The organism is Saccharospirillum sp. MSK14-1 (assembly GCF_003054965.1).
Classification (GTDB): Bacteria; Pseudomonadota; Gammaproteobacteria; order Pseudomonadales; family Natronospirillaceae; genus Saccharospirillum.
Window position 1 is genome coordinate 56403 of record NZ_MIES01000026.1, and the last position, 57671, is coordinate 114073.

A 57671-nucleotide genomic window follows, 5' to 3' on the forward strand; every position below is an offset into this window, starting at 1 on the left:
TAACTCCGACGCCACCATGCACACCTTTGTGCGCCGCGGCCGCAAACCGGGCCCGACCTTGTTTGTCACGGCAGCGCTGCACGGCGATGAATTGAACGGTCTGGAAGTGATTCGTCGCTTTATGCGTTCGCGCAAGCTGCGCGGACTGAAAGGCACGGTGATCGTGGTGCCGGTGGTCAATGTTCACGGCTTCGGTATGGGTTCGCGTTATCTGCCCGACCGGCGCGACCTGAACCGCGTTTTCCCGGGCTCAGCGTCGGGCACGTTGGCCTCACGCGTCGCCGAAGTGCTGATGCAGGAAGTGGTGCTGCAATCCGATTACGGCATCGACCTGCACACCGCTGCGCTGCACCGTTTTAATGTGCCGCAGGTACGTGCCGAGCTGAACAACCCAGACGTCGAAGCCATGGCGCGTGCCTTTGGTGTGCCGCTGATTCTCAACAGCGAGTTGCGCGAAGGCTCGTTGCGTCAGTCGGCGGGTAACAACAATATCCCGGTGCTGGTCTACGAAGCAGGCGAAGCATTGCGTCTGGATGAAATCAGCATTCGCGCCGGTACGCGCGGCATCACCAATGTGATGATGCATCTGGGTATGCTCAGCGGCGTCGCCAAGGTACGCACCGATCAGACGGTTGCCGATACGTCTTACTGGGAACGCGCCGCCGATTCGGGTGTGTTCCAGTGTTTGGTGAAACCCGGCACCTACGTGAAAAAAGATCAGCTGCTGGCGCGCATCATTGGCCCGAACACCATGGAAGCCACCGAAGTGCGTTCGTCACGCGCGGGTATTCTGGTCGGGCTCACGCAGCTGGCGCTGGTGTACGAAGGCGATGCGCTGTTCCACATTGCGCGTTATCGCGGCATGTCCGAAGACGTTGCCAATCAGGTAGAACGCTTCCACGAAGAATTGGGACCTGAATTCGGCACCTAAGGGGTTGGGAATCGCTCGGCGAACAGCGGTTCGTCGAGCAGTTTCATGCCAAACTCGCCACTGCGCTGATACCCCAACGATTCATAGGCGCGCTGAGCGGCGATGTTGTCGTGACCGGTAAAGAGCACCGAGCGCTGCACGCCTTGCTCTCGCGCCAGCAGCAGCGAACCGGCTACCACGGCTCGGCCATAGCCGCGACCCCGCTGTTCTTGTGGCGTAAAAACGCCACCAATCTGCACGGTCTGCGCCGCTTGGGCATTAAAGCCAGACATTGCCACGGGCTCGCCGCTGCGACACAACACAAAAAGATGACCGCTGGGAATTTCCTGCTGCATTAACGCCCGTGCCCGGCGCCGGGTTTCGGCGTTGTCCGGTTCGGCCATGGTTTCTCCGGCGTAAACGATGCGCCATTCCACCAACCAATCTTCATCAGCCGGCGTCGCCAGACGCACGCTCAGTTCACCATCGCGCAACGCCGTCGGAACCTGCAACTGTTGCAAGTCGAGCGTGTACAGCGGCTCGGGGTTATCCATGCGCCAGCGCTGCACCTGAAAGTAATCACCCAGCCAATCAACCTGAGCCCGATCACCGATGATGCCTTGCACCGGCCGGTCGGCCTGTTCCGCCAGTAAAGGCGCAATGTGCTCAAGGCCTCTGGGCGCTGACGGCAACACCATGCCTTGCCAATAATGCGCCACCACGCCGACCATCCGGCCCTGTTCAAAGGCGCCCCAATACTGCCCTTGATAGGGGAGGTTGCCAGCAACAATCCCGCTGCTTTGCAGGTTGTTCAGCAAAAACAGACTGACATCGCGATGCGCCAACAGAAACTCACGCAATTGCGGTTCATCCGATGGGGTCAGTATACGGGCAGCAAGGGACACAGCGGTACTCCAGAACCTTGGAAGCGATCAGTATCTCAACTCACTCTTAAGCCGCAAGGGCTTTTGCCCTGCCCGACCGGACTCGCTATATTCTCGACCCTGCGCTTGCGCCCGACTGTGCTGTCACCGAGGAACGCTTTTTTGCCCCGCCGCCTGATCGAATTCTATTTCTGCCTGAGTCTCACTGCCGGCTGGTTACCCACGGCGGCGCTCGCCGATGTGATTCGAGTGGGTGGTGACGATTCGTTTCCGCCTTATGAGTACGTCGACGATAACGGCAACGTCACCGGCTACAACGTCGATATGACGCGCGCCATTGCCGAAGTGATGGGACTGGATATTGAAATCACCCTAAGCAGCTGGTCATCAATGCGTTCAGCGCTGGATAACGGCGAGATGGATGTGCTGCAAGGCATGATCGCCTCCCCGGAGCGCGCTAAGGATTACACCTTCAGCCCGCCCTCGGTAATCGTGAATTTTTCTTTTTTCGCCCGCAGTGACGATCCCGAACCCAACAGCCTGGTCGATATTCGTGGCAAAACCGTGGTGGTGCAGCGCGAAGACATCATGCACGACTACCTGCGCGAGCGGGATCTGGGCGTGCGCATCGTCCCCGTGCGCACCCATTACGAAGCCCTGCGCCAGATTGCCGCTGGCCGTTTTGACTACGCCCTCGGCGCCACTTTGCCGAGCCTGTATTACAGTCGCGAATACAGACTGTCGAACGTCGAATCGGTCTGGCGGCCGGTGCAGGCACAGCCTTATGGCTATGCGGTTAAAAAAGGCAACGAAGACATTCTGGCGCTGTTTTCCGAAGGCCTGGCGATTTTAAAGAACACCGGCCAACAACAGGCGATTTACGACAAATGGCTCGGTTCGCTGGAAAACCCGCAAAGCCGCGACTGGCGTTTGGTCGGCATCGCCACCGGTGCCACGTCGGCGCTGCTGTTGTTCGGCCTGGGGTTGGTGGTGGTGTGGAACCGCACGCTGCAACGCCGGGTCGAGCGCCAAACCGAAGAAGTGCGCAAGCAGCAGCAACAGTTGATTCAAGCCGATAAGATGAGTTCGCTCGGTACGCTGGTGTCGGGCGTGGCACACGAAATCAACAATCCATCGGGGCTGATTCTGCTCAATCTGCCCATGCTCAGCGATGCCTGGGACGATGCGCTGCCATTGCTCGATCGACTCTACGACAGCGGCCGTTTTGATATTGCCGGTCTGGACTACCAGCGCATTCGCCGCGAAATCCCCTACGTCATCAGCGAAATGAACGAAGGTGCCCAGCGCATTCGCCGCATCGTTAATGACCTGCGCGACTTTGCCCGCCAGGAAGCCAAAGACACCGCCGTGCCCATCAATCTCAACGAAGTGGTTGCCACCGCCGCGCGCCTGCTCGATGTCACCATCCGCGGCTACACCCGCCACTTTTCATTAACCCTCGATCCCTATTTGCCGTCCATGCTGGGCAACGCTCAGCGAATTGAACAGGTAGTGGTGAATTTGATCATCAATGCCTGCCAGGCCTTGCCGGACGACAGCCGGGCGGTCAAGGTGGAGACGCGCATTCATCACGCCAGCCAACGCCTGGTGCTGGTGGTTCAAGACGAAGGCGTGGGCATTGAGCCGGAAGCGCTGTCGAGCCTGACCGATCCGTTCTACACCACCAAACGGGAAAGCGGCGGCACTGGCTTGGGGCTGTCGGTATCGGCCGGTATCGTGACGGCCTATCAGGGCGAAATGAACTTTTATTCCCAGCCAGGCGAAGGCACCCGTGTTGAAGTGACCTTCCCCTGGAATCACCGCGAAGAGACTTCCGTTCATGAATAAGAACGCCGATCAGACCGACAGTCGCTACCCGGAATTCGGCATCCTGCTGGTGGATGACGAAGCGTCCTATCACCGCAGCCTGGGGCTGATGCTGGAACGCAAAGGCGGCATTAACCACCTGTATTATTGTCAGGACAGCCGCGACGCCATGGCCATGCTGGAAACCTATCCCATTGGCGTGGTGCTGCTCGATCTGAATATGCCGCATCAATCCGGTCAGTCACTGCTGCGCGAAATGAGCGAGGCCTTCCCCAATGTGGTCATCGTCATCATCAGTGGTCTGAACCAGGTGGAAACGGCGGTGGAGTGTCTGCGCATGGGCGCGTTCGACTTTTATGTGAAGACCACCGAATCAACGCGTTTGCTCGAAGGCATTAAGCGCGCCATTCAATTGCAGGAAATCAAACGCGAAAACGAAGAGCTGCGTCACCGGGTGCTCAGTCGCCGACTGGATTCACCCGAAGTCTTCTCCGACATTCTGACGCAAAGTCGTGCCATGGCGTCGGTGTTTCAGTACCTGGAATCGGTCGCTCGTTCATCGCAGCCATTGATGATCTGCGGCGAAAGCGGCACCGGTAAAGAACTGATCGCGCGCGCCGTACACCGACTCTCCGGGCGGCAGGGTAAGCTGGTCACCGTCAACGTAGCGGGACTCGATGACCACATCTTTAACGACACCCTCTTTGGTCACCGCAAAGGCGCCTTTACCGGTGCCGATAGCGAACGGGCGGGCCTGGTCGAAGAAGCCTCCGGCGGCACACTCTTTCTGGATGAAATCGGCGATCTGCCACCGTCAGCGCAGATCAAGTTGCTGCGACTGTTGCAGGAAGGTGAGTACTACCCCATCGGCTCCGACCGCCCCAAACGCACTCAGGCGCGCATTTTGGTGGCCACCCATCAAGATTTGGCCGAACGCCAGCAAGCCGGTGATTTCCGCCGCGACCTATATTATCGCCTGTGCACTCACCAGGTTCAGATACCGCCATTGCGCGCACGTCGCGAAGACATTCGCCTGCTGTTCACCTATTTCGCGGAGCTCGCCGCTGAAGACCTCGGCCGTCCCGCCCCCGATTACAGCCCGGAACTCTGGGCGGTCCTGCAAAATTACGATTTCCCCGGCAACGTTCGTGAACTGCGCGCCATGGCCTTCGATGCCGTCAGCCGGCATCAATCCAATGGTCCGCTCAAACCCAGCGACCTGCCCTGGCAGCAGGATCGCGACCCATCTGTCGACGCCGGCCAAGGCGGCGCGCTGGTGCAGTTCCCGTTGGATGCCCGCCTGCCGACGCTCAGTGAAATGGATGAATTGCTGATCCTCGAAGCCATGCACCGCGCCGACAACAACCAGTCCATTGCCGCGCGCATTTTGGGTATTTCACAACCGGCGCTGAGTAAGCGACTGAAACGACAACGCGATGGTGAAACCCGTAAAACCAGCCTGTCTGACTGAACTCGAACTATTCCTTTGGTTATAACTATTCCAAAAGTTATAGGTTCTTTGTGACATCCATCACACGCACAACCGCTGTGCACAGGACCCACCCCGTCCACTGGGGGCGATTGCGGCTTGTTCAAAGTTTCTACAAGCGCACTTTTATCGCTCACCAAAACGCACCAATTCAGTGCCGTGACTCAGGACAGTGCAAGACCTGAATTGCGTCAACCGCACCACTTTATTCCATTCGTTATAACCTTGCGCACTGTCTATTTGGCCGGGAAAGTGGATTTTTTATAATAAAAACAATAAGTTAACTTGTATCGATACAAGTTGGCCCTGTCCTTGCTCTAGGGTTACGGGCAATAAAAAGAACACTTCAATAATCAGAATAACAATGCCGGTTTGCCCGATACTCGATGCCCCGCTTTGTGTAAGCCCACCAGACCTGCGTGTCTGCTGTCATGACGAAGGTTCAAGGTGTCCTCGCCGATGGTGGATGGACGACCAGAATTCGGATCGTCGGGCTGTTGATGACCGTCCGGCATCGTGAATAACCCGCCTGCCAGCGGCAGTCGAGGTTGTAGGGCCGAAGGAGGACGCTTTCATCCTTCGGCAATAAAAAAAGCAATGTGAAACGGAGAGTAAGATGCTTAAGAAACTGACCAGCACGACGGCTGCTGCCGCTCTGTCACTGTCCATGGTGGCTGGTGGCGTTCAGGCCGGCGACACCGTAGACGCCGTTATGGATCAAGGTTACGTCCAGTGTGGCGTTAACACCTCCCTGCCGGGCTTTGCTTCAAGTGCCAGCGGTTCCTGGGAAGGTCTGGACGTGGACGTTTGCCGCGCTGTTGCTGCTGCCATGTTCGGTGATTCCGAAGCCGTTCAATACACCCCTCTGACTGCCGCTCAGCGTTTCACCGCTCTGCAGTCTGGTGAAATCGATGTGCTGTCTCGTGTAACTACCTGGACACTGACTCGTGACACCAGCCTGGGTCTGAACTTTGCCGGTGTGAACTACTACGACGGTCAAGGCTTCCTGGTTCGTAAGGACCTGGGTGTGACCAGCGCGACTCAACTGGACGGCGCTGCTGTCTGTGTTGAGCCGGGTACCACTACCGAGCTGAACCTGGCCGACTACTTCCGTGCCAACGACATGGAATTCGAACCGGTGGTTATCGAAAACACCACTGAAGTCACCTCTGCCTTCTTCTCTGGCCGTTGTGACGTTTACACCACTGACCGTGGTGGTCTGGCTTCTGCCCGTATGGTTTCCGCTGAAAACCCGGACGACTACGTGGTACTGCCTGAAGTGATCTCCAAAGAACCGCTGGGCCCTGTTGTTCGTCACGGCGATGACGAGTGGCTGGACATCGTTAAGTGGTCTTTGGTTGCGATGATCGAAGCTGAAGAGTACGGCATCACTTCTGAAAACGTTGACGACATGCTCGACAGCACCAACCCGGGCATCCAGCGTTTCCTGGGCGTCACTCCGGGTATGGGTGAAGCTCTGGGTCTGGAAGAAGACTGGGCTTACAACATCATCAAGCAAGTCGGTAACTACGGCGAAGCTTATGACCGCAACGTCACTGAGAAGCTGGGTCTGGACCGTGGTCTGAACGCCCTGTGGACTGACGGCGGCCTGATGTACGCCTATCCGGTTCGCTAAGACAGCGAATCCGGGTCACCTCTTAGGGTGACTTTCTTTGAGCGGGCCCAGCCGGGCCCGCTTTATACGCTCAGTTAATCACGGTATTTCCAACTTTTTTGGAAACCTCGGGCACTTCATTGGAGACCTCGGGTTATGGATTCCAAACACCCAAGCGACGCCTCCCGACCCCTGATGGCTCTTCTGTACGACAAAACCGTACGCTCCATTATCTATCAGGTGCTTGTTTTTGGCGGCGTCTTCTTTCTCGGCTGGTATCTGGTCAGTAACGTCCAGACCAACCTGGATGAACAAAACATCGCGACTGGCTTTGGCTTTCTCGATCGTGAAGCCTCCTTTGGTATCAGCGAAAGCGTCATTGCTTACAGTCCGGAAAGCAATTACGGCCGCGCGTTGCTGGTCGGTATTCTCAACACCATCAAGGTGTCTCTGACCGGTATCATTCTGGCGTCCATCATTGGCACCCTGATCGGCATTGGCCTGGTTTCCAAAAACTGGCTGGTGCGCTTTATCGGCAAGACCTATATCGACGTTTTCCGTAACGTCCCCTTATTGCTGCAATTGTTTTTCTGGTATGCCCTGATTACCAACGGCTTACCCGGTGTCCGCCAGGCGTTAAATCCGTTACCGGGCACCTTCCTGACCAATCGCGGCCTTTATCTGCCCATTCCGGCTGACAATCCGGCCTGGTTCTGGGTGTTTATCGCCTTCATCGTCGGCATCATCGGTGCCTTCGTGCTGCGTAAGTGGAGTTTCAAACGACTGGAAGCGACCGGTCAGGTGTTCCCGCACCTGAGTGTCGGCCTGGGTATTGTGGTCGGCTTGCCGATCTTGACCTGGCTGCTGTTCGGCGCGCCAATTGAAATGAACGTGCCGGCATTGCAAGGCTTTAACTTCCAGGGCGGCCTAAACATGTCACCGGAATTCTTCACCTTGCTGCTCGGGCTGACGGTCTACACCGCCACCTATATTGCCGAGGTGGTGCGTTCCGGTATTCAGTCGGTCCCTAAAGGTCAAAGCGAAGCCTCAACATCCCTGGGTCTGAAACCCAGCTGGACCATGCGCTTAATTGTGCTGCCACAGGCGTTGCGCGTGATCATTCCGCCGCTCACCAACCAGTATCTGAACCTGACCAAAAACTCCTCGCTGGCCGTTGCGATTGGTTATCCAGAGCTGGTGTCGATCTCCAACACCACCATGAACCAGACCGGTCAGGCGGTGGAAGGCGTGGCGATCTTCATGACGGTTTATCTGGGCATCAGCCTGCTGATTTCCCTGTTTATGAACTGGTACAACAAGCGCATGGCGCTGGTGGAGCGTTAAGATGACAACCATGATTCCAAGTCAGGCGCGTCCGACCGGTGGCAGCACGATGCGCCGCAGCGTGAGCTGGCTCAAAACCAATCTGTTCTCATCGCCGACCAATACCGTCATCAGCCTGATCTGCATTTATATACTGTGGGAAATTCTCAGTGCTGTGGTCGGCTGGGCCATCGTTAACGCCAGCTTCAGTGCCAGCAAGGAATTCTGCGGCGATGTCAGCGGCGCCTGCTGGGCGTTTGTGCACGACAACTACCGTTTCCTGCTGTTTGGCACCTATCCGTTGGATGAGCAGTGGCGTCCGTTGATTGCCATTTTCATGTTGGTCGGCGGCATTCTTATCAGCATGAACCGTCGTTTCTGGAGCCCCTGGCTCGCAGTTGCCTGGATCGTCGGCTTCGTCGTCATGTACATCATCCTCGGCGGCGGCATTCTGGGTCTGGAACGCGTGTCCAGCACCAACTGGGGCGGTCTGACACTGACCTTGATTCTGGCCGTGGTCGGTATTGCCTTTGCCGCCCCGCTGGCGTTGATTCTGGCGCTGGGTCGTCGTTCAGAAATGCCGTTCGTCCGCGTGATCTGCGTGGTCTTTATCGAAGTTTTCCGTGGCGTGCCACTGATTTCGGTATTGTTCATGGCGTCTTTGATGTTCCCGCTGTTCCTGCCCGACGGCGTCTCCATCGACAAATTGTTGCGTGCACAGGTGGGCATCATCTTCTTCCAGGCAGCCTATCTGGCGGAAGTGTTCCGCGGTGGTATGCAGGCGATCCCGTCCGGCCAGTATGAAGCAGCCGATGCGCTGGGTCTGAGTTACTGGCAGAAAATGAGCAAGATTATCCTGCCGCAAGCGCTGCGCCTGGTGATCCCGCCAACGATGAGTACCTTCATCTCGCTGTTCAAAGACACCTCGCTGGTGACCATCATCGGTCTGTTCGATTTGCTGGCAGCCACTAAAGCGGCCATCAACGATCCGACCTGGCGACAGCAATACATTGAAGGTTATGTGTTCATCGCGCTGATTTATTTCTGCTTCTGTTTCTTTATGTCGCGTTACGCCCTCTATCTGGATCGCGAAATGCACAAAGGCATGTCTCATTAGGAGTTCGACCATGACTGAACAACGCCAATTGGCCGATCGCGAATCGGTCATCCAGGTCAACAACATGAACAAGTGGTACGGCGAATTTCACGTACTGCGCGACATTAACCTGGACGTCAAACAGGGCGAACGCATCGTAATCTGCGGCCCGTCCGGTTCCGGTAAATCGACCATGATCCGCTGCTTCAACCGGCTGGAAGAACACCAGCAGGGCGAAGTGTCGGTAAATGGCATCGAGCTGACCGACAACGTTAAAAACATCGAAGAAATCCGCAAGGATGTCGGCATGGTGTTCCAGCACTTCAATCTCTTCCCGCACCTGACGGTGATGGAGAACCTGACGCTGGCTCCCATGTTCGTGCTGAAGCGCCCTAAAGCAGAAGCCGAAGAAACCGCCATGAAATACCTTGAGCGGGTTAAGATCGCCGAACAGGCGCACAAATATCCGGGCCAGCTTTCCGGTGGTCAGCAACAGCGTGTGGCGATTGCCCGTTCGCTGTGTATGAACCCCAAGGTCATGCTGTTCGATGAGCCGACGTCAGCGCTCGACCCGGAGATGATCAAAGAAGTACTAGACGTGATGATCGAACTGGCCAAAGAAGGCATGACCATGCTGTGTGTAACACACGAAATGGGCTTCGCTAAAGAAGTGGCCGACCGCGTGATCTTTATGGACGCCGGTCAGATTATTGAACAGAACGAGCCGCACGAGTTCTTCAATAATCCGCAGAACGATCGTACCAAGCTGTTCCTCAGCCAGATTCTGGGACACTGAGCCAGTCGGGGAGGCCTCGCGCCTCCCCTTGGTTCCGCTTTACCGGGACGCCAACCTCAAGGTTCGCTATAGTTTGTCCAAGTCGTACAAACAGGCGAACGTCCATGACCGCTTTGCGTGCCTTGTTGCAGTCGATGCTGCTGTCATTGCTGGTGCTGATTCCATTCACCAGTCACGCCGAAACCGGCACTGATATCTATCTCTATACAGAGAACTACGGCCGCTATAACTATTCACTGAACGGTCGGGATTTCGAACACTGGCGCGACGACATCGGAGGCTCATCCACCGAGCTGGTCAAAGCCATCATGGCCGAGTCTGGCCTCAGTTACCGGTTGCGGCTGCGTACCTGGCGAGTCGGCTACGAACGCACCCTGGAACGCCCCAACTACGGTCTCTATTCCACGGCCCGTACCGAATCCCGAGAAACCCTGTTCAACTGGGTTGGTCCCATCGCGCAATACAGCTGGGTGTTGTTCAAGTACGCCGGTAACGATCTGGCGATCAACAGCCTCGACGACTTACGCACCCTGAGAGTCGGTGGTTATGAAGACGACGCTGCGACGTTGTTCTTGCAAGAAGCCGGTATCCGCGTATCCACCTTGCCGAACGATTCCCTCAATCCTCAGCGGTTGGCGCAGGATCAGATCGACGTCTGGATCGCCTCCGATGCCAGCGCTTATCAGCTGGCGCAGAACGCAGGCTACCCGGACATTGAACCCGCCTTCGTCATTCGCACCGTCGATATGTACCTGGCGATGAACCCGGAGACCGACACCGACAAACTGCAACGCTTGCACGACGCTTACGACACCGTCATGGCCGAACGCGGCGCCAATGCCATTGCGCCCACCGTCAACGCGGCAGACTAGGGCGCTGGGTTCAACGTCAGAGCATCATCAAGACGCCACGCGTGATGTAAACCACACCAACGGCATTCAACACCCAGCGGGTATAGCGCCGAAACTGTTGATCATCGAGCCGATGCAACACTTCAGCCCCCAGACGCGTGCCCAAAAACGCGGCTGGAATCACCGCCACATAAACCCAAAAGGGAATCCCCAGCGATTGCGGCTGACTGAACACCAGCGAGCCATAAAACGTCAGTTTCATCAGGTGGCCACTGGTCTGAGTGATCGCCTTGGTGGCAACCACCTGATAGCGGTTCAGTCGGGCATGAATAAAAAACAAATCGAGAATGCTGCCCGCCACGCCAACAAACAATTGCCCCGCGGTCACCAAGGCACCACAGACCACCGACTGCACTGGCCGGGTGACATCCAACTGCCAGGATTTGGGCAACACATTACCCAGCAACGCCATCAACCCCAGTCCGATGAAAAACCACGACTTGGGCACTTCAAACCAGAGAAAGAAAAACAAACCCAGCACCGCCAGACCGCCAAGCACGTACCAGCGTAAAACACCCCAGTGAATATGACGCCGATGCAGCCAGGCACGACTGCCGTTGGCGGCTATCTGCGTTAATGCATGCAACACCATGGCGCTGGCCAGAGGCAGCAACAGCACCAAAACCCCCATCAGAATGATGCCGCCACCCATGCCTAAAATACCGGATAAAAAACTGGTCGCCGCCATCACCGCGACAATGCCAAACCACATACCCTCACCCTCTGTTTTATGATTGGCGCCATCCCACCTGGCCAGAGCCGATGGCGAAGCCTCAGTATCGACTGGGCAGACTCCTGAAAATAGCGAATAATTAGCGACAATTACTTTCCATTTAGGAATGTCATGTTCAGTCAGTTGGAAGCCCTGCTGGCGCTGGTTCAACAGGGCACCATGAGTGCAGCGGCCTTGTCGCTGCGCATCAGCCAGTCGGCAGTCAGCAAACGCATCGGCCAGTTGGAACAGCAATTGGGAAAGGTGCTGGTGCGTCGTCAGGGTCGTCGCGCCGTCCTGACCGCCGACGGCGAAGCGCTGGTCGCCGAAGTGGCACCGCTGATGGCCGACCTGAAAACCGCACTCAGTCAACGCCAATCGGCGGCGCGCGAACAAATTGCCATCGCCGTGTCCGAAGCCATCCTCAGTTCCTGGGGCGCGCCCTTATTGGTGCAACTGCGTGACGCCATGCCAAACGCCGATTTGATCGTGCACACCCACCGTTCACCGACGATTGTCGACCGGGTTCTGGCCGGTACCTATCCGTTTGGCCTCTGCGCGGGTGAATTGCCCAACCACACTGGCCTGATGGTGGAAAAGCTCATCGATGAACCACTGATGCTGGTCGCCAGAGATGGCGATCGGGCCGCGCTGGAAGCAGAGCGCGCCTGCCAAAAAACGCTGCCGGTCATCTGTATTGAAGAGAAGTCACACACCTGGCGTGGCATTGAAGAGCGCGCCCGAAGCTTGGGTCTGGAACCGAAATGGCCGGTGGAGTCTTCGCTGGCGGCAACCCGACTGGCGCTGTCTGGCTGGGGTCATGCGTTGGCACCGCGCGGTATTGCCCGGTTGTTGGCAGACAACAGCGCCTGTATTGATCTGGGTAACGCCGGGCTCAGCCGCCCGGCCTATTTGATTTGCCGAAAGCAGGTGTATCACCAGACTAACGGCCAGCAATTGCGCCAGGCGCTGGCGCGATTGATGCCGACCTTAGGTGCGTAAAATACCCACCACCAAACGACCGGCGAGCGCGATCAAAATAACGCCAAACACCCGTTCCAGCCACAGACTGCTGCGGCGTAATGCGGCCATCCAACGTGGATTGGAAAACAGCCAGACCACCAGCAGATACCAAGTACCATCGATGATCATGGCCGTTGCCGCGTAGGTCAGCTTGGCGATAAAGCCGGTTTCCAACCCAACCACCTGTGAAAACAAGGCCAGAAAGAAGACGGCAATTTTGGGGTTTAAAAACACCACCAGAAAGCCATCACGCGCAGAACTGGCCTGGCTCGGCCCGGCTTGAAAGTCGCTGTCCGCTGGCGGCTGAGCACGCAACCCCTGAATGCCCAGCCAGACCAGATAAGCGGCGCCACCCCACTGCAGCACGGCGAAAGCCAGCGGCGAAGCAGTAATGACAGCGGCCAGACCGAGAATACTCAACAGCGCATAGAAGCCGACGCCCAGACCATGCAACAAAGCCACGGTCACGCCGTTGCGACGGCCACCGGTCAGCGTATGACGCAACACCACCGCCAGAGACGGCCCGGGCGACATCGCGCCGAGCATGCAAATACCAACCACTGCCAACCAGGTTGCCCAACTCATTTTGGTGTCTCCATAAAGTGTGCCGCCTTAAAGAAGGGCGACTCTACCCCAGGGCTGTGAGCGCTGTCATCCGACTGTCGCAGAAGCGTCATCTTTCCCCGCTAGGCTCACGGGCCACCTTCCAAGCCAATGTTGAGGACTCCGATGCCTGCACTGTCGCACCGTCTTGCCAGTACGCTGATCGCCGCCGCTCTGACCGGCACCGTCTGCGCCGAATCAACCTTGTCGATCGAGGTCCTCGGTCGCCACACCAGTGGCATTCTGGGCGAAAGCGCCGCCGAGATCGTGTCCTATCATCCGGCTTCCGGTTACGCCTATATGACCAACGGCGCCACCGGCCAGATCACCGCCATCAATCTGAACCAGTTACCGACCAGCGCCGCAGCCGATCCGCTGCGACTGAGCAACCTGCGCGCCCGCGCTGGTGATCTGCCAACCTCCGTGCGTGTTGCCACACCGGGCGGCGGCATTCGTCGCATCGACATCGGCGGCGCCAACAGCCTGGCGGTGAAAAACGACCTGCTGGCCATCGCCGTTGAACACGACGACAAAACCGAAGCCGGCGCCATCCTGTTTTACCGACTCAACGACAACGGCGACACCCGCTTCGTCAAAGGCGTACTCGCAGGCGCCTTGCCGGACATGGTGACCTTCTCGCCCGACGGTCGCTTGGCGCTGGTCGCCAACGAAGGCGAACCGCGCAGCGATTATCTACGCGACCCCGAAGGCAGCATCACCGTCATTGCCATCGACAACGGCATGCCGGCTGATCTCGGCATCCAACTCGATTTCAACGCCTTCGATCACAACCTTCCAGCCGACGTGCTGATCGGCAACAACCCTCGCCCGCAAGTGATCCGTGCATCGCAGGACATCGAGCCGGAATACATCAGCGTCAGTGCAGACAGCCGCACCGCCTTTGTTTCGCTGCAGGAAAACAACGCCGTGGCACGCATCAGCCTCGATGGCTCGCCGCGCATTACCGCCTTGCTACCGCTCGGCTTTAAAGATCACGGCCGCCCGGAAAATGCGCTCGATGCCGACAAGGATGACGCAGCAGCCGTTTTGCGCAGCTACGCGAATCTGTGGGGCACCTACCATCCGGACACCATCGCCAGCTACAGCGTCGCCGGTCAGGACTACTTCGTTACCGCCAACGAAGGCGATGCGCGTGAATACATCACCGATGTCGATAGCGAAGCCGATTGCAGCGGCACCTTACCCAATGCCCAGTACGACTTTGATGCGGATGACGGCTGCCTGGTGTACACCGATGAAAGCGAAATCGGCGATGCCAACCTCGATCCATCCATCGCCCATCTAAACGCCATTGCCGATCTGAAAATCCAGGCCGGTCGCGGTGACACCGATGGCGACGGCGACCTGGATAACGTCTACGCCTTTGGTGCGCGCTCTTTCTCCATCTTCAGCGCCGACGGTGAATTGGTTTACGACTCCGCCGACCTGCTCGAAAGCGTCACCGCCGAAGCCTTCCCGGAATTTTTCAACACCACTGACGACGCTCTGGAAATCGACGATCGCAGCGACAACAAAGGCCCGGAACCGGAAGCTCTGGCGCTGGGACAGGTAGGCGAACGCATGCTGGCTTTCGTTGGTCTGGAACGGATGGGCGGCTTTGTCGTGGCCGATATCACCGACCCGCGTAACGTCGACTACCTGCAGTACATCAACAACCGCAACTTCAACGCGGCGCAGGCCACCGAAGACGGCGATGTCACCGACGCCACCCTGGCCGATGCCGGCGATCTGGCGCCGGAAGGCATGGCTTTTATCCCGGCCGACATCAGCCCCACTGGTGACGCCCTGCTGGTCGTCGCTAACGAAGTCAGCGGCAGCACGACGGTCTATCGCATCCGCGATTAAGCACCGCTGAGTTCTCCCCAAACCCGGCCCAGCGCCGGGTTTTTTACGTTCTGTGCAGTGTTAGAACAGCGAACCCAGGTTGACTCCTTCCGGCTTTTATTGAGAATGCTTATCAAACTAAAAATGAAACTCTGTTGGAGACAGCACGATGCGAGCACAGACCAAAGCCATCTGGATGGCCCTTCCACTTACTGGCGCCCTGGCCGTAAGTTCCGTTCAGGCGGAAGAAGTAAACATTTACTCCTACCGTCAGCCCTTTCTGATCGAGCCTCTGCTCGAAGCTTTCACCGCCGAAACCGGCATCGAAGCCAATGTCGTCTACGGCGATGGTCTGGTCGAGCGGATGGAAACTGAAGGTCGCAACAGCCCGGCGGATGTGTTGATCACGCCCAACACCACCATCCTGATGAGTGCCTATAACAAAGGTCTGACTCAGGCCGTCGACAGCGATGTGCTGACCGACAACATCCCGGCCCAGTACCGCGCCGACGATAATCACTGGTTCGGCCTGACCACCCGTGCGCGCATCATCTATGCCTCCAAAGAGCGGGTTGAACCCGGCGAAATCACCACTTACGAACAATTGGCAGACCCCGAATGGGAAGGCCGTTTGTGTACCCGCAGCGGCAAGCACAGCTACAACCTGTCGCTGTTCGCCTCGATGATTGCCCACCACGGCGAAGACTACACCCGCGAATGGCTGGAAGGCGTCAAAGACAATCTGGCGCGTCGTCCGCAGGGAAACGACCGCGCTCAGGTTAAAGCCATCTACGAAGGTGTCTGCGATATTTCGCTGGGTAACTCCTATTACTTCGGCGCCATGCTGACCAACCAGGAAGCACCGGAACAGCAGGACTGGGCGCAGTCGGTTAACCTGATTTTCCCCAACCAGGATGATCGCGGCGCGCATATGTTTATCTCCGGTATCGCGCTGTCAGAACACGCGCCGAACCGCGACAACGCCGTCGCGCTGATGGAGTTTATGGTCAGCCCGGAAGCTCAGTTCCTCTACGCCCAGGACAACTTCGAATTCCCGGTGCGTCCAGGCATCGAGCGTTCCGAACTGATCAACGAATACATGGGTGAGTTCAAAGAAGATCCGCTCAGCCTGACCACCATTACCGATCACGTCGACGAAGCCTCGCGCCTGGTCGATGAAGTGGCTTACGACTTCTAATGCTGTGACCGGCTCCCAACCCTCGCTGACGGCTGCGGCCGTCAACGCCATTCCCCGCAACAACGCAGCGCTGGGTCAGAATCGTTTGGCCCGGCGCTGGCGTTTTGCGGTCGTCATTACTGCTGCCCTGGTGTTACTGCCGGTCGCCTCGGTGTTCTATCTGGCGCTGTTTCCCAGCCATAACATCTGGGCGCATCTGGTCGACACGGTGCTGTTTTATTACCTCGATGCCACCGTGCGTCTGCTCGCGGGTGTCGGTCTGGTGGCGCTGCTGATCGGCGTCAGTACCGCCTGGCTGGTCAGCACCTGCGACTTCCCCGGGCGCCGTTTTTTTGAATGGTCGCTGCTGTTGCCATTCGCCGTGCCGGCCTATGTGATCGCCTTCGTCTACACCGACCTGCTCGAATACGCCGGCCCGGTTCAGGCGACGCTGCGCGACTGGTTCGGCTGGCGCACCATGCGCGATTACTGGTTCCCGGAAATCCGCTCCATGGGCGGCGCCATCACCATGCTGGCGCTGGTGCTTTATCCCTATGTGTACATGCTGGCACGCGCGGCTTTTATTGATCAGTCGCACGCCATTCAAGCTGCCAGTCGCTCGCTCGGTTGCACGCCCTGGCAGAGCTTTCGGCGCGTATCAATGCCCATGGCAAGACCCGCCATCGCTGTCGGTGTGTCGCTGGTATTGATGGAAACGCTGAACGATTTCGGCACCGTTGATTACTTTGCAGTGCGTACCCTGAGCATTGGTATTTACGACACCTGGCTGAGCCAGTCGAACCTCGGCGGTGCCGCGCAGATTGCCAGTTTGATGCTCGGTTTTGTGGTGCTGTTGATCGCCTTGGAACGCTTTGCCCGCCGTCGACAAAAACATTTTTCTCAGGTGGGTCGGCCCGGTGCCAGCGGTCTCTACCAATTGCGTGGCTGGCGTGCCGCGCTGGCGCTGAGTGTCTGCGCTTTTCCGTTAATCGCCGGTTTTATCATCCCGGCCCTTCGTCTGAGCTATTTTGCGCTGCGCGGTTTCGGCGCTTACTGGACCGCAGATTTTATTCAGCTGTCGTTGAACTCCTTACTGCTGTCAGCCAGCGCCGCCGGGGTAACCGTCGCACTGGGCTTGTTGCTGGCCTATGGCAAACGACTGTTCCCCAGTCGCGGTTTGAACGCCAGTGTTGGCCTCGCCAAACTCGGATATGCCATGCCCGGTACCGTGCTCGCCATTGGCGTAATGATTCCACTGGCGGCGTTCGATAACGGCCTCGATGCGCTGCTGCGCAACACCTTAGGCATTTCGACCGGTTTGATTCTCAGCGGTACGATTTTCGCGCTGATCTTTGCCTATTCGGTGCGTTTTCTGGCGGTCGCCGCGGGCGCCGTGGAATCGAGTCTGGCCAAGGTCACACCCGCCATGGATCGCGCCTCACGTTCTCTCGGCCACAACAGTGTGCAAACGCTGTGGCGTGTGCACCTGCCGCTGATCCGGCCCGGCTTACTAACCGCAGCACTGGTGGTCTTTGTCGACTGCATGAAGGAGCTGCCGGCGACCTTGATTCTGCGACCGTTCAATTTCGATACGCTGGCCACGCACGTCTATCAGTTCGCGTCCGACGAAAAACTCGAAGCCTCCGCCCTGGGCGCGCTGCTGATCGTGCTGGTGGGATTAGGGCCGGTGATTTTACTCAGTCGCTCGATACGTGGCAGCCGTTGAGTCAGGCACTGACAACCGGCTCTGCCGTCACCGAGCGGGCAAAGGCCACCAACTGACTGGGCGCAAACCGCACCTGTACCGACTCGCCGACAACACTGGCACGCGACGGCAGCAACGCCTGGATTTCCGTGCCATCGGCCAATGCCAGGTGCAAACGGATTTGGGTACCCAGGAACGATCGGCTGAGCAGGCGTGCTGGCACGCCTTCAGTTATCACCAGTTCCACTTCATCGGGACGCACATAAACGTCCAGCTCGGTACCGATCGGCCAGTCGGCCGTGGTCATGACCTCACCCAGCGCGGTCTCCACCCGGCCATGCGCCACCACCGTGGCAGCTATAAAATCGCCATCGCCCACAAAGCGAGCCACCGCAGGCGTCGCCGGTTGGTGATAAACGACATCCGGGGAGTCCCATTGTTGCAAGCTGCCTTGGTTGAGCACGCCGAGTTTGTCACTGACCACGAAAGCTTCTTCACGATCGTGCGTCACCACAATGGCGGTGGTGCCGGCAATCTTAAGAATTTCACGCACCTCGGTTGACAGCGTGCGGCGCAATTCGGTGTCGAGGTTGGAAAAGGGTTCGTCCATCAACAGCAAGGCTGGCTGCGGCGCCAGGGCACGTGCCAGCGCCACCCGCTGTTGCTGCCCGCCGGACAACTCATGCGGATAACGCTCGCCAAAGCCATCGAGTTTCACCAGCGACAGCGTATCCGCCACGCGCCGGGCGCGTTCGGCATTGCTCAGTGAGCGCAAACCAAAACCCACATTGGCTGCCACACTCAAATGCGGAAACAAGGCATATTCCTGAAACACCATGCCGATACCGCGTTGTTCGGGTGGCACGGAATCATCGGCGGTGGCGATGCAGCGACCGTCCAGTTCAATCTGGCCGCCACTGGGTTGAACAAAGCCAGCGATGGCGTGCAGTAAGGTGGTTTTGCCACAACCACTGGGACCGAGCAGCGCACAGATTTCGCCGCGCTCCACCGTCAGCGATAAATCATCCACCACCGGCTTGTCGCCATAACGGCACTGCACCTGATCCAAACGCAACAACATGGCATTTTCCGTAACCGCGTGAGCGACGCAGTGTAAAACAAAGCCGCCGCCTCAACCATGAACAGGGGACGACAAACCCCAGACAGGGCGCTAAGCTGTGCGCCCTTCGCCCACTGTGATTTGTAGGAGTTCCAGCCATGGCCGACCACTATCGCGCTCATCTCGATACCCTGATGCACCGTTACCAGGCCAGCCTGGAGCGCTGTGGATTCGATGCAGTCATCATCAGCGCCGGTGTGGCGGAAAAGGTGCGCGATGACGACCATGCCTATCCGTATCACCCCAACGCCTTTGCCCAGCAATGGCTGCCCGAAGCCATCACACCCGGCACCTGTCTGCTGATCCGCCCAGGTGAAACACCGCAACTGTATTGGCCCGCCCAAGCCGATTTCTGGCACCTGTCGCCCAGCGCGCCCAGCGGTGACTGGACGGCGCATTGGCAATTGCATGGCGCAGCCGACCTTAACGATTGGTTACCGACGGTTTCTGGTCGCCTCGCCTGGATCGGACCGGCGCATCCGAGCCTGAAAAACACAACCAAAGACGTTGAGTTTAATCCGACGAATCTGCACGCAGATCTGGCATACGACCGCGCTTACAAGACCGAATTCGAAGTCGAGCAGCTTTGGCAAGCCAGCCGCAAAGCCGTTCCCGGTCACCGCGCCGCAGCCGATGCGTTCAATGCGGCCGCCAGCGAAGCAGACATCTACGCGGCCTTTCTCGCCGCCAGTGGGCAACTGGAAAGTCTCGAGCCTTACCCCGGCATCATCGCGCTCAATGAGAACGCCGCAACGCTGCACTACGAGCGTCGCTTGTTCGATAAACCACAACAGCATCGCAGCCTGCTGATCGACGCCGGTGCTCAGGTCGGTGGTTATGCCAGTGATATTACTCGCACCTGCGGCCAAGGTTCGGCCAGCTTCGACGCCTTGCTCGCGGCTATGGAAACCTTTGAATTGGATTTGTGTGCCGCAGTACGCCCGGGGTTACCCATGGCCGACTTGCATCAACAAGCCGTCAAAGGCGTCGCCGGAATTCTGAAGGAATTGGACCTGTGTCGTCTGGGCGTGGAAGAACAACTTGAGAAACGCATTCCTCAGGCGTTCTTCCCACACGGCCTGGGGCATTTACTGGGCTTGCAGGTGCACGACATAGGCGGCCACCAGCAAGACCGTGCCGGCACGTTAGCGCCGAATCAGCACGCACCTTTTTTACGTCTGACGCGCACGCTCGAAGCAGGCATGGTGCTGACCATCGAACCGGGCTTATACATGATTCCAATGCTGCTAGATCAGTTGCGTGCCCGCGGCGATGTGGGATTAAACGAAGCAGCCATTGCCGAACTGAGGCCTTGGGGCGGTGTGCGCATTGAAGACAACGTGCTGGTGACCGCCAAAGGCTCCCGCAATCTGACGCGCGAAGCCTTTGACGAATTGGCTTAAATCCAGCCGCTGAACTGGAAGCCGATGCCCAGCGTTTGGGAACGTTTTTTGTGGTCGATCAGACTTTCACCATAGCCATCGAAGTAATGCACCCGGCCACGAATGTGGTCGGAAATGGGAAAGGTCCAGCCCGCTTCAATAGCGCCGCGGTTAACGTCCAGCTCGAGGTTATTGCGACCGGTTAGCCAGATGGTGTTGTACTCGCCAACCCAGGTGAGTGTGGTGTCGAAGTGACCCAGATACTCGAGAATTTCTGGGTTGTCATCGGCCAGAGGATCATCCTCAAAGCGTGGCTCTGGTGCCGGTATGCGATACCAGGGGCGAAAGTCGAAATGCAGTCGGTCACGCTCCCATTGAGTTTGCAAAATCACTCGATTCCAACTGCGCGACTCATCGCCACTGCGGCCATTAGATTCGTGATTTAAGCCCACCGAATTGGACACGTTGGTAAAGCCGAGAAACTCGAAATCGTTGGCAAACGTCAGTATTAATTCCGGTTCGTGGTTGGTTTCACGAAAAGGTGACGACAACTCAAAGTTATAGGCCTGCCAGAACGACTTGCCGGTATAGGCAAACGCCAAATCACCATGATCACCAATCAATCCATCGACCACGATCACTTTCAGACTCAGCTGGAACTGAATTTCGACCGGCTGATAATCACCTTCACCGGGCACCAAGTTGGAGCTGTCACGGAACTTGGAATAATTAAACGGCATTAAATAGTTAGGCCGGTGTGGCAACAGACTGAACGGATTGTTCAACACCAGCCGCTCCATTTCACGGCGCTGCTGCAACGGCGTGTCACTGGTCTGCGCAGGCTGACCCTGCTCACGCGCTTCGCGCGCGCAGAAATTACGCACATTACCCGCGCTGAGTGAACTAGACGCACTTTGTGTCAGCCGAATCAGGCACTGCTCAAAAATCGTCAGCTCTCCCTGTTCTGACTGCTCTGACGTTGTTTCTGATTCGGACTCTTGTGGGTCCGGTGTGTTTTCGGCCGCGACCGGCATCACACATACCAACAGGCCGATTGTCAGCCCGCAAAATCCCATTACGGCCGGACGAACGCCGAAATTCAACATGAACGATTTGCCTCGAGAAAAGTACTGGAGTAGAAACAAGACCACACCCTAACAAAGACGGACCGCGCTGTTTCAAACAAGCGCACAATTTCTGACCAAAAAGACAAGATATTGCCGTGATCGGTGTCGATCTTACTTTACAGCAACAATATCACGCCCAATAACATGACCAGCGCCCAACTCAGCCGATGCCGAAGATACCCTTCATCGAGCAGCAACGAGCCGAGCAAAACGCTGAATAACACACTGATTTCCCGTGTGGGTGCCACATAAACCAGCGGCGTAAAGGTCATGGCCGTCAGCACCAGAATGTAAGCCAACGGACTGAACACCGCTATAGCAATGACTTTCCAGCGATGCGCCTGCCAAACGTCACACACCGATGACCAGCGCCGCACCGCCACCGGCGTTAGAATAACCGTGCGCACAATGTTGGAGCCGTAATCGAGCAGTAATGGCGGAATCAATAAGGTGGCTACCGCATGCGCATCCCACAGCGTATAGGTGCCGATTAACAATCCAATCAGCAAGCCAAACCCCATCGAGTGGAACGTCGGTCGCGATGCGTTGCCCGGTTTGCGGCTTAAATTCATCACACCGAACAGAATTAAGCCGATGCCCGCTGCCATCATTAAGCTCATGTGCTCGCCGAGTAGCAGCACCGCCATGGCCGTAGAAATTAAAGGCCCCGTCGCTCGGGCGGTCGGGTAGACCACCGACAAATCACCCACCCGATATCCCTGTTGCAGCAGCAGGAAATACCCCACATGAATTACCGCGCTGCCGACAATAAAACCAACTTCCAGCCAGCCCCAACCGCGCCAGTCCCAAGCAAAGTAAACCGCCAATGGAGAGTAAATAATGACGGTTAACAGCGAGAACAGCCACGTTAAACCGGCATCACCATTGATGCGTTTAAGCAGAAAATTCCAGGTGGCGTGACAGAGAGCGGCAGCAAAAACGAGCAAAAAACCAGCGAGGGACATAACAACTCCACAGCAATAAAAGTCAGGCGTGCGCGTGCACTCCTAACCATCCCCTCGAGTCTTTTAATCCATCAGGTGTCTGCCCAGTTTGGCATAGTACGGCGCTCGGTCCAGGCTCGAAAAATGACGGAACCCTAGCCGCATATGGGTAGGTGATAGCAAGGTTATCACTGCCTCACCGACGTTGTCATCAAAGCGTCATGGCCGCAGGCTTTCTAACAGCAGGGTTTTGAGGTTACTGAGGGTTTCATCGAAAAAGCCAGGATCATCCAGCGTGCGTCCGGCGACGGCTTCAATCTGCACGCGAAAATCTGCGTAGTGCTGAGTCGTCGCCCAGATAGAAAAAATCAGATGATAGGGCTCAATGGGTTTGAGTTTGCCCTGGTCAATCCAGGATTGAATCACCGCCACTTTCGCCTGCACCCGATCGTGTAATGGCTGCTGCAATTCCGCTAACAACAGCGGCGCACCCTGCAAAATTTCCATGCAGAACAAGCGTGACTCTTCCGGATTATCGCGCGAAAACTCCAGTTTAATGCGCAGGTAATCTCCCAGCGCCTCGAACGGATCCTGCTCCTCACTGAAACTGCTCAGCGGCAATAACCAGACGCGCAACAGCTCTTGCATGACCTGCACGTAGAGTTCTTCTTTAGTGGAGAAGTAATACAGCAGATTGGTTTTGGAGACGTCCGCTTCCTGAGCAATCTGATCGAGGCTGGCACCGTGCAGGCCGTAATGGGAAAAGGTGCGCAAGGCGGCATCCAGAATCGCCGCGCGTTTTATTTCCTGATTGCGCTGGCGACGCTTAATTGAAGCCGCTGTCGGTGTGCGCTTGGGTCGCTCTGCCGCTGTGGCGGTCTTATCGTTCAACGGAGTCTCCTGCCGGGTTAGCGGGCCTCATTCTAGCATCGACCACCCGACGCACGGCCAGCGTCTTATCGTTTATTGCACCGCCATGGTTCGTTCTGGTGGTTTTTTGCACAAACCATGTGCTCTAAGTTAGACCATTTGGTCCAACTTAACGGACTAATATTTACTAACTAATTGATTTATATCAATAAAACGGAGTTGGCCGACTTTCTGCAATGTGTTACGCCATTCGCGCCTACGGTCCCAGGCGCCCAGACGAGGACGGAGCATTATGAAGGTTGGTGTATTTATCCCCATCGGTAACAACGGCTGGCTGATTTCTAAAAACGCGCCACAGTACATGCCGTCGTTCGAACTGAACAAAACCATCACCCAACGCGCCGAGCATTATGGTTTCGATTTTGCGCTGTCGATGATCAAGCTGCGCGGCTTTGGCGGTGAAACCGAATTCTGGGAACACAATCTGGAGTCTTTCACGTTGATGGCCGGCCTTGCTGCCGTCACCAGCAAGATTCAATTGTTCGCGACCGCCGCCACCTTAACCGTACCGCCGGCCATCGCCGCGCGCATGGCATCGACCATCGATTCCATTTCCAACGGTCGTTTCGGTATTAACCTGGTCACCGGCTGGCAGAAGCCGGAATACTCGCAAATGGGGCTGTGGCCGGGCGACGAATTTTTCGCTTATCGCTACGACTATTTAACCGAATACGCCGAAATCCTTACCGAACTGTGGCAGACCGGAAAGAGCGATTTCAAAGGCGATTACTTCCAAATGGACGATTGCCGCGTCAGCCCTAAACCGAAAGGCCCGCTGCAAATCATCTGCGCCGGTCAGAGTGATGCGGGCCTTGCCTTCACCGCCAAATACGCCAACTACGCCTTCTGTTTTGGCAAGGGCGTGAACACCCCGACCGCTTTTGCCCCGACGGCCGAGCGCCTGGTCAAAGCCGCGGAAGAATCCAAACGCGACGTTAAAGCCTGCCCGCTGTTTATGGTCATCGCCGATGAAACCGACGAAGCCGCGCGCGCCAAATGGGAAAGCTATAAAGAAGGCGTCGACGAAGAAGCGATTGCCTGGTTGGGCGTTCAGGGCGCCGCCGATACCAAATCCAAAGGCGACACCAACGTGCGTCAAATGGCCGATCCGACTTCCGCCGTCAACATCAACATGGGCACCTTGGTGGGTTCCTATGAAACCGTTGCCGCCATGCTCGATGAAATTGCCGAGGTCAACGGCACCGAAGGCGTAATGCTGACCTTTGACGATTTCGTGCAAGGCGTCGAAAACTTCGGTCAACGCATTCAGCCTCTGATGAAAAGCCGCCAGCACATCGACGTTGAGGCGGAGGCCACGGCATGAGCATCGACGCCAAAGCCAGCGGCTATGCCTTAAGCAGCGACGGCTTCGATGCCATTATGCTCGACGCCAAACCCGAACCGATTCAACTGAAAGCCAGCGAAACGGCGGTCATCGTGGTCGATATGCAGAACGCCTACGCCAGTAAAGACGGGTATCTGGATAAAGCCGGTTTCGATGTGTCGGCCACCGGTCCGGTGATCGCCAACATCAACAAAACCTTAACCACTGCTCGCGCTGCGGGGATGACCGTGGTGTTTTTCCAGAACGGCTGGGACCCGCAATACCGCGAAGCCGGTGGTCCGGGTTCGCCTAACTGGTACAAGTCGAACGCACTCAAAACGATGCGCAAAAACCCCGAACTTGATGGCACCTTATTGGCGCGCGGCGGTTGGGATTATGAGCTGGTCGATGCGTTAAAACCCGAACCAACCGATCTGGTATTAGGCAAAACGCGTTACAGCGGCTTCTACAACACGCCGCTCGACAGCCTGTTGCGCGCCCGCGGTATTCGCAATCTGGTGTTTACCGGCATCGCCACCAACGTCTGTGTCGAATCCACACTGCGCGACGGTTTTTTCCTGGAATATTTCGGCGTCGTGCTGGCTGATGCAACGCATCAAGCCGGGCCGGAATCGATTCAGGCGGCGTCGCTGTACAACATCGAAACCTTTTTTGGCTGGGTGTCAGACGTGAATACCTTCTGCACCACCTTTGCCACCGAAACCACCCCAACGGCTGCGGCCGCCACTGACTGAACGAGGAAATATCCATGCCTAAGAAAGCTGTGATTCCCGCTGGCACCAGCACGCCCATCGCGCCGTTTGTGCCAGGTTCCATGGCCGATAACGTTCTGTACGTATCCGGTACCTTGCCGTTCGACAGCGACAACAATGTGGTCCACGTCGGCGACGCCGAAGCCCAAACGCGACACGTACTGACCACCATTAAAGGCGTTATTGAAACCGCCGGTGGCACCATGGACGACGTCACTTTCAACATGATTTTCGTCAAAGACTGGGCCGATTACGCGGCGGTTAACAAGGTCTACGCTGAGTTTTTTGCCGGTGAAAAACCGGCGCGTTATTGCATTCAGTGCGGCCTGGTGAAACCCGAAGCGCTGGTGGAAATTGCCAGCATCGCGCACCTGGCATAACCCAAGGCAATCGCATGATGTATCTGGAAGTGGTCGGTCAATTGGATGCGGATCAAACCGTGGTACTCAGTTCGGGACTCGGCGGTTCCGCTCGTTTCTGGGAGCCGCAGTTAAGCAGCCTGACCGAACGTTATCGGGTGGTGCTCTATGACCAGCTGGGTACCGGGCGCAGCCCGGCCGAACTACCGGAAGGCTATGCCATTACCGATATGGCCGATGAGCTGTGTACCGCACTCGATAATGCCGGCATCGACGACTTCCATTTTATCGGCCATGCACTGGGCGGCCACATTGGCCTGACGCTGGCGCTGCAACACCCGCAGCGACTGCGCTCCTTAGTGGTGATTAACGGCTGGCATCGGCTCAGCCCACATACCCAACGATGTTTTTCAGTGCGCCGAAACATTCTCGATAAGATCGGCGCGGCGGCTTATATCGAAGCCCAGGCGCTGTTTCTCTATCCGCCCACCTGGATCGACCAGAACGCCGATCAGTTGGCCGATGAAGATGCCCAGATGCTCAACCACTTCCCCCCGGCCGATAATCTGCGCCGCCGGTTGGACGCGGTACAAGCCTTTGCCATGAACGATGAACAGCTGGCGCAGATTGAAGCGCCAACGCTGCTGATCGCCAACCGTGATGACGTTCTGGTGCCCTGGACTTGCTCGCAACAGCTGGAACAACGGCTGCCGCGGGCGCGTCTGGAATTGATGGAGGCGGGCGGTCATGCCAGCAGCGTTACGCAGGCGGAACACACCAATGCCTTGCTTGTTGAACATTTGACCCGATTTCAGGGGGCGACCGCCTGATTCGTCGTTCGAATCAGCCCGTCCTCTTCATTTCCTATTAACGCGGTATAAGGATTTTTCATGTCCAGCTCCATCGACTCATCGGCCATCCAACAAGTCTTCACCGAAGCACGCACGCACAGCTTTTGGCAGGACAAACCTGTTCCCGACGCACTGCTGACCGAACTTTACGATCTGGTCAAACTGGGCCCGACCTCGGCTAACTGCGGACCCGCGCGGTTGATTTTCGTGCGCACCCCAGAAGGCAAAGAACGCCTTAAGCCTGCGCTGTCATCCGGCAACCTGGACAAAACCATGAGCGCCCCGGTTACTGCCATTCTGGCGTTCGACAATCGCTTTTATGAGCACCTGCCCGACTTGTTTCCCCACGCCGACGCGCGCGCCTGGTTCACCGGCAACGAAGCCTTCGCCCAGAAAACCGCCTTGCAAAACAGCTCCATTCAAGCCGGCTATCTGATTCTGGCCGCGCGTGCATTGGGACTGGATGCCGGCCCGATGGGCGGTTTCGATGCCGACAAGGTGAACGCTGAATTCCTGAATGATCGCAACTGGTCGGTCAACATGTTGATCAACCTTGGCTATGGCCAGAGCGATAAACTGCACGATCGACTGCCTCGTTTGAGCCTCGAACAAGCCGTCGATTTCTGCTGATACCGATGATTCCTAGGAGAATGCCATGAACGCACCCGCTGTTGCCGCAACCGAAACGGCTCCTGAATTGAGCTCAAAAAGCTACCGCGATGCCATGGCGGGACTGGCGGCGGCGGTTAACGTCGTCACCACCGACGGTCCTGGCGGCCGCGCTGGCTTCACCGCCACCGCCGTGTGCAGTGTGAGTGATCAACCCCCCACCTTGTTGGTCTGCCTTAATCGCAGCGCCTCCGCCTTTCCGGCGTTCGAACAAAACGACGCTCTGTGCGTCAACACCCTCAGTGCCGATCAGATGAGTCTGTCGAATCTGTTTGGTGGCAAAACGGACATGGCGGAGCGTTTTGAGGCCGCCAGCTGGACCGAAGGCGAATCGGGTGCACCGGTACTTGATAACGCTCTGGTGAGTTTCGATTGTCGCATCATCAAACGCGTCAGCCTGGGCACGCACGATACGCTGTTCTGTGAAGTGCTGGGCGTGAGTGAACCGCAAAGCACCGACGGCTTGCTCTATTTTGATCGTGGTTATCACGGTTTAAAACGGCTCTGAACAGAGCCGTTATTTCCCGCCTTGCAAGCAGGCAATCGCCTGCTCCAAACCACCGACGCTGAGTGAAAACATTCGCTGATCGGCCAGTTCACGCACCATGCCGATGCTTTGGGTGTGCCCCCAAAACCGCTCTGGAAACGGGTTTAACCACACCAGACGCGGAAAGTGCTGCGCCAAACGATCGAAGCTCGCCGCGCCCGGTTCGGTGTTCATAAAATCGATGCTGCCGTAAGCGGCGGCAATTTCATAAGGCGCCATGGCGGCGTCGCCGACGAAAATCACTTTATAGTCCGAACCGTAGGTTCGTATCACCTCATCCAATGACGTGACCGCCTTGCGGTGCAAGCGATTGTCAGTCCAGACATGATCGTAAATAAAGTTATGAAAGTAGAAATGCTGTAAGTGTTTGAACTCAGCGCGACAGGCCGAAAACAGCGTTTCACACACCTGCACATGCTCATCCATCGAACCGCCGACATCGATAAAGAGCAACACCTTAACGGCATTGTGACGCTCCGGACGCATCTTGATATCGAGCATGCCCGCATTGCGAGCGGTGGAACGAATGGTGTCATCGAGCGCCAATTCTTCCTGCGCACCGGTACGCGCAAAGCGCCGTAATTTTCGCAGCGCCATTTTCAGGTTGCGCGTCCCTAACTCAACGCCGTCGTCCAGGTTTCGGTACTGTCGCTGTTCCCAGAGTTTTACTGCCCGACGCTGACCGCCTTTGCCACCGACGCGCACGCCTTCGGGGTTATAACCACCGTGACCAAAAGGACTGGTACCGCCTGTGCCAATCCAGCGGCTGCCTCCTTCATGCCGTTCGCGTTGCTCGTTCAAGCGTTCTTCAAGCGCTTTCATTAACGCGTCCAATCCACCCATGGCTTCAATGGCGGCGCGTTCTTCAGGGCTGAATTGACGCTCCAGTTCCAGACGCAACCAATCGTCCGGCAGGTCTTCACCAAAAGGATTGGGCAGCGCTTCCAGCCCTTCGGTGAAGTGTGCAAAGGCGCGATCGAAGCGGTCGAATTGCGTTTCATCTTTGATCAGCGTCAGCCGGGATAACTGATAAAAATCATCCAGATCAAAACCGGCCAGGCGCGCCTGCAAAGCTTCAATCAGCACCAATAATTCTTTCGGGGTGACTTTAATGCCGTGCTGGCGCAACGTTGAAAAGAATCGGATGAGCATCGCTTAAGCGCCCGAACGTCGACTCATAAAAGCCAGCCGCTCTAACATGCGCACGTCTTCTTCGTTCTTCAGCAAGGCACCATACAACGGCGGCAAGGCTTCGCGAATATCACCGCCTTTTAATGCCTGGGCGGCAATGCGATCACTGGCAAGCAGTTTTAGCCAATCAATGAGTTCAGAGGTCGACGGCCGTTTTTTTAAACCGGGCACATCGCGGACTTCAAAAAACACCTCTAATGCATCGCGCATCAGTTCCGCTTCAATATCTGGAAAATGCACCTCGACAATGGCTTTTAAAGTATTGGCATCGGGAAACTGAATATAGTGAAAAAAACAGCGTCGCAAGAACGCATCCGGCAGCTCTTTTTCGTTGTTCGAGGTGATGATCACCACCGGTCGTTGAGTCGCTTTAATCGTCTCGCCGGTTTCATAGACATGAAATTCCATGCGGTCGAGTTCGACCAATAAATCGTTAGGAAATTCGATATCGGCTTTGTCGATTTCATCGATCAACAACACCGAGCGTTGTTCACTGGTAAAGGCTTCCCACAATTTGCCGGGCTTGATGTAGTTATGAATATCGTGCACCCGGTCGTCGCCCAACTGGCTGTCGCGTAAACGCGATACCGCATCGTATTCATAGAGGCCCTGCTGGGCGCGGGTGGTCGATTTGATATGCCACTGCACCAACGGCATGCCCAAAGCCGCCGCGATTTCTTCGGCCAGCATGGTCTTGCCGGTGCCGGGTTCGCCTTTCACCAATAAAGGCCGTTGCAAGGTGACAGCAGCATTAACAGCCAGCCGTAAATCGTCGCTGGCGATATAGCGGTCAGAACCTTCGAAGCTCGACATAGCGGTCTCTCGGTTAGAGGGTTTTGTGATAAAAACTCAGCGTCTTTTCGGTTTCCTGATCGGCATCCACATCCTGCCAGGAAAAACGCGCCGCCACACCCGACAAGGGTTGGTAACCATAGCGGCGCCAAATGCCATCCAGTGACTGATAGTCAGCCGGCTTTAACGGATGATCGTGTGGCCGGTCCACGGCGCAGAACACCACCTGATTCAAGCCTAAGCCTTTGGCCTGAGTTTCCCGCTCGGCAAAAAACTGACGATAAATACCGCGTCCACGATAGGCCGGTAACAACACCGATTCGGCGCAATAAAACACATCGTTTACTTCGATACCTGCATCCACAATCGGTTGTCGAAAAGCGGTTTCTTCATCGCTCATGGCCAGACCCGTAGCCGCACCGACAACTTGATCATCAGCAAATGCCAACACACAAACCGCGCTGTCACTATCGATGTAGGTGTGCAGATATTGCCGTTCGTAGTCGAGTGAACCTTTGTACAGATAAGGGAAGTCGCGAAACACAGCGATGCGTAATTTCGCGACATCATTGAGCCAAGGTTTCAGTTGCTCACCGGTGACCGTCTGTGTTGTTAATTCAGACACGGCTGCTCGAATCCGCCCACAAATTAATGCCACCGTCGGTGGCCAGCTGATCGATCTTCGTCAGTTCGTCAGCGGTAAATTCGAGGTTATCGAGTGCCTTCACACAGTCTTCTACCTGCGTGACTTTGCTGGCACCAATCAGAGCAGTGGTCACACGTGGATCACGCAGCGACCAGGCAATGGCCATTTGCGGTAGCGTCTGACCACGCGCCTGAGCAATGTCATTCAGGCCACGAATTTTAGCGATGTTGTCATCGGTGATCAGCTCGGGATTGAGCGCCGCACCTTTGCTGGCACGACTGGCGCGGCTGCCTTCGGGGATGCCGTTGAGGTATTTGCCCGACAACATACCCTGCGCCAAAACCGAGAACGCAATGCAACCGATACCTTCGTCTTCGAGCACCGGCAACAAGCCATCGTTTTCAATCCAGCGGTTGAGCATCGAATAGCTCGGCTGGTGAATCAAACAGGGTGTACCCAAGTCTTTTAAAATAGCGGCGGCTTCGCGCGTTTTTTCCGGACCATAGGACGATATACCGACGTACAAGGCTTTGCCCTGGCGCACGGCGCTGTCGAGCGCCTGCATGGTTTCTTCCAACGGTGTGTCCGGGTCGACGCGATGCGAATAGAAAATATCGACGTAATCCAACCCCATTCGGTCCAGGCTTTGATCGAGGCTCGCCAGCAGGTATTTGCGGCTGCCCCAACTGCCATAAGGCCCCGGCCACATGTCATACCCGGCTTTGGTGGAGATCACCAATTCATCGCGGTAGGGCGCAAAATCGGTCTTTAAAATTTTGCCGAAATTGCGTTCGGCTGATCCCGGCGGCGGACCGTAATTATTGGCCAGATCGAAGTGGGTAATCCCCAAGTCAAAGGCGCGTCGGCACATCGCCTGAGCGTTATCGAACGGCACGTTGTCGCCAAAGTTGTGCCACAGGCCGAGGGAGATGGCGGGCAATTTCAATCCGCTGCGACCACAGCGGTTGTAGCGCATCGATTGGTAACGGGTGTCAGCAGCGTTATACGGCATGGAATGTTCTCCACGAAAGACGGGGGCAACAGCTTAACAGAAGGATCCAGGACTCAGGCAAAGACGGTGATGGTCTGTCGGCTCACCGCTATCAACTCACCCTGTTCGTCCCAAACGTTAGCGTCAGTATGACCATAGCCTTCACCGGCCTGACGCGTCACCGCGCGATACGCAAACCAGGCATCGGCGGCAACCGGACGGTGCGGGTGTAAAAATTCCAGGTTCCAGGTCAGGGTGCTAGCCGGCGCCGGCGTTTTCAGTTGTTGCAGCAAGGTCGGCGGCCAGGTGTCGATCAGCGCCACCAGGTGCGCTTCGGTCCACTGCGCCGGCGCGGCTTTAAAGCGCATAAAGCCACCGTGATGGGCGGTTTTGCTGCCACTGAATGGAAAGCCGCCATCGAGCAACGTCATCTCCAGATGTTGGAAAAACTGCGGAGTTACATTGGGAATATAAGGAAAGAGAGTGGGTTTTTCCGGCATGGCAAAAGGTACGACATCCTCGGCAGATGCGCCGGTCACACTGTCACGACGGTCGCCAAAGCTGGCGAGCAATACCAGACACACCTCACCGTCCTGAATCACACGGGCCTCGGCCTGAGTCACGTACTTGCCGGAGCGCAGCACCTCGGTTTTAACGCCAAAATCCAGATCGGTCGCCAGAGGACCCACGAAGCTGATATTGAGACTGCGTAACGGCCGCTCGGCCGGAACCTGATCGCGCAGTATGCGAAATGCCATGGCGGCGGACAGACCGCCTAACACGCTTCGCCCTTGTCCCCAGGAGTCGGGAATACTGAGTTGTCCATCGGTACCGCAGGCGGCAGCTGCCGCTAATAATTCATCCACCGTCATCCGCTCAATTCCTGTTTTTATGATCGCAGTGAGTGCGATGAGCGGTTATGACTCGGGGGCAAATACCCCCGATTCCGCCACCGCTTCGCCCAACGCCCGGAAAGCCGCTTCGGCTTCACTCAGGTTCAGGCTGCCGCGCGTACAGGCCGCAATGATTACGCCTTCGTCCGGCGCCTGACCCGGCGTTGTCGCCAGGCCGATATTACAGGCGCGTCGGTGTTGGGTCCCGGTTTTGTGAGCAAAGCTCACGGATGATGGCAAACCGGCTTTGATTCGATCATCACCGGTCTCAATGCGCTCCAACGTCGACAACAACAAGGTCGCACTGGCCGGACTGAGCAGGTCACCCCGCGCCACCGCTTCCCATAATTCGCTGTACTGATCCAAGGGCGCCGAGTTTAAGCCGGTGGCGTAATAGCGATCGAAGGCCGCATCCAGATCCGGTGCATTGAACTCAGCGCGCGGCACACCCAGTACCTGAACCAAAGCCGCCACCCGATCCTCGCCATAGCCTGAAGCACGAATGGCAAATAAACCCTTGGGTGCCAGATGCATCGCATCGGGATGGAATTCACTGTAGGCATAACGGCGCACGTCCGCCAAGGTGGTAATACGACCAACGCCTAAACCGACCACACGCCGCACCATGGCGTTCACCGTGTCGGTGCCTAAATAGCGCAGTAACACATCGGTTGCGGTGTTATCGCTGTGAATCAGCATCTGGTCGAACAGATACTGCAAAGTCACCGCTGTGCCCGGTTCCTGCCAATTGGTTTCACCGGCGCCATCCACATAATCGAGTGGCTCCAGCACAATGCGTTCGTTCAGCGAGGTGCGTCCGGCATCGACCTCCTCAAGCAGCGTAATGGCCACGGCCACCTTCACCGTCGAGGCCAGATACCAGGGCTCCATGTCGCGCAACCCGACCACTTCGCCGCTCGACAAATCTTTCACATAGACGCCCAGTTCTCCGGGGTAGTTGGCGTCGATTTGCGCCAGGCGCGTGGTCAGTTGTGTGGTCCATTGAGGCGCTTCCTCCCCATCGGGGGATTCAGCGCGGACCGGCGCAATAGTCAGCGCCAGCAACAGACATATCAGGTGTAGCGACGGAAGAGTTCGAGCGTTTTGATCCATAGTGCAGTTGCAAATACCAAGATGAGTGTCAGGGTCAGGGCGTAGCCATAGCTGATGGTGCTTTCGAAACCGAGCAGGAAACGAAAGCCCACAAAGATGACCACGATGTGAAAAATAAACGCCTGAAGTGAATTACTGCCGATGATGGTGATGGGTTTCAACAGCAACGCCAGGGCACGACCGCCCAATAACGCCAGCGCCAGGATGGCAAACGCACCGGCCATACTGAACGCCATAAACTCGCTTTGCGGCGGGTGTTTGCCCACGTTATAGGCCAGGTTATAAAAGCTGCGCTGAAATTCCGGAAAGGCCAGCACACCGTAGACCAAGGCGCATAAGACACCGGCTCCGGCCAGTACACCGATCAGACGAAGCCGCAGTCGCCATTCATCCTGAGTCACGCGGATGCCTTCACCGATCAACAAACCGATCAACACCAAAGGCCCGCGCGTCAGTTGGCCCCAGGTATAGAGTTCTTCGTCTTCAATCAGGATGGCTTTGAGTGGCAGGCTGCTGAACCCATCCCAGGCACGCAGGCTTTCGGCCAGCACCACCATCAACAACGGGCTGAGCAATCGCAGCCAAAGCGGCATGCGCATCCACAACGATAAAAAGAACGGTACCCAGAGTAAGGCGATGGCGTAAAAGCCGAGCACCTCAACAAAGGAAGGGAAAATTTCATACAACAAGGCGGCAACGATTAACGACGGCTCAACGCCATCGAATAACTCGATCACCGTTAACACCTTGTACCAGAACAGCACTTTAAAACCGGTGAGGAATAGCTTTAAACGATAACGGGGCCAGTCGTCCGTGCCTACGCGTGGCAGGAAGGCGGCACCGAGTGCGATGCCGAACACCATAATAAAGAGAGATGAGGAAAACTTGGTGACCATGTGCAAGGGCACCAGGCCCCATTCGGGCATCTGGTCGTATTCAACCAAGCCGCGAATGCCATGGCTGAGAATCATCAAGGCGACGGCCACACCGCGCGCCAGATCGATGGCATCGACGCGACCACTCAACGGCGTTGCCGACGGTCGTGACCATAAACGAAGTGCGGATGTTGCCCTGGACAACTGAGTCACTGTGATTTCCTCAACCTGAACACAGTGATCAAGTTACCCAAGGCACGGCCACTTAGCTACCTAAGAGGTCTCAGTTTGTGCATCGTCTGCTTCTTCCAGACCCAAAAACCCACCGGTCTGATGCGCCCATAGCTGGGCATAAATGCCGCCGCTGGCAATCAGTTCGCTGTGCGTCCCCTGCTCAACGATACGACCCTGATCCATCACGATGAGCCGATCCATCGAGGCGATGGTCGATAACCGATGGGCAATGGCAATCACCGTTTTACCGGTCATCAAGGTATTCAGGCTGTGCTGAATGGCCGCTTCAACTTCCGAGTCCAGCGCCGAGGTTGCTTCATCCAGAATCAGGATCGGGGCGTTCTTCAACAACACCCGCGCAATGGCAATGCGCTGACGCTGACCACCGGACAATTTCACGCCCCGCTCACCGACCTGCGCATCGTAACCGGTGTTGCCATACGGGTCGGTCAAGCCTTGAATAAAGTCATGCGCTTCGGCCTGACGCGTTGCCGCGAGCAATTCTTCCTCGGTGGCATCGGGCCGACCGTAGAGAATATTGTCGCGCACTGAGCGGTGCAGCAAAGAGGTATCCTGAGTCACCATGCCGATGTTTGCGCGCAGACTTTCTTGCGTGACGTCGCGCAAATCCTGGCCATCAATCCGTACCGCGCCGCCTTCCACATCGTGAAAACGCAACATCAGATTCACCAGTGTCGATTTGCCCGCACCGGAACGACCGACCAGTCCAATTTTTTCGCCCGGCTTAATGGTTAAATCGAGTGCCTCGAAAACACCCTCGTCTTTGCCGTAATGAAATTTGACCCGATCGAATTCAATACGACCTTGGTGTACGTCCAGCACTTTCGCGTTATCGTTATCAACAATTTCGTGCGGCTTCGACAAGGTGGTAATGCCATCGGCTACGGTACCGATGTTTTCAAACAACGCACCGACTTCCCACATAATCCATTGCGCCTGACCATTGAGTCGCAACGTTAGCCCCACGGCGATGGCCATGGCACCGACGCTCACGGCCTGGTTGATCCAAAACCCCACGCACAGCGCAGCAATGGCAAACAGCAGCACATAATTCAGCACACTGACACTGACGTTAAAACCGGTGACCAAACGCATTTGACGATAAACGGTCGCCATAAAATCGCTCATACCGGAGCGCGCGTACTCGGCTTCACGGGCGTTGTGTGAGAAGAGTTTTACGGTGGCAATGTTGGTGTAGCTATCAACGATCCGACCGGTCATGGCGGCCCGGGCATCGGCTTGCTGGGTCGACACTTTGCGCAAGCGCGGCACGAAGAACAGCATGATGGCAGCGTAGCAGGCGAACCAGATCGTCAGTGGCAGCAACAACCAGACATCAGCACGCACCAGCATCACCGTCATGGTGGTGAAATAGACCAAAACGTACACCATGACATCGAGCGTTTTCATCACCGATTCGCGCGCAGCAATCGAAGTCTGCATCACCTTAGTCGCAATACGACCGGCGAAATCGTTTTGATAAAACCCCAGACTTTGCTTGAGCAGATAACGGTGCGCCATCCAGCGGATGGACATCGGAAAATTACCGAGCAGCGCCTGATGAATCACGGCGGTATGCAGAAACACCACCAGCGGCAAAACCACCAGAGTGATAATGCTCATAAACAGCAAGCGGCCGCCTTCGTCACGTAAAAAGGTGGCACGGTCCTGATCGGCCAGCCAATCCACCAACTGACCGAGAAAACCAAACAACATCACTTCCAAAATGGCGAGCGTTGCCGTCAGCAATGACATGATCAATAGAGGCGCGCCCATGCCACGGGTATAGTGACGCAAAAAAGCCAGTAACGTTGCCGGAGGCTGTATCGGCTCTTCCGGAGGGAAGGGGCGTATCAGACGTTCGAAAAAGGCGAGCATGCAATCCTCGGTAGCCGATGGGAAGGGCAGCAAGGATAGCCTAAATCGTGTGACGTCTCTGCCTGCAACGATAACTTTGTGACCTCCGACCTGGCAGCCATCGCGTACAGCTATTCCTCAAGGCGTCGTTCGCGCTCACACGCCCAGCAATGATCAAAGCTGGCGGCGTTCAGTTCACCGCATTGCCCGCAATACCAATCACGTCCCTCGGCTTGAGATTGATCAGCTTCAATGAGCCGCTGCGCCAGTTCCACATCGCGCTCATCAATCACCCACAACTCGGGCCAGACATCAATCGGTGCCAATTCCCCTAACGCACCGGCTGCGAATTCATTGCGCACTTCACAATCAATGCCACGCTGCATCAATCGGTTGCGCACATTAGTCACCGCAAAATGGTGGGGGTGGGTATAAACCAGTTTCATAGCAATAAAAACGGACCTGTTGTTATACGATAAACGCTAGCACAGCCTTAGGCTGCTGTGGACTTCTCCGGTCAAAGGCGTTTCTATGGCCGCACTGCAAGCACGCTGGAGCCGATACCCGATGACTGCCGATCCTTTTCTCTGGTCTTCACTGCAGCGACCTTATCCCATTATTCAGGCACCCATGGTGGGTGTGTCGACACCCCAGCTGGCCGCTGCGGTTTCCAATGCGGGCGGCCTGGGCTCCATTGGCATCGGGGCCAGCTCGGTGGCACAAGCGCGGGAAATGATCAACGCCACGCGTGCATTAACGAGTGAACCCTTTAACGTCAATCTGTTCTGTCATCGCACCCCCACACCAGACCCGCAACGCGAGGCCGACTGGCTGCAGTATTTGCGCCCTTGGTTTGAACAGTTCAACGCCGAACCGCCAAACAATCTGAGCGTTCCCTACATCAGCTTCAATGACGACCCGGCCCTGTTGGCATTGCTGCTGCAAGAACAACCGGCGGTCGTCAGCTTCCATTTCGGGCTGCCGCCAACGGACTGGATTGCCCAACTGAAAGCCAACGGCATTGTCACGCTCGGTTGCGCGACCTGTGTCGATGAGGCGCGTCAAATTGAAGCGGCGGGCGTCGATATGATCGTCGCGCAAGGCAACGAAGCCGGCGGCCATCGCGGCACCTTCGAACCGCAACACTGCGATGCACAATTGCCTATCGAAACGCTGCTGAAACAGCTACTGACGCAGTGCCAGTGCCCGGTGATCGCCGCGGGTGGCATTATGACCGGTGAGGACATCCAGGCTCAGTTGCAAGCTGGCGCTGTTGCCGTGCAGTTGGGTACCGCCTTTATTCTCTGCCCTGAATCGTCAGCCAGCACCGCTCATCGCCAGGCGCTGGGGTTAAACCCATCGATTCAAACCGGCATCACCGCGGCCATTTCCGGTCGTCCGGCGCGCGGCATCCTCAACAGCGCATACACCGAATTAACCCGACCCGAAGCGCCACCACTGCCGGACTACCCCATCGCTTATCAAGCGGGCAAAGCACTGGCCGCGGCTGCCAGCCGTGCCGGCAGTGTCGACTTTGCCGCTCATTGGGCCGGCAGCGGTGCACCGCGAGCACGCGCCATGCCCGCCGCTCAGTTGGTTGCAACGCTGGCCCACGAAGCAGGCCTCAGTCCCGATTAAACCGCACCGGCGCGCGAAAGCGTTGAGCAAGCCTGGGTCTGCCACTAGAATCAATCGGCATTACAGTGGAGATCCTCATGCAGCCCTCGGCCCCGACTGGCATTGCTACCCGCCTTAAGCGCATCGAAACGAGCCCGTTTTTCCAGGGCAGCGTTATCTTTATCATCATCCTGTCGGCGCTGACCATCGGCGCCAAGACGTACGATATTCCACCGGTTTTTGAGCACACACTGTCGGTTCTCGACAACGCCATCACGCTGTTTTTTCTGGTCGAAATTCTGTTGCGTTTTATGGCCTGCGAAGACCGCAAGCGCTTCCTGCTCGATGGCTGGAATTTATTCGACACTCTGGTCGTCATCGGCAGCCTGATTCCGCTGGAAAACTCCGACGTCATTTTGATCGGCCGATTGCTGAGAGTCTTCCGTGTATTGCGTCTGGTTTCGGTCGTGCCGGAACTGCGGTCACTGATCAACGCCTTGTTCAAAGCCATACCGCGCATGGGGTACATCGCCCTGCTGATGTTCATCATCTTCTACATTTATGGCGCACTGGGTTCGCTGTTTTTCAGTCGTATTAACGAAACGCTCTGGGGCGATGTATCCATCTCCATGCTCACGCTCTTTCGCGTCGCAACCTTTGAAGACTGGACCGATGTGATGTATGAAACGATGGAAGTGCATCCACTGAGTTGGATTTACTACCTGACCTTTATTTTCCTTACCGCTTTCGTGTTTTTAAACATGATGGTCGGTGCGATTCTGGAAGTGATGCAGGCCGAGCAGGAGGCTGAAAGTCTCGAGCAGGCAAAAACCGAGCGACAGGATATGAACGAACAGCTGCGTCAGATGCAAGCGCAGCTGACGCAAATTCAAGAAAACCTGGAGCGTCGCTCCTGATCACAGCCGGCGCTCACTCTGGGTAATCTGTATGCTCGACGGTCAGCAATCTGGATCAGCGCCGGTTAAACCATGCGGCACCGGGCCAAGCCACGGAACGCCATTTTTCGCCTCCGAGCCCACACCCCGCCTGATTTTCGACTACGCTGCTCTAGACCGCTGGCACACTCACGGTCGCCATGGCAGATACCCGGCCTAAAGATCGCTATACTCCGGCGGCTATAACACTTATCGACGAACGAATTGAACAAAGGAACCAGCCCCATGGTCATATGGTCCGTGGCGAACCAGAAAGGTGGTGTTGGCAAAACCACCACCGTTGTCAGCCTGGGCGCTTTGCTCGCCGAGCAGGGCAAGCGCGTGCTCCTGCTCGATCTGGACCCGCAAGGCAGTCTGACCAGCTACTTCAAAGACGACCCGGAATCGCCTCAGCCTGGCAGTTATCACCTGTTTCAGCCGGCCGAAACCCGGCCGCACCCGGTCAGCCTGTTAACCGAGACCGGCTTACCCAATTTAACGTTGATTCCTGGCCGCACCGCTTTGGCCACTCTGGAGAAAAACCTCACCCGTCAGGCCGGAATGGGGCAGACCATCAGCCAGGCCTTGAAACTGCTGAGCAACGATTTTGACCATGTGCTGATCGACACACCGCCACTGATCGGCCTGTTGTTGATCAACGCCCTGGCCGCGGCGCATCGACTGATCATTCCGGTGCAAACCGATCCCATGGCGTTGTCGAGCCTGCAAGGCATGAGTGCCACCTTGAACCGATTGCGCTCATCCATTCACCGGCCGTTACCCGATACGCTGGTGCCCACGCTGTACGACCCGCGCACCCGCTCTTCACGGCTGTGTCTGCAAAACCTGAAAAACGAATATCCGGATCGGCTGTGGCCGCAGCCCATTCCCGTCGATACCGGTTTTCGCGATGCCGCCCGGCTCGGCGTGCCTCTGGGTGATCGCAACGCCGAAAGTCCGGGTTGGCTGGCGTACAGCCACTTGCTGGAATCCTTGTTGCGAGCGGACCAGGAACAACTCAGCGCCTGACACAACCTTCATCGACCGACCCCAAGCCAGCAAACGCACCGTTTGCTGGCTATCTGACCGGTTTTTCGCGTCCGTAAAACCGGCGCTGCACGGAACGCCCCACTTACTATCCCCAATCCCATTCGCCCACCCATCTTGTCAGTGTTTTTTCGACGGTCGTTCGAATATGGTAAACACAGGAGGTCGTGCCGATCAGGCGCCAAGGACGACGACAGCGTCATTCCACTCATTGCATTAAAGGAGAATCCGCATGTCAGATACATCGCAAGTGGCCATCATTACCGGCGGCGCCAGTGGTCTTGGCCAGGCCGTGGCATTAAAACTGGCCGATCAGGGTAACCAGATTGTGTTGGTCGACATAAATGAAGACACCGGCCAGGCAACCCGAACGCAACTGGAAAAACTTGGTGTAGAGGTGCTGTTTGTCCATGCCGATGTCAGTCGCGCTGCCGACGTCAAACGCTACGTGGATACCACCGTGGAACACTTCGGCCGTATTGATCTGTTTTTCAACAATGCCGGTATTTCCGGACCGGGTACGCCCTTTGTGGACAACAGCATCGAACAGATCGATGAGGTGCTGAACATCAATCTGCGCGGTGCGCTCTACGGATTGAAATACGTGCTGGAAGTCATGCTGAAACAAGGCGCTGGCACCATCGTGAATATGGCATCGTCCGCAGGTTTGGTGGGCATCGAGGGTGTAGGCACTTACTCCGCCACCAAACACGGCATGGCCGGTATCACCAAAACCATCGCGGTCGAAAACGCCAAACAGGGTATCCGCATCAACGCCGTCGCACCCGGCGCCACCGAAACGCCACTGATCAAAGCCTACCGCCAAGCGCATCCGGATATCGTCGCCCGCAACGAAGCGGCCATTCCACAACAACGCTTCGGGTCACCAGAGGAAGTTGCTGAACTGGTTGCGTTTTTATTCAGCGATGCCGCGCCACACATCAATGGTACCGTCATACCCATCGATGGTGGCTTTACAGCTCAATAAACAGTCACATGACACACTGAAAACAGCGACGGTGAATGAACATGGATTACAGCATCGGCCAGGTAGCCAAACAGCTTGGCTGCAATGTCCAGACGATTCGTTATTACGAGCAAATCGGATTAATTGCGGCGCCACAGCGAACAGCGGGGCAACAACGGCGTTATCGCAGTGCTGACCTGGACCGGCTGATGTTCGTTCGCCATGCTCGCGAATTAGGGTTTTCGCTCGATGCCATTCGCGCTTTGTTGCGGCTTTCCAACCAGGTCGAAGAACCTTGTCACCTGGCCGATCAGATTGCTGCAGAGCAATTAGCCGAAGTGCGTTCGCGCATCGCGCGCTTGCGCGCTTTGGAAGACGAGTTAGTCGCTATGGTTGACCACCGTGCTCACAGCACCGTGGCCAACTGCCAGGTGATTGAGGTGCTCAGAAATCACGCCTTGTGTCAGCATGACCATCATGAACCACCCACCTCACCGGCAGCTCCCTGAGTTCAATGCTTGAAACTTGCGGCCAATGGCTGACCTTGTTGAGCGCCAGCGTTCGACTGTAATCGACGCAATGGTTCAACCTCTCCACGCGTCGCCGCAAATTCCGGACGTGGCGGTTGCCCACAAAATGGATCAACCGCCTGGTTTGCAACCGAGTTATACACAAAAAACAAATTGCGGCGTGGCCAAGGCGACAGATTGTTTGCCGATGCGTGCAACACATTGCTTTCAAAAATCACCACGGAACCGGCCGGGCCCTGAGGTGCCGCTAGACCATGTTTGTCGATCAGCCGATGCAATACATCCGGCGTCGGTACCCCTACGGTTTGGTTTTTCAGTGACGACTTCCAATGCTCTTGCGGCGTCTGCCCGCCGGTAGGTACAAACCAGCGATGTGAGCCCGGAATTAACATCAACGGACCATTAAACTGATTATTCTCACTGAGCAAAATCGAAACGCTGAAACAGCGTGGCTGTGGCATGCCGTCTTCGCTGTGCCAGGTTTCGAAATCAGAATGCCAGTTAAAACCGGTGCCGGTAAAACCCGGCTTATCGTTGATACGCGATTGATGGATATAAACCTCACTGCCCAGAATTTGATGCGCCATATCCAACAGACGCGGATCTCGGGTCAGGCGATCAAAACGGCGCGATAATTCATGTATCGCAAAAATGGAGCGAATCTCATCGGTATGAGGTTCAATGATGACCTGATCTTTTTTCTTAAGCTCCGTATCGCGATCGTAGTCTTGCAGATCGTCGACAAACCCTTGCATTTCTTCGGGTGAAAAAAAGGATTTAAAAAATAAAAAACCCTGATCATCGTAGTCGCGCAATTGAGCTTCGCTGAGTGGCCCATCGCGCTGCGTCGACCCTTGGCTATAAACCACCGGGTCGAGACGTTCAAACGGCTTCGGCCGTCGTTCAATTCGAGTAGGATAACGATCCTGTGCTTCACGCATGTCAATTTCTCCCTTGACGAGTGACGATTCAATTCGATGATGTTTTGAAGTGCAGGCGCTTTAAAAAAAAACAGACCTGGCAGTCCCGACATGAGGTCGGTCGAACGCGCAATTAAGCGGTATTTGAGAAGCCAGAACGCAACATCGGGCGATACTGCCTGGCCATCAGGGCGCTGAGTTATTCAGTCGTCCAACGGACCCCTGTGTGAGGTTGTCCATTGGCCTTTCAAGGGCAGCGGTGCCGAGCAGATCACAGATTCAACGATACGCCCGCAACAAGTCCTTCAGCGTTGCGCTGTTGCCCACTCGTGAACGGATTTGCGCCAACAATAATTCCGCCGTACCCAAGGCATCACTTAACGCATGATGTGAACGGTAAATCGGCAATCCGTATCGGCGGCGACACGCCGTTAAGGTCAAGTCACGATAACCCGGTGGCCGTTCACGCGGCAGCCGTTTGCGCTCGAACGCCAGAGTGTCGAGGAGGGTGGGTTTTGGCCAAACTAACTGAAAACGACGGCATTGTTCTTTCAGAAAGCCACTGTCCAGCGGGGCGTGATGAAACACCCAGATATCATCGGCGTGTTGTTGCAACGCTTGACTCAACCACGTCGATAATGGCTCACCGCTTTCACGTTGTTGGTCGGTAATATGATGCAAATGAGCGCTGCCCATCACATCGTCACCCATGATGGCGCTCTGTTGAAACAAACAATGACCGGCCTGGTCGAGACGAATTTCACCGCGCTCAATGCTCACCCAGCCTGCGCTTAAGACATGGTCTTCGGCTGGGTCCAATCCGGTCAGTTCCAAATCCAATACCCAGAAGCGCCGTTCGTGCCACAAGGGTTTAGCCATACTGACCTCGGGCGTAACGGTTCAGCGCCATCTGCTGGGCTTCTTGTATGGTGCCAAAGGCATCTTTCAGGTGAGCCCGGGTCAGTGGGCTGAGTGCATCCGGGTCCAGAAAACTGGTGGGTTTTTCACCCCGCCGAACCGCTTCGCTTTGTTCTTCAATGCGCAGTGCCGCAATCAAATGCCAGGCTTCCATCAGACTGTGGCCAGCATCGGCTTCCAGCAAGCCAGCGTCCATGGCCGCCTGCAAACGAGCGTGCGTGCCGACCGCGGATAAACCACCGGCCAAGGCATGAATACGGGCCAGATCATTGATCAACGCCACGCCGCGGTGTTTCAAATCCAAGGCATCTTCATGCGCACCGCCACTTTCCACTACGAAGCGACGGAAAAAGCCCAAAGGCGGACGATTACGTACCGCGGTTTGCGTCATTAAGGCCAGAAACAAATCGGCTTTCGGGGTGCGTGCCAACAGGTTTTTTTGTACCGGCGCGAGCAAATCGGCATCGCCGTCAATGACTCGTAAGTCAAAAAAGATGCTGCTGTTCAGTAATGTTTTCGGCGAGGCGGCATCGACCCATTCGTTAAACCGCGCCTGCCAGTCGGCCACCGATAACCGCCATTGTGGATTACTCGCCATGATGTCACCGGGGCACAGCACATAGCCGCATTTTGCCAACGCGGGGCAGACCCAGTTGGCCAATTTTCGGAAATAGTCGGCTTCGGGTTGGTTGGGTTCACGTTCGAGAATCAGGGCGTTGTCCTGATCCGAGGCGAAGGTTTGATCCATGCGCGCCTGCGAACCAAATGCCAGCCATGCAAAGCGCATCGGCGCGTCACCCAGTTCCTGTTGTGCCAGCGCAATGCAGCGCTGCACAAAAGCGTCACCAATGGCCGCCAGCACGCGACCCATTTCCACCGGACTGATGTCAGCCTGCACCCAGTTGTGAATCAGCGCGGGTATGCGGTGTCGCAATTCGGACAGGCTGTCCAAATCGTTCTGACGTTGAATGTCATCGATTAAAAACAGCGGGGACACCTGTTGCGCCCGTACCAAATCGGTCGCCGTTATCATGCCGATCACCCGGCCTTGTTCCATGACCGGCAAATGATGAACACGGTGCTGACTCATCATTTTTTGCGCGTCAAACAAGAGGGCACCGGCATCGATAAAAATCGGATCGGTGGTGGCAATGTTTGACACCGGTAACTGCAAATCCAACCCTTCGGCAACGACACGATTGCGAATATCGCGGTCAGTAACGATCCCCCCCAAGACATCGCCATCGAGCAGCATCAAGGACGACACTCGTTCGTCGCGCATTAACTGGGCCGCTTGCTGTATGGATGTGGTTGGAACACAGCCAACCGGGGTGGCGTCAGCGGTAATCACGTCGCGCACGCTCTGCGTTAATTGCGTTTCCAGACGCGGCTTGGATTGCCGGTTGCGCGCCAATCGATTGAGCCGATTGCGCTGACTGCTGACTTGCTGAAAAAAATCACCCATGGGCTCGTATTGAGCGCTGAAGGCTTTGACCGCTTCAGAACTGAGTTTGTAGACCAAGGCGTCTTCAATAGGGTAGACGGTCAACCCTTCTGGGTTGCCGTTGAGTAAGGTGTTGATACCGAATAAATCGTGTTCACCCAGGCGGTCCAGCAACTCGCCGTCGGCGGTGCGCAATTCAAAAGCGCCGGTTCGGATAATGTACAGCGTTGGTGCCAATGCCAACGGCTGGTTGGCATGACGTGGGATGTAATCAACGCTCAGCCGTTGCGCGACATCGAGTCGATCCTCCGCCGGCAAGGCGGAAAACGGTAAGGTTTCAGCGAGGAAATCGACCACGTCTTTGAGATCGTCGGCGTTGCTCATAACAGCCTCCTGTCCGTGCTTTCAGCATAGCACTGCCACGGTTGATCACTCATAAAAAAACCGGGGCAATCGCCCCGGTTTTCATCAATCACGGTTGTGATCAGTGTGCAGAAGCAGCGCCGGATCCTTTCGGGAAACGGATGCTTTCTACCACATCCTGAACTTCATCCGGTGCATCGCCAGTCACTTTGTGAACGACGAAAGCCACCACGAAGTTCAGAATCATACCCACGGTACCGATGCCTTCCGGCGAGATACCAAACAGCCAGTTGTCAGAGACATTGGCGCCCGGGTTGATGAACTTGAAGTAGATGATGTAAGCGGCGGTGAAGGTGATACCAACGACCATGCCAGACAGCGCGCCTTCTTTGTTCATCTTCTTGTGGAAGATGCCCAGAATAATCGCTGGGAAGAAGCTCGACGCTGCTAGACCGAAGGCGAAGGCGACCACCTGCGCCACGAAGCCGGGTGGATTAATACCCAGATAGCCGGCCACGACTACCGCCACAGCAGCAGCTAAACGGGCGTACATCAATTCCTGTTTATCGGTGATATCCGGCATCAGATTTCGCTTCAGCAAGTCATGCGAAATTGACGTCGAGATGACCAACAACAAACCCGCAGCAGTCGACAGTGCCGCCGCCATACCACCGGCAGCAACCAGCGCAACTACCCAGTTCGGCAGCTCAGCAATTTCCGGGTTGGCCAGAACCATGATGTCGCGGTCGATGCTCATTTCGTTGCGCTCATCGGCAGCGTAGAACATACGGCCATCATTGTTCTTGTCTTCCCAGCTGATCAAACCCGTCGTTTCCCAGTTGCTGATCCAGCTCGGGGCGTTTTCATAGAGCGTGCCCTGAGCGTCTTCGCCGTTAATGGTGTTGATCATGTTCACACGAGCGAAAGCGGCAACCGCTGGCGCTGTGGTGTACAGGATGGCAATGAAGACCAACGCCCAACCCGCAGAGCGGCGAGCATCAGACACCTTCGGTACTGTGAAGAAACGCACGATGACGTGCGGCAGACCCGCTGTACCAACCATCAAAGCGCAGGTAATGGCGAAGATGTCGATCATCGGCTTGGAGCCTTCGGTGTACTGAGCAAAGCCCAGTTCCGTCGACAAGCCGTCGAGTTTCGCCAGCAAGGAAGTGCCATCAGCAACGCTGCCCCCGAAGCCCAGCTGCGGGATGATGTTGCCGGTCATCAGCAAGGAGATGAAGATCGCCGGAACAATATAAGCGAAGATCATCACGCAGTACTGAGCCACCTGGGTATAGGTAATGCCCTTCATACCGCCAAGTACGGCGTAGAAGAAGACGATGATCATACCGATGACCACACCGGTGTTAACGCCCACTTCCAGGAAGCGCGAGAACACCACACCCACACCACGCATCTGGCCGGCCACGTAAGTGAACGACACGAAGATGGCACAGATCACGGCGATGACCCGGGCAGTCTGGCTGTAGTAACGATCACCAATAAAGTCCGGCACGGTGAACTTACCGAACTTACGCAGGTAAGGCGCCAGACACAGAGCCAGCAGCACGTAGCCACCGGTCCAGCCCATCAGGTAAACCGAGCCGTCATAACCGAGGAAGGAAATAATCCCTGCCATGGAAATGAAGGACGCGGCTGACATCCAGTCAGCGGCGGTCGCCATGCCGTTAGCAACAGCAGGAACACCACCACCGGCGACGTAGAAGTCGTTGGTGGAACCGGCGCGCGACCAGATCGCGATACCGATGTAGAGCGCAAAGGTCGCGCCCACAAACAGATAACTTAAGGTTTGGATATCCATGGGGCGCTCCTCAGTCTTCTTGGACGTTGTACTTGCGGTCCAATGTATTCATCTTCTTCACATAGACGAAGATGAGCACAATGAAGGCATAGATCGCGCCTTGCTGAGCGAACCAGAAGCCCAGCTTGAACCCAAAGAATTTAATTTCGTTCAACACATCTACCAGCAGAATTCCGGCGCCGAATGAAACGACAAACCAGATCACCAGCAGTGTGAGCAACAGACGAACATTTTCACGCCAGTACTGGACGGCGTGCTCTTTGCTCTCGAAGCTCATCGAGTTTTCCTCCATCTTGTTGTTGTTTTACTGCCACCGGACGGGTCGGAGTAAAGGCAGTTGCGAGCGATAGCAACCTAACACTCCCCCTGCACATCAGCGCTTATACTTTGGTATTGGGTTAGACCAATGGCCTAAGACAGCCACCGTGCGCGGCTCTGCCTTCTAAAGCGACCGGGTCGGCGGTCGATAACACGGCGAGTTTGCAATCACCTGCAAAAGGCATTGTTATCGGCAGATTGCCACCAAGGAGGGGCGACCATGCTTCGACACATCTCTATTGGCCCCCGCCTGGGAGCCTTTTTCGCGATCATCGTGTTATTTCTCGTCGGTTTGGGTGGTTTTGCGCTGAACCAGTTGCGCTATCTGAATGAAGAAATCATCACCATCGACATTCACCGTCTGCCCAGCCTGGAAGCCATCGTTAACATCAACAGCAGCTTTCTGCGGGTTCGAGTCCAGACGGCCAACATGCTGACCTCGGAATCCACTGCCACCATTGAGCGTTACGCCGCCAACGTCGCCGCCGCGCGCGCCGAACTGGAAGACGCCAAGATTGAATTTGAAGGTCTGATGCGCGCGCCGGAAGCCATTGAGCTTTACGGCGAAATGCTGGCGGCTTTCGATGAGTACTGGCCGTTGAACGAACGCCTGCAGGAACTGGCGCTGTCCGGTCGTGAAGAAGCCGCCGAAGCGATTCTGGAAAATGATCTGGCGCCGTTGGCCGCGTCGATCAGCCAGGAAATTGCCGAACTGGTGAGGTTTCAGAAACAACGCATCCGCGATTCCTCAACCACCGCCCAACAAACGTTCGACATGGCGCGCATGATGATTCTGGGTGCCATCGGCGTGGTCATCGTGCTGGTGGTGTTCTGCGCCCTCTGGCTGACCCGCAGTATTGTCGGTCCCATTCGCCAAGCCATTGAGGTGGCGAATGTGGTGGCCGACAACGACCTGACGGGCGACATCCAGGTCATTGGTCGCGACGAAGCCAGCCAGATGCTCAGTGCGTTGCAACGCATGAAGGAAAACCTGCGCACCACCCTGATGAGCATTAACGAATCGTCGGACCAACTGACGTCGGCGTCCGAGCAACTCAGTGCGGTCAGCCGCGAATCCACTCAGGGTTTGCAGAAACAGTCTGAAGAACTGGATCAGGCGGCCACCGCGGTGACCGAAATGACCGCCGCCATCGAAGAGGTTGCCAATAACGCCAACGAAACCGCGCAAGAATCGCAGCAGGCTGAAGAACGGTCTCGTTATGGTTTGGAACAGGTAGGACGCACCGTTACGTCCATCGAAAGCCTGGTGACGGTGATCAAAAGCACCGCCAGCGATATCGAAGATCTGTCGTCTAAAATCGCCGATGTCACCTCGGTGCTCGACGTGATTCGCGGCATTGCCGAACAAACCAACCTGCTCGCCTTGAACGCGGCCATCGAAGCGGCCCGTGCCGGTGAGCATGGCCGCGGTTTTGCGGTCGTTGCCGACGAAGTGCGCAGCCTGGCACAGCGCACGGCCGATTCCACCCATGAAATCGAGCGCATCATCGAAGCGGTAGAAGCCGGCTCCGAGCGCGCCGTTGGCGCCATGAGCACCAGCAACGAAAGCGCTGGCAGCACCTTGCAGACCGGTCGTGAAGCCGGCGATGCCTTGAACGCCATTGCCGCCTTAATCAGCAGCATCAGCAACCACAACACCGCCTCGGCCAGTGCCGCGGAACAACAGGCACAGGTGGCGCGGGAAGTGGATCGCAACCTCATCACCGTTCGTGATCTGGCCACCCAGACCGCCGCCGGTGCCGAACAGGCCAATGCCTCCAGTCAGGAACTGGCGCGACTGGCGGAAGAGCTGAACAAACTGGTCGGCCGCTTTAAGCTCTAAATCGACGGAATGGTTACCGGCAGTGGCCCAACATCCTCGGGTTCGCTGCCAACCGTCGCGAAAACACAATAAAAAGCCGTTACCAAGCAGTAACTGGCCCCGCTCTTGCGTTAATTTTACCCCCATCCACTTGTTTCTCTTATTCCGTAACGTTTTCGCTCGCAGTAAGGGCTTGGAGAAATCGCATGCTGCGTAGAATCAACATTGGATTACGGCTGACGCTGGTGCTGGGTACGACGCTGGTCTTGTTGTTTGGTTTGGGGCTCTACGGCCTGCAACGGCTGAGCAAACTCAACCACGAGATTGCGTTGATCGATGCCCAAAACGTGCCGACCCTGATTGCCGTCAGCAACCTCAACAACGCTTTTATGCAGGTGCGCACTCAGACAGCGAACCTGATGTCCGCGTTAACCTCCACCCAGCGTGAGCTGTTTCGCACCAAACTCGATCAAGCCCGCGAAGATCTGAACCAAGCTAAGGCCAACTACGCCGAGCTGGTGCAAACCGACGCCGCCCAGGCAACGCTGGCAGACATCGAAGCCGACCTGGAAACCTATTGGCAACTGAACGATCGCGTTTGGGAAATGGTCGCCGGCTTCGACAACATCGGTGCCCGCGACATGCTCGATGAAGACGCAGCGCCATTGGCCGCCGCCATCGACGAGCGCATTCACACCATCATTGACGAGCAAAAAACGCGCATCGCCGCCATGGCCGGCCTGGCCGATCGGGATTACCGTCATACCCGTCTGACCACACTGGGCCTACTCGGCGGCATCGCCGTTCTGATACTGCTGTTGTCCTGGCGCCTTACGCGTTCTGTCACTCTGCCTCTGCGTGAAGCGGTGCTGGTCGCCAACCACATCGCCGCCAACGATTTAACCAGCAATATCCACCCGCATGGCCATGACGAAGCCACCGAACTGATGCAGGCTCTGTCACGCATGCAGAGTAACCTGCGCGACACCCTGGCCAGCCTGTCCAGCTCATCAACCCAGCTGAGTAGTGCTTCCGAATCGCTGAGCAACATCACCAACGAAGCCAATGACAGTGCCCAGCGTCAATCCGAAGAAATTGAACAGGCCGCCACCGCGGTCACAGAACTCACCGCGGCCATCGAAGAAGTTGCGGGTAACGCCACCAGCACAGCGGACCAGTCAAAGCAGGCGGACGAACGCACTCGCTTCGGCTTGGGCAAAGTAGACGCCACGCTCAGCGCCATTGAAGAGCTGGTCACCAGTGTGCAAAACAATGCCCAGAGCATGGAAAGCCTGGCGACACGGGTGACCGATGTCGGCTCGGTACTGGAAGTCATCGGTGAAATCGCCGACCAGACCAATCTTTTGGCATTGAATGCGGCCATTGAAGCGGCCCGAGCCGGAGAGCATGGCCGTGGCTTTGCCGTGGTGGCCGAAGAAGTACGAGGTCTGGCACAGCGCACGGCCGATTCCATTGCCGAAATCGAAACCATCATTGAAGCGGTGCAAAGCGGTACCGAGACCGCCGTCGGCGCCATGCGCAGCAACAATGAACAAGCCAGCCTGACGCTGACCAGCGGACGCGAAGCAGCTGACGCCTTGTCGACCATCGCCACCTTGATCAGCGATATCAACGACCGCAACATGGCCTCCGCCAGCGCCGCCGAGCAACAGGCTTCGGTCGCCAAAGAAGTGGATCGTAACCTGGTCACGCTGCGTGATCTGAGCAACGAAACCGCGCAAGGATCCGCGCAAGTCCAGACCTCCAGCGACGACCTCGCACACCTGGCCGCCACCATGAACGACTTGGTGGCGCGATTTAAAGTCTAACCGCCACGGCGTCCTGTCCGTGTTCTAACACGATGATGGCCATTCGCTGCACACGCGAAGAACCATCATCGTCGTCGCCTCCAGACCCAGCTCAAAATTCCACCTTTGCAAAGCAAACCATTAAGACCAAGCGTCCCAACGCAAGAACGTTTAAGAGCGCGTTTTCTGAACCGTTTAACGATCATTGAACGATGCGTTGAAACCCGCATTCCAAAGCCATTTCATGACGCCGAAACGCACAAGACTCACAGCGTAAAACATCCCGTCAGCGGGTAAATAAAACCCATTCAAATTTGCCTGAAAATCGAGCAGTGGTCAGCGTTTGACAGCCATATAAGCAACGTCTAAATAAGCAATAACGGCCAACTAATAAGGCTGATGTTGATTGAATCACTGCCGTTCCGTTTCCCCTGCTCGCTATGGTTTGTGATCTCTTATACGCCCCAGCACAGATGTATTGAACGACGCGATTCGCGGGTCTGTCACTGACCGGCGCGCGCCTTTATTGGCTGTTATTTAACAAGGAGCAGACCCTTATGTCTGTCAGAAAAAAGTTCTCATTAGCGGTCACGCTGATGATCTCTCTGGTCATTGCCATCACTGCCATTTTTACCGTCATTTCGCGCAACCACGAGTTGACTCAAACCGCAGAAAACCAGGCCGCCCAGGCTGGCGGCCGGATGGTACGACTGTTGTCGATCACCGATTCCATCATGATGGATCGTGTGCGCAGCAGCATGGCGGTATTCATCAAACGAGGACAGGCGGTCGGCACGCCACGACTGACCGGTAACACTCAGGTCGGTGAACGTGCTGTGCCGCAACTGTGGTTAGGCACCAACCCACAGGCCAATCGCTATGAACTGGTCGACGAGCTGACGGCCGATATGGGCGGTACCGCAACGCTGTTTGTGTTCGACGGCGAAAACTACGTCCGGGTTTCCACCAACGTTCAGAATCAGGGCAAACGAGCCACTGGCACCATTCTGACTCCTGGCGGCGCGGCATTCCGTGCCATTGAATCCGGCCAGGCGTTTTATGGCCAGGTCGATATTCTCGGTAAACCCTATTTGACCGGCTACGCCCCCATGTTCAACGCCCGCAGTGAGGTGGTTGGTATCTGGTACGTGGGTTATTCCGCCGATATGAGCATCTTGGAAAATGCCATCGCTGAGGCGACAGTGCTGGACAACGGATTTACCGCGCTCATCGATGACAAAGGTCGGTTACGCATGCACTCTGCCAACATCGATACCGCCACCGTAGAGTCGGCCCTGAATGGCAATGACGACCATTGGGACTTTACCGAAACCGCTTTTGATCCCTGGGGCTACAAAGTCGTCTCGGCCTATTCACGCCAAGAATTGAGCAGCATCATTGTGTCGGATTCGTTGCTGATCGCAGGCGCCATCATCGTCATTGGAGCCATTTTGATCGTGGCCATCAACCTGTTGTTGTCGACGGTCGTAACCCGCCCGATGCACCGCATGATTCGTTTGGTGAACGACATCGCCGAAGGTGAAGGTGATCTGACGGCGCGCTTTAATGCCAACAGCCGAGATGAATTCGGCCAGATGGCCCAGGGTTTCGATAAGCTGCTGAGCAAGGTACAGGACACCATCCGCAGTGTCGGCCAGTCATCAACCGAAGTGCTCAATGCGGCCCAAGGCCTGCGCACCGTGGCAGAACAATCCAGCCAGTCGATCAGTCGTCAAACCGCCGATACCGAACAGGTCGCCACCTCGATGCATGAAATGTCGATGACCGCTCAGAATGTCGCCGAAAGCGCGGGTGCCGCAGAAACTGCCGCCCGCTCGGCTGACGCTCAAGCGCACAGTGGTCATGACCTGGTGCAAGAAACCATCCAGATCATCGAACAACAAGCCAAAACCATTGCCGACTGCGCTCAGGCCGTCGTTGAACTCGATCAGCACAGCGACGCCATCAGCGGTGTCCTGGAAGTCATTCACGGCATCGCCGAACAAACCAACTTGTTGGCGCTCAATGCGGCCATCGAAGCCGCCCGCGCCGGTGAACAAGGTCGCGGCTTCGCGGTGGTTGCCGATGAAGTTCGCATGCTCGCCAATCGCACTCAGGATTCCATCGACTCCATTCGCAGTCAGATCGAGCAGCTGCAGAACGGTGCCAAGGCAACGGCGCGCATGATGAGTTCCACCCAGGAGTTGGCCGGTAATCTGTCGACCAAAGCTGAGGAGTCAGGCTCGACCATCAATCAAGTTCGGCAGGCGGTCGGCAGCATCACCGAACGCAACGCTGATATCGCCAGTGCGGCCGAAGAGCAAAGTCGAGTGGCCGAAGACATCAATGCCACCTTAGAGCGCATCCACGGCAACGCTCAGGACACCGCCAACCAGGCCAACCAGACCCGCAGCGCCAGCGAAACCATGATTCGTCTGGCAGAAGGTCTGCAACAGCAATTAGCGCACTATAAGGTGTAAGTGTGAGTACCCTCAGGGACTGAGGGTTATTCTCTTAGGAAGGGTCGACACGCGCTACGTCAGTTTGGCCACTGCCGCGACTAACGTCTCTGGATTAAAGGGTTTCACTAACCAGGCTTTGGCGCCTGCCGCACGGCCGGCCTGCTTCATGTCATCGCCCGACTCTGTGGTTAACATCAAGATCGGGACTGAGCATGACCCGGCTTCTGTTTGATTTCCTTCAGCAATGTAATGCCGTCCATGTTCGGCATATTGACATCGGTAATCACCAACTGGAAAGACGTGCCATCTAACTTTGTTAAGGCATCAGCACCGTCTTTGGCTACTACGACGTTATAGCCTTGGCTTTTAAGCGACACCACCACTTGCCGAATGGATGCCGAATCATCAACTACCAAAATATTTTTTTGACATAAAGTTTTCTAAAAAAACGTCAAGTCTGAAGTATCATCGTTCGATTTATTGCTGCTTTTTTCCGCTTGCAGACCAAGCGTAACCCTTTCCATATCCGTCGTAGCTAACGACTTCATAATCTCCACCAAATCCGGAATGATCGATAAGGGCTCATCGCGTTCTCGAATTGCAGTTGCAGCTACCTGCAATAACTGAGTGAGATGATCCAATGTTTGACTAACGCGGTCTTAAAATTGCAAATGAATGATCAAGTCACTGGCAATCGATTCAATGTCTTTTTGACTCTCGATCAGCGCCTGAACATCCGATTTTACCGATTGCGAATAACGGCTAAGGTCACTCAGTGCTGTATCGATCGCACCTTCACTTTTACGATGTACCTCATCCGATAACCGCTGTGATTCAGCAACGCTGTTCTGCGCCTGATTAATCACTTCGTGAAAACCACCCACCGTTTTACGAATTTCCTCACCGGTCTGTGACGACTCCGATGCGAGCTTTCTCACCTCATCTGCTACAACCGCAAACCCACGACCGGCTTCACCTGCGCGTGCTGACTCGATGGCCGCATTCAATGCCAATAAATTGATTTTCTCGGCGATTTTTCAACAGCCTCAGTCGCCGTCTCTAGTTGCGATAATTCACCGGATAACGCATTGACCTTAAGCTGTGACTCCGCTTCAACCTGCTCTGACTGAGCCAACGTTTCCCACAGTTCATCCATGGAAATCTTTACTTGCTGAGCGAACTGATCAATGTCACCCAACGACTTCAGAATATTGGTATTATCGCTGCGGTTACCGCCCATACTGAGTATGTTGTTCATGTATTGAAAACGCTCGGTTAACACCGACACCGATGATTCCATATCACTGCGTACTTTGATCAGTTGCGTTTCAACTAACGGCAATGTTTGTTGCAGCGCCAACAATACTTTTTCAGAATGCTCTTTGCGTTCTTCACGGCGCTGTTCTCGAAGAATTTCATCGCGGCTAAACTCAATTTGTTGCTGTTGGTATTGCCGATTTCTGCGCATCACCCAAACGTTGGCTGCCACACCCGCCAACAACACCAAAAATAAAAAGCCATTAGGCGTTGCATAAGGCCAGAAAAACCCGCCTAGACCAAAACCTAACAACATGTTGCCCAACGTGCCGATCAGCCAATAGAGCCTAATCTTACTGTTAATAGACGACTTTATTTTTTCCAATACAGGCATCTACCCTGATCCTTGAGTCGACTTTCAAAGAGAAAACCGCTAACCAAAAATGAACGATTTTTGGAGATTGAAATGACGTCGATATCTACTACCATTCCGCAGAAATTGTTTAGGCGTCAGCCATCAATAGACTCCGTCAAACAGTGACAGACCATCGTTGAATGCTAATGATCTGAGAGCCGTCTACGACCTCTGTTCGTATCGACTGTATGTTTTGATCAATGATCAGCACAGCAACAAAAACAATGCTCCGTACTTGCAAAAAAGCTCATATAAACCAGTTGTAAAGAATGCTTTTTCAGGTAAAAAAGCGGCTCAATTTCGACTGATTTTTGACGCAAAATCGCTGTTCGAAACGCGCATTTCATTCCAACAATGATGGTGTTTTAACGAACAGCGAACGAAAACCACCACGCACTTTCTATTCAACCCGCATCGTCGACTGAGGCGCTGACTTACCTGGCTGCAACAGCTTTGCAATACGCCCGCTTTAGGCTGTCATCTTTTTGCATGGAGTCCTTATGCGACGCTTGCTGGTTTCCCTTTTAGCGTTTGGTGCCCTGACAACGGCGCAGGCCGTTGAACTGAAAATCGCCACGCAATATCCGCCTGGCTCACTGGCCGTCACCAGCCTGGCTGCCTTGGCCAACGATCTGTCCGACGCCACCGGTGGCGAGGTCGAACTTAAGCTCTATCCCAGTGGGGTTATGGGCAACGATCCGACTGTGATGCGTAAGATTCGGGTTGGTCAATTGCATGGCGCGCTGGTATCGAGCAGTACACTGGCGTTGCTGGATGTACCCGCCGACGGCATCAGTCAGCCCTTCCAATTCGATTCACTGACGGCTGTAGATGACGCCCGCGTGCAGTTTGATGCCCGCATCAGAGCACAATTGCAGCAAGCAGGCTGGCAAGGCTTCGGGCCTCTCGATGGGGGGTTTGCCTATCTGATGTCGCAACGCCCCGTCGATGGCATGGCGGGTTTACAGTCCAGCAAACTCTGGTTGCCGGATACGCCGACGGTGCGCGACCTAAGCCATCGTGTGGACATCGATTTTGCGGTGCTGGGAGTAGGTGACGTACTGGCAGCGCTCGAAACCGGTGCAATTAATGCCCTCATTGCACCACCAGCGGCCGCCCTAACGTTGAATTGGCACAGCCGTTTGGACTACCTGACCGACCAACCGGTGGTCTATACCTGGGGCATGCTGATCTTGCCCGAACGCGCTCTGACACGGCTAACGGACGATCAGCGCCAGGCGCTGTTCAGTCGCCTTGAGCGCTGGGCCCGTGAACTGGATGCGCAGATGCGCCAGTCCAATGCGTCGGCCCGAACCGCCTTGCTCAGTCTGCTCACGCCCGTTTCCTTCGCGCCAACTGACTTACGCGACTTACGCCAGCAGCTGCCAATGCCATGATGCCGGAAACAGGTGTCGTTTCTGTCCGCTCAACTCGAACCGCTTGGTGTTAAAAGCCCAACCACGGTGGTTGGGTAACGCTTGGTAACACCCGGGTGTGAGCTTGTGTAACAGCCTGACTTTCATAAAAAAAGGCGCCCTTAGGCGCCTTTTTACGGTCTGAACGACCGATCAGAACAGTTCCAGATCCAAGTCATCCAGATCTTTGCGCAAGCGGTTTTGCTCCAGATGATCTTCAATCGCGCGACGCGCCGCCAATCGACGATGATTGGTGGAACGCTTATTTTCGCTGGTATCCGCCGGCTTGTGCAGTTGATTGTCTTCGATATTAGCCAGTTCCAAATCAAACAGATTCACAGACATGAGATCAGCTCCTTTAAATGGCGACTGCCGTTTCTTGTTCTTTTTTGGTTTATCGACGCCAGGCTCCTGCCTGGTGCCTGACTGGAAAAACGCATTTTAGACCGCCGCTGTGGCAAAACTGTGAACGCCTAAGACCGTTCACGTTCGCTGCAACGACGACCGGATGACAAAATATAAGCAGGATATGTGCCCATGCGAGAAAGGTTCTCAGCCAGAGTACCCATGTGCGTGGGCATCCCGGGTGGATTGGCGCGATTCAATGCACCCGATCGGTGTTGTCGAACACCTGAGGCAAGTTGGCGTGGCGAATGAGGGTAAACATCTCATCGGCGGGCAAGGGGCGGCTGATCAAATAGCCCTGAGCGTGGCCACAGCCCAGACGTTTTAAATAGTTCAGTTGCTCCCGGCTTTCCACGCCTTCGGCCACAACGCCCATTTTCAGGCTGTCGGCCATCGCCATGATGGCTTCGATCACCGGGCTGCTTTCACCCTGACGCCACTCCTGGATAAAGGAGCGGTCGATTTTCAACGTCTGAATCGGGAATCGCTTCAGGTAATTGAGCGAGGTATAGCCCGTACCGAAATCATCCAGCGTTAAGCCCACGCCCAGGGTGCGCAGCTGATTCAGAAAATCCTGAGCGTGATTGGCGTCTTCCATCAGCATGGATTCGGTCACTTCCAGTTCCAGATAACGCGCTTCTAGGCTGGCTT

54 protein-coding genes (2 of these 54 cut by a window edge) are annotated in these 57671 nt (G+C 56.0%); 28 read left to right on the forward strand and 26 right to left on the reverse strand.

Annotated features, from left to right (window positions below):
* Positions 1 to 931, forward strand: the 3' portion of a protein-coding gene (locus BGP77_RS04140) for a succinylglutamate desuccinylase/aspartoacylase family protein (protein WP_199224194.1). The gene continues 77 nt to the left of window position 1, outside the view; 931 of the gene's 1008 nt are visible here — the last part of the coding sequence; the start codon falls outside the window, past its left edge; its stop codon occupies positions 929 to 931.
* Here BGP77_RS04140 and BGP77_RS04145 read toward each other — a convergent pair.
* Positions 928 to 1815 carry a GNAT family N-acetyltransferase gene (locus BGP77_RS04145; RefSeq protein WP_233252293.1) on the reverse strand — a complete coding sequence of 296 codons (888 nt, stop codon included), beginning with the start codon at positions 1813 to 1815 and terminating at the stop codon, positions 928 to 930. The genes BGP77_RS04140 and BGP77_RS04145 overlap by 4 nt on opposite strands.
* Positions 1816 to 1956: 141 nt before the next feature.
* Here BGP77_RS04145 and BGP77_RS04150 point away from each other — a divergent pair, with 141 nt between their 5' ends.
* The 7 genes from BGP77_RS04150 to BGP77_RS04180 all read left to right on the forward strand — a co-directional run bounded on the left by BGP77_RS04150 (position 1957) and on the right by BGP77_RS04180 (position 10812).
* The gene (locus BGP77_RS04150) at positions 1957 to 3642 is read left to right on the forward strand and encodes a transporter substrate-binding domain-containing protein (RefSeq protein WP_233252294.1); all 1686 of its coding nucleotides are present in this window, start codon (positions 1957 to 1959) and stop codon (positions 3640 to 3642) included.
* Positions 3635 to 5092 (forward strand): sigma-54 dependent transcriptional regulator, encoded by a 1458-nt coding sequence (locus BGP77_RS04155; protein WP_108163468.1) that lies wholly within the window; start codon positions 3635 to 3637, stop codon positions 5090 to 5092. Before BGP77_RS04150 ends, BGP77_RS04155 begins: the two co-directional genes overlap by 8 nt.
* Positions 5093 to 5726: 634 nt before the next feature.
* Entirely contained in the window at positions 5727 to 6746 is a 1020-nt protein-coding gene (locus BGP77_RS04160) for an amino acid ABC transporter substrate-binding protein (RefSeq protein WP_108163469.1), read from the forward strand.
* A gap of 174 nt (positions 6747 to 6920) precedes the next feature.
* Positions 6921 to 8069, forward strand: coding sequence for an amino acid ABC transporter permease (locus tag BGP77_RS04165; protein ID WP_233252295.1), 1149 nt, complete (start codon positions 6921 to 6923; stop codon positions 8067 to 8069).
* 1 nt (position 8070) lies between these two features.
* Positions 8071 to 9165, forward strand: a complete 1095-nt coding sequence (locus tag BGP77_RS04170) for an amino acid ABC transporter permease (RefSeq protein WP_108163471.1) — start codon at positions 8071 to 8073, stop codon at positions 9163 to 9165.
* A 10-nt stretch (positions 9166 to 9175) separates the two neighbouring features.
* Complete coding sequence (locus tag BGP77_RS04175) at positions 9176 to 9940, forward strand: amino acid ABC transporter ATP-binding protein (protein ID WP_108163472.1); 765 nt, start codon at positions 9176 to 9178, stop codon at positions 9938 to 9940.
* A gap of 104 nt (positions 9941 to 10044) precedes the next feature.
* Positions 10045 to 10812: an ABC transporter substrate-binding protein gene (locus BGP77_RS04180; protein ID WP_108163473.1), complete on the forward strand. Its 768-nt coding sequence runs from the start codon at positions 10045 to 10047 to the stop codon at positions 10810 to 10812.
* 16 nt (positions 10813 to 10828) lie between these two features.
* Here the strand turns inward: BGP77_RS04180 and BGP77_RS04185 are convergent, their stop codons facing one another.
* The gene (locus BGP77_RS04185; RefSeq protein ID WP_108163474.1) at positions 10829 to 11563 is read right to left on the reverse strand and encodes a sulfite exporter TauE/SafE family protein; all 735 of its coding nucleotides are present in this window, start codon (positions 11561 to 11563) and stop codon (positions 10829 to 10831) included.
* A 132-nt stretch (positions 11564 to 11695) separates the two neighbouring features.
* On the opposite strand from BGP77_RS04185, the gene BGP77_RS04190 reads away from it, so the two are divergent.
* The gene (locus tag BGP77_RS04190) at positions 11696 to 12565 is read left to right on the forward strand and encodes a LysR family transcriptional regulator (protein WP_108163475.1); all 870 of its coding nucleotides are present in this window, start codon (positions 11696 to 11698) and stop codon (positions 12563 to 12565) included.
* Here the strand turns inward: BGP77_RS04190 and BGP77_RS04195 are convergent.
* A complete protein-coding gene (locus BGP77_RS04195) occupies positions 12554 to 13171 on the reverse strand; it encodes a LysE family translocator (RefSeq protein ID WP_108163476.1) in 618 nt (205 codons plus the stop codon). The genes BGP77_RS04190 and BGP77_RS04195 overlap by 12 nt on opposite strands.
* Before the next feature lie 144 nt (positions 13172 to 13315).
* Between BGP77_RS04195 and BGP77_RS04200 the strand changes: the two genes are divergently transcribed.
* The 3 genes from BGP77_RS04200 (at position 13316) to BGP77_RS04210 (ending at position 17937) form a co-directional block, all read left to right on the forward strand.
* Complete coding sequence (locus BGP77_RS04200) at positions 13316 to 15055, forward strand: choice-of-anchor I family protein (RefSeq protein ID WP_108163477.1); 1740 nt, start codon at positions 13316 to 13318, stop codon at positions 15053 to 15055.
* A 148-nt stretch (positions 15056 to 15203) separates the two neighbouring features.
* Positions 15204 to 16232 (forward strand): Fe(3+) ABC transporter substrate-binding protein, encoded by a 1029-nt coding sequence (locus BGP77_RS04205; protein ID WP_108163478.1) that lies wholly within the window; start codon positions 15204 to 15206, stop codon positions 16230 to 16232.
* 4 nt (positions 16233 to 16236) lie between these two features.
* On the forward strand, positions 16237 to 17937 hold the full coding sequence (locus BGP77_RS04210; protein WP_233252296.1) for an iron ABC transporter permease: 1701 nt from the start codon (positions 16237 to 16239) through the stop codon (positions 17935 to 17937).
* Position 17938: 1 nt separating this feature from the next.
* Here BGP77_RS04210 and BGP77_RS04215 read toward each other — a convergent pair whose 3' ends face one another.
* Complete coding sequence (locus tag BGP77_RS04215) at positions 17939 to 18997, reverse strand: ABC transporter ATP-binding protein (RefSeq protein ID WP_108163480.1); 1059 nt, start codon at positions 18995 to 18997, stop codon at positions 17939 to 17941.
* Positions 18998 to 19134: 137 nt separating this feature from the next.
* Here BGP77_RS04215 and pepQ point away from each other — a divergent pair, with 137 nt between their 5' ends.
* Positions 19135 to 20439, forward strand: a complete 1305-nt coding sequence (gene pepQ, locus BGP77_RS04220; RefSeq protein WP_108163481.1) for a Xaa-Pro dipeptidase — start codon at positions 19135 to 19137, stop codon at positions 20437 to 20439.
* Here pepQ and BGP77_RS04225 read toward each other — a convergent pair.
* The 3 genes from BGP77_RS04225 to rutR form a co-directional block, all read right to left on the reverse strand.
* On the reverse strand, positions 20436 to 21452 hold the full coding sequence (locus tag BGP77_RS04225; protein ID WP_158269266.1) for a phospholipase A: 1017 nt from the start codon (positions 21450 to 21452) through the stop codon (positions 20436 to 20438). The genes pepQ and BGP77_RS04225 overlap by 4 nt on opposite strands.
* 209 nt (positions 21453 to 21661) lie before the next feature.
* Positions 21662 to 22510 carry a DMT family transporter gene (locus tag BGP77_RS04230; protein ID WP_108163483.1) on the reverse strand — a complete coding sequence of 283 codons (849 nt, stop codon included), beginning with the start codon at positions 22508 to 22510 and terminating at the stop codon, positions 21662 to 21664.
* 198 nt (positions 22511 to 22708) lie between these two features.
* Complete coding sequence (gene rutR / locus BGP77_RS04235) at positions 22709 to 23380, reverse strand: HTH-type transcriptional regulator RutR (RefSeq protein ID WP_108163484.1); 672 nt, start codon at positions 23378 to 23380, stop codon at positions 22709 to 22711.
* A 271-nt stretch (positions 23381 to 23651) separates the two neighbouring features.
* Between rutR and rutA the strand changes: the two genes are divergently transcribed.
* The 6 genes from rutA to rutF are packed head-to-tail and all read left to right on the forward strand — an operon-like array spanning position 23652 to position 27903.
* Positions 23652 to 24743, forward strand: a complete 1092-nt coding sequence (gene rutA, locus BGP77_RS04240; protein WP_108163485.1) for a pyrimidine utilization protein A — start codon at positions 23652 to 23654, stop codon at positions 24741 to 24743.
* On the forward strand, positions 24740 to 25498 hold the full coding sequence (gene rutB / locus BGP77_RS04245) for a pyrimidine utilization protein B (protein ID WP_108163486.1): 759 nt from the start codon (positions 24740 to 24742) through the stop codon (positions 25496 to 25498). The genes rutA and rutB overlap by 4 nt, the downstream gene beginning before the upstream one ends.
* 14 nt (positions 25499 to 25512) lie before the next feature.
* Positions 25513 to 25896, forward strand: coding sequence for a pyrimidine utilization protein C (gene rutC / locus BGP77_RS04250; RefSeq protein WP_108163487.1), 384 nt, complete (start codon positions 25513 to 25515; stop codon positions 25894 to 25896).
* A gap of 14 nt (positions 25897 to 25910) precedes the next feature.
* Positions 25911 to 26705 (forward strand): pyrimidine utilization protein D, encoded by a 795-nt coding sequence (rutD, locus tag BGP77_RS04255; RefSeq protein WP_233252297.1) that lies wholly within the window; start codon positions 25911 to 25913, stop codon positions 26703 to 26705.
* Between the two features lie 60 nt (positions 26706 to 26765).
* On the forward strand, positions 26766 to 27356 hold the full coding sequence (locus BGP77_RS04260; protein ID WP_108163489.1) for a malonic semialdehyde reductase: 591 nt from the start codon (positions 26766 to 26768) through the stop codon (positions 27354 to 27356).
* 25 nt (positions 27357 to 27381) lie between these two features.
* On the forward strand, positions 27382 to 27903 hold the full coding sequence (gene rutF / locus BGP77_RS04265; protein ID WP_108163490.1) for an NADH-dependent FMN reductase RutF: 522 nt from the start codon (positions 27382 to 27384) through the stop codon (positions 27901 to 27903).
* A gap of 9 nt (positions 27904 to 27912) precedes the next feature.
* Here the strand turns inward: rutF and BGP77_RS04270 are convergent, their stop codons facing one another.
* The 9 genes from BGP77_RS04270 to BGP77_RS04310 form a co-directional block, all read right to left on the reverse strand.
* The gene (locus tag BGP77_RS04270; protein ID WP_108163491.1) at positions 27913 to 29094 is read right to left on the reverse strand and encodes a VWA domain-containing protein; all 1182 of its coding nucleotides are present in this window, start codon (positions 29092 to 29094) and stop codon (positions 27913 to 27915) included.
* A gap of 3 nt (positions 29095 to 29097) precedes the next feature.
* Complete coding sequence (locus BGP77_RS04275) at positions 29098 to 29946, reverse strand: MoxR family ATPase (protein ID WP_108163492.1); 849 nt, start codon at positions 29944 to 29946, stop codon at positions 29098 to 29100.
* A 13-nt stretch (positions 29947 to 29959) separates the two neighbouring features.
* Positions 29960 to 30550, reverse strand: a complete 591-nt coding sequence (locus BGP77_RS04280; protein ID WP_108163493.1) for a GNAT family N-acetyltransferase — start codon at positions 30548 to 30550, stop codon at positions 29960 to 29962.
* Positions 30543 to 31583, reverse strand: coding sequence for an L-glyceraldehyde 3-phosphate reductase (gene mgrA, locus BGP77_RS04285; RefSeq protein WP_108163494.1), 1041 nt, complete (start codon positions 31581 to 31583; stop codon positions 30543 to 30545). The genes BGP77_RS04280 and mgrA overlap by 8 nt, the downstream gene beginning before the upstream one ends.
* Positions 31584 to 31636: 53 nt before the next feature.
* The gene (locus BGP77_RS04290) at positions 31637 to 32434 is read right to left on the reverse strand and encodes an acyl-CoA thioesterase II (RefSeq protein WP_108163495.1); all 798 of its coding nucleotides are present in this window, start codon (positions 32432 to 32434) and stop codon (positions 31637 to 31639) included.
* Between the two features lie 45 nt (positions 32435 to 32479).
* The gene (locus BGP77_RS04295) at positions 32480 to 33520 is read right to left on the reverse strand and encodes a serine hydrolase (RefSeq protein WP_158269267.1); all 1041 of its coding nucleotides are present in this window, start codon (positions 33518 to 33520) and stop codon (positions 32480 to 32482) included.
* An 8-nt stretch (positions 33521 to 33528) separates the two neighbouring features.
* Complete coding sequence (locus tag BGP77_RS04300; protein ID WP_233252298.1) at positions 33529 to 34656, reverse strand: acyltransferase family protein; 1128 nt, start codon at positions 34654 to 34656, stop codon at positions 33529 to 33531.
* A gap of 60 nt (positions 34657 to 34716) precedes the next feature.
* Positions 34717 to 36576, reverse strand: a complete 1860-nt coding sequence (locus BGP77_RS04305) for an ABC transporter ATP-binding protein (protein ID WP_108163497.1) — start codon at positions 36574 to 36576, stop codon at positions 34717 to 34719.
* 110 nt (positions 36577 to 36686) lie between these two features.
* Positions 36687 to 37001, reverse strand: a complete 315-nt coding sequence (locus tag BGP77_RS04310) for a DUF2007 domain-containing protein (RefSeq protein WP_108163498.1) — start codon at positions 36999 to 37001, stop codon at positions 36687 to 36689.
* 85 nt (positions 37002 to 37086) lie between these two features.
* Here BGP77_RS04310 and BGP77_RS04315 point away from each other — a divergent pair, with 85 nt between their 5' ends.
* The 5 genes from BGP77_RS04315 to BGP77_RS04335 all read left to right on the forward strand — a co-directional run bounded on the left by BGP77_RS04315 (position 37087) and on the right by BGP77_RS04335 (position 41630).
* Positions 37087 to 38193, forward strand: a complete 1107-nt coding sequence (locus tag BGP77_RS04315; RefSeq protein ID WP_233252299.1) for a nitronate monooxygenase family protein — start codon at positions 37087 to 37089, stop codon at positions 38191 to 38193.
* 77 nt (positions 38194 to 38270) lie between these two features.
* A complete protein-coding gene (locus tag BGP77_RS04320; RefSeq protein WP_108163499.1) occupies positions 38271 to 39089 on the forward strand; it encodes an ion transporter in 819 nt (272 codons plus the stop codon).
* A gap of 264 nt (positions 39090 to 39353) precedes the next feature.
* On the forward strand, positions 39354 to 40136 hold the full coding sequence (locus BGP77_RS04325; protein WP_108163500.1) for a ParA family protein: 783 nt from the start codon (positions 39354 to 39356) through the stop codon (positions 40134 to 40136).
* A 250-nt stretch (positions 40137 to 40386) separates the two neighbouring features.
* Positions 40387 to 41142, forward strand: coding sequence for an SDR family NAD(P)-dependent oxidoreductase (locus tag BGP77_RS04330; RefSeq protein ID WP_108163501.1), 756 nt, complete (start codon positions 40387 to 40389; stop codon positions 41140 to 41142).
* Positions 41143 to 41183: 41 nt separating this feature from the next.
* A complete protein-coding gene (locus tag BGP77_RS04335; RefSeq protein ID WP_108164357.1) occupies positions 41184 to 41630 on the forward strand; it encodes a helix-turn-helix domain-containing protein in 447 nt (148 codons plus the stop codon).
* A gap of 2 nt (positions 41631 to 41632) precedes the next feature.
* Here the strand turns inward: BGP77_RS04335 and thpD are convergent, their stop codons facing one another.
* From thpD to BGP77_RS04360, 5 genes are all read right to left on the reverse strand, one after another.
* The gene (thpD, locus tag BGP77_RS04340; protein WP_108163502.1) at positions 41633 to 42592 is read right to left on the reverse strand and encodes an ectoine hydroxylase; all 960 of its coding nucleotides are present in this window, start codon (positions 42590 to 42592) and stop codon (positions 41633 to 41635) included.
* Positions 42593 to 42850: 258 nt separating this feature from the next.
* Positions 42851 to 43450, reverse strand: a complete 600-nt coding sequence (locus BGP77_RS04345) for a 3'-5' exonuclease (protein WP_108163503.1) — start codon at positions 43448 to 43450, stop codon at positions 42851 to 42853.
* Positions 43443 to 45317: a DUF294 nucleotidyltransferase-like domain-containing protein gene (locus tag BGP77_RS04350; protein ID WP_108163504.1), complete on the reverse strand. Its 1875-nt coding sequence runs from the start codon at positions 45315 to 45317 to the stop codon at positions 43443 to 43445. Before BGP77_RS04350 ends, BGP77_RS04345 begins: the two co-directional genes overlap by 8 nt.
* A gap of 100 nt (positions 45318 to 45417) precedes the next feature.
* Positions 45418 to 47118: a sodium:solute symporter family protein gene (locus BGP77_RS04355; RefSeq protein WP_108163505.1), complete on the reverse strand. Its 1701-nt coding sequence runs from the start codon at positions 47116 to 47118 to the stop codon at positions 45418 to 45420.
* 10 nt (positions 47119 to 47128) lie between these two features.
* Positions 47129 to 47395, reverse strand: coding sequence for a DUF4212 domain-containing protein (locus tag BGP77_RS04360; RefSeq protein WP_108163506.1), 267 nt, complete (start codon positions 47393 to 47395; stop codon positions 47129 to 47131).
* 261 nt (positions 47396 to 47656) lie between these two features.
* On the opposite strand from BGP77_RS04360, the gene BGP77_RS04365 reads away from it, so the two are divergent.
* The 3 genes from BGP77_RS04365 (at position 47657) to BGP77_RS04375 (ending at position 53546) form a co-directional block, all read left to right on the forward strand.
* On the forward strand, positions 47657 to 49279 hold the full coding sequence (locus BGP77_RS04365) for a methyl-accepting chemotaxis protein (protein WP_108163507.1): 1623 nt from the start codon (positions 47657 to 47659) through the stop codon (positions 49277 to 49279).
* A 185-nt stretch (positions 49280 to 49464) separates the two neighbouring features.
* Positions 49465 to 51087 (forward strand): methyl-accepting chemotaxis protein, encoded by a 1623-nt coding sequence (locus BGP77_RS04370; RefSeq protein ID WP_108163508.1) that lies wholly within the window; start codon positions 49465 to 49467, stop codon positions 51085 to 51087.
* A gap of 536 nt (positions 51088 to 51623) precedes the next feature.
* The gene (locus tag BGP77_RS04375) at positions 51624 to 53546 is read left to right on the forward strand and encodes a methyl-accepting chemotaxis protein (RefSeq protein WP_108163509.1); all 1923 of its coding nucleotides are present in this window, start codon (positions 51624 to 51626) and stop codon (positions 53544 to 53546) included.
* Between the two features lie 176 nt (positions 53547 to 53722).
* Here the strand turns inward: BGP77_RS04375 and BGP77_RS18370 are convergent, their stop codons facing one another.
* The 3 genes from BGP77_RS18370 to BGP77_RS04390 form a co-directional block, all read right to left on the reverse strand.
* Positions 53723 to 53944, reverse strand: coding sequence for a response regulator (locus BGP77_RS18370; protein WP_370446824.1), 222 nt, complete (start codon positions 53942 to 53944; stop codon positions 53723 to 53725).
* 243 nt (positions 53945 to 54187) lie between these two features.
* Entirely contained in the window at positions 54188 to 54541 is a 354-nt protein-coding gene (locus BGP77_RS04385; RefSeq protein WP_370446825.1) for a methyl-accepting chemotaxis protein, read from the reverse strand.
* Entirely contained in the window at positions 54532 to 55179 is a 648-nt protein-coding gene (locus BGP77_RS04390; RefSeq protein WP_108163511.1) for a hypothetical protein, read from the reverse strand. Before BGP77_RS04390 ends, BGP77_RS04385 begins: the two co-directional genes overlap by 10 nt.
* Positions 55180 to 55700: 521 nt before the next feature.
* Here BGP77_RS04390 and dctP point away from each other — a divergent pair.
* A complete protein-coding gene (gene dctP / locus BGP77_RS04395) occupies positions 55701 to 56597 on the forward strand; it encodes a TRAP transporter substrate-binding protein DctP (protein ID WP_108163512.1) in 897 nt (298 codons plus the stop codon).
* A gap of 171 nt (positions 56598 to 56768) precedes the next feature.
* On the opposite strand, the gene BGP77_RS04400 is transcribed toward dctP, so the two are convergent.
* Positions 56769 to 56960, reverse strand: coding sequence for a PA3496 family putative envelope integrity protein (locus BGP77_RS04400; protein WP_108163513.1), 192 nt, complete (start codon positions 56958 to 56960; stop codon positions 56769 to 56771).
* 256 nt (positions 56961 to 57216) lie between these two features.
* Positions 57217 to 57671: the end of a bifunctional diguanylate cyclase/phosphodiesterase gene (locus BGP77_RS04405; RefSeq protein WP_158269268.1), read on the reverse strand. It continues 2275 nt past the right edge of the window; 455 of the gene's 2730 nt are visible here — the last part of the coding sequence; its start codon lies off the right edge, out of view — the gene reads right to left on this strand; it ends in the stop codon at positions 57217 to 57219.

Bases quoted from the DNA above. Each gene is read 5' to 3' on its own strand.
- BGP77_RS04155 (WP_108163468.1), top strand. From the start codon at position 3,635: ATGAATAAGAACGCCGATCAGACCGACAGTCGCTACCCGGAATTCGGC.
- BGP77_RS04160 (WP_108163469.1), top strand. From the start codon at position 5,727: ATGCTTAAGAAACTGACCAGCACGACGGCTGCTGCCGCTCTGTCACTG.
- BGP77_RS04165 (WP_233252295.1), top strand. From the start codon at position 6,921: ATGGCTCTTCTGTACGACAAAACCGTACGCTCCATTATCTATCAGGTG.
- BGP77_RS04170 (WP_108163471.1), top strand. From the start codon at position 8,071: ATGACAACCATGATTCCAAGTCAGGCGCGTCCGACCGGTGGCAGCACG.
- BGP77_RS04175 (WP_108163472.1), top strand. From the start codon at position 9,176: ATGACTGAACAACGCCAATTGGCCGATCGCGAATCGGTCATCCAGGTC.
- BGP77_RS04180 (WP_108163473.1), top strand. From the start codon at position 10,045: ATGACCGCTTTGCGTGCCTTGTTGCAGTCGATGCTGCTGTCATTGCTG.
- BGP77_RS04185 (WP_108163474.1), bottom strand. From the start codon at position 11,563: ATGTGGTTTGGCATTGTCGCGGTGATGGCGGCGACCAGTTTTTTATCC.
- BGP77_RS04190 (WP_108163475.1), top strand. From the start codon at position 11,696: ATGTTCAGTCAGTTGGAAGCCCTGCTGGCGCTGGTTCAACAGGGCACC.
- BGP77_RS04195 (WP_108163476.1), bottom strand. From the start codon at position 13,171: ATGAGTTGGGCAACCTGGTTGGCAGTGGTTGGTATTTGCATGCTCGGC.
- BGP77_RS04200 (WP_108163477.1), top strand. From the start codon at position 13,316: ATGCCTGCACTGTCGCACCGTCTTGCCAGTACGCTGATCGCCGCCGCT.
- BGP77_RS04205 (WP_108163478.1), top strand. From the start codon at position 15,204: ATGCGAGCACAGACCAAAGCCATCTGGATGGCCCTTCCACTTACTGGC.
- BGP77_RS04215 (WP_108163480.1), bottom strand. From the start codon at position 18,997: ATGTTGTTGCGTTTGGATCAGGTGCAGTGCCGTTATGGCGACAAGCCG.
- pepQ (WP_108163481.1), top strand. From the start codon at position 19,135: ATGGCCGACCACTATCGCGCTCATCTCGATACCCTGATGCACCGTTAC.
- BGP77_RS04225 (WP_158269266.1), bottom strand. From the start codon at position 21,452: ATGCCGGTCGCGGCCGAAAACACACCGGACCCACAAGAGTCCGAATCA.
- BGP77_RS04230 (WP_108163483.1), bottom strand. From the start codon at position 22,510: ATGTCCCTCGCTGGTTTTTTGCTCGTTTTTGCTGCCGCTCTCTGTCAC.
- rutA (WP_108163485.1), top strand. From the start codon at position 23,652: ATGAAGGTTGGTGTATTTATCCCCATCGGTAACAACGGCTGGCTGATT.
- rutB (WP_108163486.1), top strand. From the start codon at position 24,740: ATGAGCATCGACGCCAAAGCCAGCGGCTATGCCTTAAGCAGCGACGGC.
- rutC (WP_108163487.1), top strand. From the start codon at position 25,513: ATGCCTAAGAAAGCTGTGATTCCCGCTGGCACCAGCACGCCCATCGCG.
- rutD (WP_233252297.1), top strand. From the start codon at position 25,911: ATGATGTATCTGGAAGTGGTCGGTCAATTGGATGCGGATCAAACCGTG.
- BGP77_RS04260 (WP_108163489.1), top strand. From the start codon at position 26,766: ATGTCCAGCTCCATCGACTCATCGGCCATCCAACAAGTCTTCACCGAA.
- rutF (WP_108163490.1), top strand. From the start codon at position 27,382: ATGAACGCACCCGCTGTTGCCGCAACCGAAACGGCTCCTGAATTGAGC.
- BGP77_RS04270 (WP_108163491.1), bottom strand. From the start codon at position 29,094: ATGCTCATCCGATTCTTTTCAACGTTGCGCCAGCACGGCATTAAAGTC.
- BGP77_RS04275 (WP_108163492.1), bottom strand. From the start codon at position 29,946: ATGTCGAGCTTCGAAGGTTCTGACCGCTATATCGCCAGCGACGATTTA.
- mgrA (WP_108163494.1), bottom strand. From the start codon at position 31,583: ATGCCGTATAACGCTGCTGACACCCGTTACCAATCGATGCGCTACAAC.
- BGP77_RS04290 (WP_108163495.1), bottom strand. From the start codon at position 32,434: ATGACGGTGGATGAATTATTAGCGGCAGCTGCCGCCTGCGGTACCGAT.
- BGP77_RS04305 (WP_108163497.1), bottom strand. From the start codon at position 36,576: ATGCTCGCCTTTTTCGAACGTCTGATACGCCCCTTCCCTCCGGAAGAG.
- BGP77_RS04310 (WP_108163498.1), bottom strand. From the start codon at position 37,001: ATGAAACTGGTTTATACCCACCCCCACCATTTTGCGGTGACTAATGTG.
- BGP77_RS04315 (WP_233252299.1), top strand. From the start codon at position 37,087: ATGGCCGCACTGCAAGCACGCTGGAGCCGATACCCGATGACTGCCGAT.
- BGP77_RS04320 (WP_108163499.1), top strand. From the start codon at position 38,271: ATGCAGCCCTCGGCCCCGACTGGCATTGCTACCCGCCTTAAGCGCATC.
- BGP77_RS04325 (WP_108163500.1), top strand. From the start codon at position 39,354: ATGGTCATATGGTCCGTGGCGAACCAGAAAGGTGGTGTTGGCAAAACC.
- BGP77_RS04330 (WP_108163501.1), top strand. From the start codon at position 40,387: ATGTCAGATACATCGCAAGTGGCCATCATTACCGGCGGCGCCAGTGGT.
- BGP77_RS04335 (WP_108164357.1), top strand. From the start codon at position 41,184: ATGGATTACAGCATCGGCCAGGTAGCCAAACAGCTTGGCTGCAATGTC.
- thpD (WP_108163502.1), bottom strand. From the start codon at position 42,592: ATGCGTGAAGCACAGGATCGTTATCCTACTCGAATTGAACGACGGCCG.
- BGP77_RS04345 (WP_108163503.1), bottom strand. From the start codon at position 43,450: ATGGCTAAACCCTTGTGGCACGAACGGCGCTTCTGGGTATTGGATTTG.
- BGP77_RS04350 (WP_108163504.1), bottom strand. From the start codon at position 45,317: ATGAGCAACGCCGACGATCTCAAAGACGTGGTCGATTTCCTCGCTGAA.
- BGP77_RS04355 (WP_108163505.1), bottom strand. From the start codon at position 47,118: ATGGATATCCAAACCTTAAGTTATCTGTTTGTGGGCGCGACCTTTGCG.
- BGP77_RS04360 (WP_108163506.1), bottom strand. From the start codon at position 47,395: ATGAGCTTCGAGAGCAAAGAGCACGCCGTCCAGTACTGGCGTGAAAAT.
- BGP77_RS04365 (WP_108163507.1), top strand. From the start codon at position 47,657: ATGCTTCGACACATCTCTATTGGCCCCCGCCTGGGAGCCTTTTTCGCG.
- BGP77_RS04370 (WP_108163508.1), top strand. From the start codon at position 49,465: ATGCTGCGTAGAATCAACATTGGATTACGGCTGACGCTGGTGCTGGGT.
- BGP77_RS04375 (WP_108163509.1), top strand. From the start codon at position 51,624: ATGTCTGTCAGAAAAAAGTTCTCATTAGCGGTCACGCTGATGATCTCT.
- BGP77_RS04390 (WP_108163511.1), bottom strand. From the start codon at position 55,179: ATGCCTGTATTGGAAAAAATAAAGTCGTCTATTAACAGTAAGATTAGG.
- dctP (WP_108163512.1), top strand. From the start codon at position 55,701: ATGCGACGCTTGCTGGTTTCCCTTTTAGCGTTTGGTGCCCTGACAACG.
- BGP77_RS04400 (WP_108163513.1), bottom strand. From the start codon at position 56,960: ATGTCTGTGAATCTGTTTGATTTGGAACTGGCTAATATCGAAGACAAT.